At 73.1% G+C, this 56587-nt stretch carries 52 protein-coding genes and 1 pseudogene (2 of these 53 running past the window's edge); 19 read left to right on the plus strand and 34 right to left on the minus strand.

What is annotated here, in order from left to right; all coding sequences use genetic code 11:
• From AB0D44_RS11220 to AB0D44_RS11235, 4 genes are all read right to left on the minus strand, one after another.
• On the minus strand, positions 1 to 114 hold the 5' portion of the coding sequence (locus AB0D44_RS11220) for a PDZ domain-containing protein (protein WP_362587828.1). It extends 978 nt beyond the left edge of the window; only the first 114 of its 1092 coding nucleotides appear in the window; the start codon lies at positions 112 to 114; its stop codon lies beyond the left edge, outside the window.
• Between the two features lie 84 nt (positions 115 to 198).
• Complete coding sequence (locus AB0D44_RS11225; protein ID WP_362587831.1) at positions 199 to 396, minus strand: hypothetical protein; 198 nt, start codon at positions 394 to 396, stop codon at positions 199 to 201.
• A 145-nt stretch (positions 397 to 541) separates the two neighbouring features.
• Entirely contained in the window at positions 542 to 1003 is a 462-nt protein-coding gene (locus AB0D44_RS11230; protein ID WP_362587834.1) for a molybdenum cofactor biosynthesis protein MoaE, read from the minus strand.
• 204 nt (positions 1004 to 1207) lie between these two features.
• Positions 1208 to 2401 carry an SDR family oxidoreductase gene (locus AB0D44_RS11235; protein WP_362587837.1) on the minus strand — a complete coding sequence of 398 codons (1194 nt, stop codon included), beginning with the start codon at positions 2399 to 2401 and terminating at the stop codon, positions 1208 to 1210.
• Between the two features lie 193 nt (positions 2402 to 2594).
• Between AB0D44_RS11235 and AB0D44_RS11240 the strand changes: the two genes are divergently transcribed.
• Positions 2595 to 4001, plus strand: a complete 1407-nt coding sequence (locus AB0D44_RS11240; protein WP_362587840.1) for a zinc-dependent metalloprotease — start codon at positions 2595 to 2597, stop codon at positions 3999 to 4001.
• Positions 3998 to 4522, plus strand: coding sequence for an NUDIX hydrolase (locus AB0D44_RS11245; protein WP_362587843.1), 525 nt, complete (start codon positions 3998 to 4000; stop codon positions 4520 to 4522). The genes AB0D44_RS11240 and AB0D44_RS11245 overlap by 4 nt, the downstream gene beginning before the upstream one ends.
• Positions 4523 to 4580: 58 nt before the next feature.
• On the opposite strand, the gene AB0D44_RS11250 is transcribed toward AB0D44_RS11245, so the two are convergent.
• The 4 genes from AB0D44_RS11250 to AB0D44_RS11265 all read right to left on the minus strand — a co-directional run bounded on the left by AB0D44_RS11250 (position 4581) and on the right by AB0D44_RS11265 (position 8406).
• Complete coding sequence (locus AB0D44_RS11250) at positions 4581 to 5336, minus strand: AIM24 family protein (protein ID WP_362587846.1); 756 nt, start codon at positions 5334 to 5336, stop codon at positions 4581 to 4583.
• 17 nt (positions 5337 to 5353) lie between these two features.
• Complete coding sequence (locus tag AB0D44_RS11255; protein WP_362588022.1) at positions 5354 to 6034, minus strand: AIM24 family protein; 681 nt, start codon at positions 6032 to 6034, stop codon at positions 5354 to 5356.
• Between the two features lie 20 nt (positions 6035 to 6054).
• On the minus strand, positions 6055 to 7716 hold the full coding sequence (locus AB0D44_RS11260; RefSeq protein ID WP_362587849.1) for a TerD family protein: 1662 nt from the start codon (positions 7714 to 7716) through the stop codon (positions 6055 to 6057).
• A gap of 150 nt (positions 7717 to 7866) precedes the next feature.
• Positions 7867 to 8406 (minus strand): M48 family metallopeptidase, encoded by a 540-nt coding sequence (locus AB0D44_RS11265; RefSeq protein ID WP_362587852.1) that lies wholly within the window; start codon positions 8404 to 8406, stop codon positions 7867 to 7869.
• A 225-nt stretch (positions 8407 to 8631) separates the two neighbouring features.
• On the opposite strand from AB0D44_RS11265, the gene AB0D44_RS11270 reads away from it, so the two are divergent.
• Together AB0D44_RS11270 and AB0D44_RS11275 are read left to right on the plus strand one after the other, a co-directional pair.
• The gene (locus tag AB0D44_RS11270; protein WP_362587855.1) at positions 8632 to 9765 is read left to right on the plus strand and encodes a ThiF family adenylyltransferase; all 1134 of its coding nucleotides are present in this window, start codon (positions 8632 to 8634) and stop codon (positions 9763 to 9765) included.
• Between the two features lie 82 nt (positions 9766 to 9847).
• Positions 9848 to 11176 carry an AarF/ABC1/UbiB kinase family protein gene (locus AB0D44_RS11275; RefSeq protein ID WP_362587858.1) on the plus strand — a complete coding sequence of 443 codons (1329 nt, stop codon included), beginning with the start codon at positions 9848 to 9850 and terminating at the stop codon, positions 11174 to 11176.
• 12 nt (positions 11177 to 11188) lie between these two features.
• Here AB0D44_RS11275 and AB0D44_RS11280 read toward each other — a convergent pair whose 3' ends face one another.
• The 5 genes from AB0D44_RS11280 to AB0D44_RS11300 form a co-directional block, all read right to left on the minus strand.
• Positions 11189 to 11395: a hypothetical protein gene (locus AB0D44_RS11280; protein ID WP_362587861.1), complete on the minus strand. Its 207-nt coding sequence runs from the start codon at positions 11393 to 11395 to the stop codon at positions 11189 to 11191.
• 113 nt (positions 11396 to 11508) lie between these two features.
• Entirely contained in the window at positions 11509 to 11838 is a 330-nt protein-coding gene (locus AB0D44_RS11285) for a hypothetical protein (RefSeq protein WP_362587864.1), read from the minus strand.
• Positions 11835 to 12206: a WhiB family transcriptional regulator gene (locus tag AB0D44_RS11290; protein WP_328927527.1), complete on the minus strand. Its 372-nt coding sequence runs from the start codon at positions 12204 to 12206 to the stop codon at positions 11835 to 11837. Before AB0D44_RS11290 ends, AB0D44_RS11285 begins: the two co-directional genes overlap by 4 nt.
• Before the next feature lie 195 nt (positions 12207 to 12401).
• A complete protein-coding gene (locus tag AB0D44_RS11295) occupies positions 12402 to 12728 on the minus strand; it encodes a hypothetical protein (protein ID WP_362588025.1) in 327 nt (108 codons plus the stop codon).
• A gap of 179 nt (positions 12729 to 12907) precedes the next feature.
• A complete protein-coding gene (locus tag AB0D44_RS11300) occupies positions 12908 to 15079 on the minus strand; it encodes an ATP-dependent DNA helicase UvrD2 (RefSeq protein ID WP_362587867.1) in 2172 nt (723 codons plus the stop codon).
• Positions 15080 to 15251: 172 nt separating this feature from the next.
• Between AB0D44_RS11300 and AB0D44_RS11305 the strand changes: the two genes are divergently transcribed.
• Positions 15252 to 15512, plus strand: a complete 261-nt coding sequence (locus AB0D44_RS11305) for a mycoredoxin (RefSeq protein WP_362587870.1) — start codon at positions 15252 to 15254, stop codon at positions 15510 to 15512.
• 50 nt (positions 15513 to 15562) lie between these two features.
• Here AB0D44_RS11305 and nudC read toward each other — a convergent pair whose 3' ends face one another.
• The 5 genes from nudC to AB0D44_RS11330 all read right to left on the minus strand — a co-directional run bounded on the left by nudC (position 15563) and on the right by AB0D44_RS11330 (position 25777).
• Positions 15563 to 16513, minus strand: a complete 951-nt coding sequence (nudC, locus tag AB0D44_RS11310; RefSeq protein WP_362587873.1) for an NAD(+) diphosphatase — start codon at positions 16511 to 16513, stop codon at positions 15563 to 15565.
• 31 nt (positions 16514 to 16544) lie between these two features.
• The gene (locus AB0D44_RS11315) at positions 16545 to 17999 is read right to left on the minus strand and encodes a dipeptidase (protein WP_362587876.1); all 1455 of its coding nucleotides are present in this window, start codon (positions 17997 to 17999) and stop codon (positions 16545 to 16547) included.
• Between the two features lie 9 nt (positions 18000 to 18008).
• Positions 18009 to 21659, minus strand: coding sequence for a UvrD-helicase domain-containing protein (locus tag AB0D44_RS11320; RefSeq protein ID WP_362587879.1), 3651 nt, complete (start codon positions 21657 to 21659; stop codon positions 18009 to 18011).
• Positions 21660 to 21799: 140 nt separating this feature from the next.
• Positions 21800 to 25147 (minus strand): ATP-dependent DNA helicase, encoded by a 3348-nt coding sequence (locus tag AB0D44_RS11325; RefSeq protein WP_362588028.1) that lies wholly within the window; start codon positions 25145 to 25147, stop codon positions 21800 to 21802.
• 237 nt (positions 25148 to 25384) lie between these two features.
• A complete protein-coding gene (locus AB0D44_RS11330) occupies positions 25385 to 25777 on the minus strand; it encodes an MGMT family protein (RefSeq protein ID WP_362587882.1) in 393 nt (130 codons plus the stop codon).
• Positions 25778 to 25887: 110 nt separating this feature from the next.
• On the opposite strand from AB0D44_RS11330, the gene AB0D44_RS11335 reads away from it, so the two are divergent.
• On the plus strand, positions 25888 to 28701 hold the full coding sequence (locus AB0D44_RS11335; protein ID WP_362587885.1) for a lysylphosphatidylglycerol synthase transmembrane domain-containing protein: 2814 nt from the start codon (positions 25888 to 25890) through the stop codon (positions 28699 to 28701).
• A gap of 277 nt (positions 28702 to 28978) precedes the next feature.
• A complete protein-coding gene (locus tag AB0D44_RS11340) occupies positions 28979 to 30574 on the plus strand; it encodes an alpha/beta hydrolase (protein ID WP_362587888.1) in 1596 nt (531 codons plus the stop codon).
• A 101-nt stretch (positions 30575 to 30675) separates the two neighbouring features.
• Here AB0D44_RS11340 and moeZ read toward each other — a convergent pair whose 3' ends face one another.
• From moeZ to AB0D44_RS11375, 7 genes are all read right to left on the minus strand, one after another.
• Positions 30676 to 31854: an adenylyltransferase/sulfurtransferase MoeZ gene (moeZ, locus tag AB0D44_RS11345; RefSeq protein ID WP_362587890.1), complete on the minus strand. Its 1179-nt coding sequence runs from the start codon at positions 31852 to 31854 to the stop codon at positions 30676 to 30678.
• A 63-nt stretch (positions 31855 to 31917) separates the two neighbouring features.
• Complete coding sequence (locus tag AB0D44_RS11350) at positions 31918 to 32682, minus strand: spherulation-specific family 4 protein (RefSeq protein ID WP_362587893.1); 765 nt, start codon at positions 32680 to 32682, stop codon at positions 31918 to 31920.
• Positions 32670 to 33677 carry an NAD-dependent epimerase/dehydratase gene (locus AB0D44_RS11355; RefSeq protein WP_362587896.1) on the minus strand — a complete coding sequence of 336 codons (1008 nt, stop codon included), beginning with the start codon at positions 33675 to 33677 and terminating at the stop codon, positions 32670 to 32672. Before AB0D44_RS11355 ends, AB0D44_RS11350 begins: the two co-directional genes overlap by 13 nt.
• Positions 33674 to 34645 (minus strand): hypothetical protein, encoded by a 972-nt coding sequence (locus AB0D44_RS11360; protein ID WP_362587899.1) that lies wholly within the window; start codon positions 34643 to 34645, stop codon positions 33674 to 33676. The genes AB0D44_RS11355 and AB0D44_RS11360 overlap by 4 nt, the downstream gene beginning before the upstream one ends.
• Positions 34642 to 36234 carry a DUF3492 domain-containing protein gene (locus tag AB0D44_RS11365; protein ID WP_362587901.1) on the minus strand — a complete coding sequence of 531 codons (1593 nt, stop codon included), beginning with the start codon at positions 36232 to 36234 and terminating at the stop codon, positions 34642 to 34644. Before AB0D44_RS11365 ends, AB0D44_RS11360 begins: the two co-directional genes overlap by 4 nt.
• A 184-nt stretch (positions 36235 to 36418) precedes the next feature.
• On the minus strand, positions 36419 to 37825 hold the full coding sequence (locus tag AB0D44_RS11370) for a DUF3152 domain-containing protein (protein WP_362587903.1): 1407 nt from the start codon (positions 37823 to 37825) through the stop codon (positions 36419 to 36421).
• Between the two features lie 5 nt (positions 37826 to 37830).
• Entirely contained in the window at positions 37831 to 38799 is a 969-nt protein-coding gene (locus AB0D44_RS11375; protein WP_362587906.1) for an alpha/beta hydrolase, read from the minus strand.
• Positions 38800 to 38929: 130 nt separating this feature from the next.
• Between AB0D44_RS11375 and AB0D44_RS11380 the strand changes: the two genes are divergently transcribed.
• The 4 genes from AB0D44_RS11380 to AB0D44_RS11395 all read left to right on the plus strand — a co-directional run bounded on the left by AB0D44_RS11380 (position 38930) and on the right by AB0D44_RS11395 (position 40722).
• A complete protein-coding gene (locus AB0D44_RS11380) occupies positions 38930 to 39148 on the plus strand; it encodes a hypothetical protein (RefSeq protein ID WP_362587909.1) in 219 nt (72 codons plus the stop codon).
• Between the two features lie 126 nt (positions 39149 to 39274).
• Entirely contained in the window at positions 39275 to 39925 is a 651-nt protein-coding gene (locus AB0D44_RS11385) for a TetR/AcrR family transcriptional regulator (protein WP_362587912.1), read from the plus strand.
• A gap of 134 nt (positions 39926 to 40059) precedes the next feature.
• A complete protein-coding gene (locus tag AB0D44_RS11390) occupies positions 40060 to 40287 on the plus strand; it encodes a DUF3107 domain-containing protein (protein ID WP_362587915.1) in 228 nt (75 codons plus the stop codon).
• 132 nt (positions 40288 to 40419) lie between these two features.
• Positions 40420 to 40722: a hypothetical protein gene (locus tag AB0D44_RS11395; RefSeq protein ID WP_362587918.1), complete on the plus strand. Its 303-nt coding sequence runs from the start codon at positions 40420 to 40422 to the stop codon at positions 40720 to 40722.
• 170 nt (positions 40723 to 40892) lie between these two features.
• Here the strand turns inward: AB0D44_RS11395 and AB0D44_RS11400 are convergent, their stop codons facing one another.
• Complete coding sequence (locus tag AB0D44_RS11400; protein ID WP_362587921.1) at positions 40893 to 41651, minus strand: ferritin-like fold-containing protein; 759 nt, start codon at positions 41649 to 41651, stop codon at positions 40893 to 40895.
• A 451-nt stretch (positions 41652 to 42102) separates the two neighbouring features.
• Between AB0D44_RS11400 and AB0D44_RS11405 the strand changes: the two genes are divergently transcribed.
• The 3 genes from AB0D44_RS11405 to AB0D44_RS11415 all read left to right on the plus strand — a co-directional run bounded on the left by AB0D44_RS11405 (position 42103) and on the right by AB0D44_RS11415 (position 45249).
• The gene (locus tag AB0D44_RS11405; RefSeq protein ID WP_362587924.1) at positions 42103 to 44028 is read left to right on the plus strand and encodes a DEAD/DEAH box helicase; all 1926 of its coding nucleotides are present in this window, start codon (positions 42103 to 42105) and stop codon (positions 44026 to 44028) included.
• Positions 44029 to 44130: 102 nt separating this feature from the next.
• Complete coding sequence (locus AB0D44_RS11410) at positions 44131 to 45003, plus strand: alpha/beta fold hydrolase (protein WP_362587927.1); 873 nt, start codon at positions 44131 to 44133, stop codon at positions 45001 to 45003.
• Between the two features lie 93 nt (positions 45004 to 45096).
• Entirely contained in the window at positions 45097 to 45249 is a 153-nt protein-coding gene (locus AB0D44_RS11415) for a hypothetical protein (RefSeq protein ID WP_362587930.1), read from the plus strand.
• A 102-nt stretch (positions 45250 to 45351) separates the two neighbouring features.
• On the opposite strand, the gene AB0D44_RS11420 is transcribed toward AB0D44_RS11415, so the two are convergent.
• The 4 genes from AB0D44_RS11420 to AB0D44_RS11435 form a co-directional block, all read right to left on the minus strand.
• Positions 45352 to 45957, minus strand: coding sequence for a MarC family protein (locus AB0D44_RS11420; protein ID WP_362587932.1), 606 nt, complete (start codon positions 45955 to 45957; stop codon positions 45352 to 45354).
• 91 nt (positions 45958 to 46048) lie between these two features.
• Positions 46049 to 46912, minus strand: coding sequence for a PHP domain-containing protein (locus AB0D44_RS11425; RefSeq protein ID WP_362587935.1), 864 nt, complete (start codon positions 46910 to 46912; stop codon positions 46049 to 46051).
• Positions 46913 to 47002: 90 nt separating this feature from the next.
• The gene (locus AB0D44_RS11430) at positions 47003 to 47647 is read right to left on the minus strand and encodes a DUF6758 family protein (protein WP_362587938.1); all 645 of its coding nucleotides are present in this window, start codon (positions 47645 to 47647) and stop codon (positions 47003 to 47005) included.
• 58 nt (positions 47648 to 47705) lie between these two features.
• Positions 47706 to 48290, minus strand: coding sequence for a suppressor of fused domain protein (locus tag AB0D44_RS11435; protein ID WP_362587941.1), 585 nt, complete (start codon positions 48288 to 48290; stop codon positions 47706 to 47708).
• A gap of 393 nt (positions 48291 to 48683) precedes the next feature.
• Here AB0D44_RS11435 and AB0D44_RS11440 point away from each other — a divergent pair, with 393 nt between their 5' ends.
• Positions 48684 to 49799 (plus strand): magnesium and cobalt transport protein CorA, encoded by a 1116-nt coding sequence (locus tag AB0D44_RS11440; protein WP_362587944.1) that lies wholly within the window; start codon positions 48684 to 48686, stop codon positions 49797 to 49799.
• A 32-nt stretch (positions 49800 to 49831) separates the two neighbouring features.
• Positions 49832 to 50347, plus strand: a complete 516-nt coding sequence (locus AB0D44_RS11445; RefSeq protein WP_362587947.1) for a hypothetical protein — start codon at positions 49832 to 49834, stop codon at positions 50345 to 50347.
• Positions 50348 to 50417: 70 nt separating this feature from the next.
• On the opposite strand, the gene AB0D44_RS11450 is transcribed toward AB0D44_RS11445, so the two are convergent.
• Complete coding sequence (locus tag AB0D44_RS11450; protein ID WP_362587950.1) at positions 50418 to 51188, minus strand: hypothetical protein; 771 nt, start codon at positions 51186 to 51188, stop codon at positions 50418 to 50420.
• Between the two features lie 179 nt (positions 51189 to 51367).
• Between AB0D44_RS11450 and AB0D44_RS11455 the strand changes: the two genes are divergently transcribed.
• The 3 genes from AB0D44_RS11455 to AB0D44_RS11465 all read left to right on the plus strand — a co-directional run bounded on the left by AB0D44_RS11455 (position 51368) and on the right by AB0D44_RS11465 (position 54545).
• A complete protein-coding gene (locus AB0D44_RS11455; RefSeq protein ID WP_362587953.1) occupies positions 51368 to 52639 on the plus strand; it encodes a CBS domain-containing protein in 1272 nt (423 codons plus the stop codon).
• On the plus strand, positions 52629 to 53333 hold the full coding sequence (locus AB0D44_RS11460) for a DUF1003 domain-containing protein (RefSeq protein WP_362587955.1): 705 nt from the start codon (positions 52629 to 52631) through the stop codon (positions 53331 to 53333). Before AB0D44_RS11455 ends, AB0D44_RS11460 begins: the two co-directional genes overlap by 11 nt.
• Before the next feature lie 78 nt (positions 53334 to 53411).
• Positions 53412 to 54545, plus strand: coding sequence for an Mrp/NBP35 family ATP-binding protein (locus AB0D44_RS11465; RefSeq protein WP_362588031.1), 1134 nt, complete (start codon positions 53412 to 53414; stop codon positions 54543 to 54545).
• A gap of 68 nt (positions 54546 to 54613) precedes the next feature.
• Here AB0D44_RS11465 and AB0D44_RS11470 read toward each other — a convergent pair whose 3' ends face one another.
• The 3 genes and pseudogenes from AB0D44_RS11470 to AB0D44_RS11480 all read right to left on the minus strand — a co-directional run.
• Entirely contained in the window at positions 54614 to 55312 is a 699-nt protein-coding gene (locus AB0D44_RS11470) for a hypothetical protein (RefSeq protein WP_362587958.1), read from the minus strand.
• A 112-nt stretch (positions 55313 to 55424) separates the two neighbouring features.
• On the minus strand, positions 55425 to 55871 hold the full coding sequence (locus tag AB0D44_RS11475; protein ID WP_362587960.1) for a sec-independent translocase: 447 nt from the start codon (positions 55869 to 55871) through the stop codon (positions 55425 to 55427).
• A gap of 118 nt (positions 55872 to 55989) precedes the next feature.
• A pseudogene (locus AB0D44_RS11480) lies at positions 55990 to 56587 on the minus strand (trypsin-like peptidase domain-containing protein) (its annotated part continues 476 nt past the right edge of the window); the annotation flags it as partial.

The raw sequence follows: 56587 nt of genomic DNA on the forward strand, positions 1-56587 counted from the left end.
CACGGTGGGGCCGGGGCTCATCTCGGAGTACGGGACCTTGATGAACACCCCTGCGCAGAGCAGCGCGAACAGCACGAGGGTGGAGGCGAGCATCGTCGCAGTGCGGCGTGGCATGGATCCGACAGTACGGGACGGCCCTGGCGGGCGGCCGCCGGGGCCGGTCCGTAAGGGGTCGTACGCGGAACTCTCAGGGGAATCTCAGACGGCGTCGGAGCCGGAGTGGACCTGTGCCTTCGCCTTGGCCTGTTCGCTGTTGCCCATCGCCTCGCGGAACCTCGCGTAGCCCGCGAGCTCGGATATGTCGCCCTGGGTACGGTCGCGCGCCGCCCAGCTTCCCCATATGCCCGCGCCTATCGCGGCGAACAGCGGAATCAGCAACCACACCAGAGACGCCATGGGCCTGTCTCCCTACCCCGAAGTTCATGTCGTTGGTGGCTTCAACGCTCATGCCCGGGAGGGGGTTACGCAAATCGAGGGCGTGTTGCGCGGCCGAACGGGTGCGAGGCTACCCCCTTTCGGGGGTAGCTCCGCGACCGGGGGTTCAGCAGGCGCCGACCCACTCCTCCGTGCCGTCGGCGAAGGTCTGGTGCTTCCAGATCGGGACCTCGTGCTTGAGGTCGTCGATCAGCATCCGGCAGGCCTCGAAGGCCTCGCCGCGGTGCGGGCAGGACACGGCGACGACCACCGCGAGGTCGCCGACGGACAGGTCGCCGATGCGGTGTACGGCGGCCAGGGCGCGCACCGGGTACTTGGCCACGACCCGCTCGGCGACCCGGCGCATTTCGGCCTCTGCCGTCGGGTGGCAGGAGTAGCCGAGCGAGTCGACGTCCGCCCCGCTGTCGTGGTTGCGCACCGTGCCGACGAAGAGCGTCGTACCGCCCGTCGCGTCGTCGCCGACGGCCTGGAAGACCTCGTCGATCGAGAGCGGGGTGTCACGGATCGCGAGCAGCCGGACCGGGTCCTGCGCGGCCTGCTCGCCGGGGTGATCGAAGTGCGGTGCCATGTCTTCATCGTGCCCTAGCCGCTGACAACGCGAAATAGCTGATTAGCCCGTGCCGCGCCCGCCTGCTTGGGATCCTCCTACGAAACCCCCGGCGGGCCGGCCCCGCGGAGCCCGGGCGCAGCCCGGAGGCCGCGCGCGGCCCCGGGGCGCGGGACCGGGATCCGGCAGGTCCGAGCCGACCGAGCCGACCGGGCCGCGGGCGGGTCAGAGCCCCCGGCGCCGGCGGGCCGCGCGGACCACGGCGGCGGCGCCCAGCAGCGCGACGGTCGCCCCCGCGGCGCCCGCGGCGGTGGCGTCCTTGCGTCCCAGCCGGCGCCCCGCGACCGTGTGCCGGCCCGCGACCTCCTGGAGCAGCTCGGCCAGCACCTCCTCGTTGGTCCAGCGCGGCCGCCAGCCCGCCGCGTGCAGACCGCTGACGCTGACCACCCACGGGTGCATCGTGTACGCGAGGTCCCCGGCCGGGGACGGGGTCAGGCCGATGCGGTGCAGCCGGGCGGCGGCGCCCAGGGCGACCGCCGAGGGGAGCTCCATGCGGCGGATGCCGCTCAGCTCCTCCACCTCCTCCTGCTCCAGCCAGCCCTCGCAGCCCACCGCCAGCTCGCCCTCGACCTTCTCCAGGGCCGCGTACTCCAGCGCGCTGACCAGGTCCTCCACGTGGCAGAACTGCCAGGTGGGGCGGGATCCGGCGACCACGAGCAGGCGCGGGGACTCGAAGTACCGGGTCAGGGCGGTGTCCGTGCCGCCGACCAGGACCGCGGGGCGGATCACGGTGACGTTCAGGCCGGGGTGCGCCCGCGGGGCGCGCCGGCCCAGCCGCTCGATCTCCAGCAGGTCGCCGACGCCGGTCGCCTCGGCGGTGGCCCGCAGCTCGGAGTCCTCCGAGAGCGGGATGTCGTTGTCGGGCAGGGCTCCGTAGACCATCGCGGAGGTGCACAGCACGACCCGGTGGACGCCGGCCGCCGCGGCGGCCGTCAGCACGGTCTGGGTCCCGCGCACGTTGTACGCCGTGCGGGCCGCCGGATCGGTCTCCAGGTCCAGGTCCAGCGCGAGGTGGACGACGACGTCCGCACCGCGCAGCTTCTCGGCGATGGCGGGGTCCCGTACGTCCAGGACGTGCCACTGCGCGGCCGCGCAGTCCCCGCGCCGCTCGTCGATCGCCACGACCTGCTTGACCTCGTCGGAGGCGGCCAGGCGGCTCACCAGGGCCGCGCCGACGCCCGACGCGGCGCCGGTCACCGCGATGACGGGGCTGCGCCGCGGGGGGCCGGCCTGGTTTCGCGGCTGGCGAACGCCGGAAACGTCCTCGTCGTGCTCGGCACCGATTTCGGCGTCGTGCGGCGCGGGGCCGCTCTCGTCCGAGCCGTCTTTGCCCAAAGCGTGCGGATCCGGGGAACTCACCAGGCGTCTCCAGCGGTTGTCTTCAGTAGGGACGCGCCGTGGCGCGTACCTACCAGGTGACGTCCATCCTGCCGCAGCCCAGGAGTCGGCGGAGCACCGAGCCCCGAAGCGGGTGCGGTGTCTACGCTGGGTGGTGTTGTCGGGACCATTGTCCGCCGGCTCCCGCCGGCGGCCCTACGAGCCGAGGAAACCCGTGAGTGACACCCCATTCGGATTCGGCCTTCCGCCGGAGGAGCCGGAGAACGGCGACGAGGGCAAGAAGAAGGGCAATCAGGGCGGCCAGGGCGGCCCGAATCCGTTCGGGTTCCCGGGCATGGGCCTGCCGGGCGGCGCCGGCGGTGCGGGCGGTGCGGACAATCCGTTCGCCGCGATGTTCGGCTCGATGAACCCGAACGATCTCGGTGCGGCCTTCCAGCAGCTCGGCCAGATGCTCAGTTACGAGGGCGGTCCCGTGAACTGGGACATGGCCAAGGACATCGCCCGCCAGACCGTCGCGCAGGGCACGGCGGACGGCGTGAAGGACACCAGCGTCGGCGTCGCGGAGAGGTCCGCCGTCGAGGAGGCCGTGCGCCTCGCCGACCACTGGCTGGACGGCGTGACCTCGCTGCCCTCCGGCGCCACCACGGCCGTGGCGTGGAGCCGCGCCGAGTGGGTCGAGGCGACCCTCCCGGTGTGGAAGGAGCTGGTGGACCCGGTCGCCGAGCGGGTCGGCGCGGCCATGGGCGGCGTGCTGCCCGAGGAGATGCAGGCCATGGCGGGCCCGCTGCTCGGGATGATGCGCTCCATGGGCGGGGCCATGTTCGGCCAGCAGATCGGGCAGGCCGTGGGCGTGCTCGCGGGCGAGGTCGTCGGCTCCACCGACATCGGGCTGCCGCTGGGTCCGGCCGGCAAGGCCGCCCTGCTGCCGCTCAACATCGAGGGCTTCGGCAAGGACCTGGGGGTCCCCTCCGAGGAGGTGCGGCTGTACCTGGCCCTGCGCGAGGCGGCCCACGCCCGGCTCTTCGCGCACGTGCCGTGGCTGCGCTCGCACCTGTTCGGCGCGGTCGAGGGCTACGCCCGCGGCATCAAGATCGACACCTCGAAGCTGGAGGACGTGGTCGGGCAGCTGGACCCGTCCAACCCGGAGCAGCTGCAGGAGGCGCTCCAGGGCGGCATGTTCCAGCCGCAGGACACCCCCGAGCAGAAGGCCGCCCTGGCCCGCCTGGAGACGGCTCTCGCGCTGGTCGAGGGCTGGGTCGACGCGGTGGTGCACGAGGCGGCGAAGCCCCGGCTGACCTCTGCGGACGCGATGCGCGAGACCATGCGCCGGCGGCGTGCCTCCGGCGGCCCTGCGGAGCAGACCTTCGCGACGCTGATCGGCCTGGAGCTGCGCCCGCGCCGGCTGCGCGACGCCTCGCGGCTGTGGGCCTCGCTCACCGACGCGCGGGGCGTGGACGGCCGCGACGGGCTGTGGGAGCACCCGGACATGCTGCCGACGGCCTCCGACCTGGACGACCCGGACGGCTTCGTGCACCGGGAGCAGCTGGACTTCTCCGAGATCGACAAGATGCTCGGCGAGGCGGCCCGCAAGCGCGACGAGGACGGCGACGAGAAGAAGTGAGCCTCTACGAAGACGCGGTCCTCGTACTGAAGGGCTACGAGGACCAGCCCGAGCTGCGCGATGTCTACCTGGAGCACCTGGCCGCCCATCCGGACGGGGTCTACAAGCCCTGCACCGCCGGACACGTCACGGGCAGCGCGCTGGTGATCGACCCGGAGCGCGGCCGCGTCCTGCTGACCCTGCACAAGAAGCTGGGCATGTGGCTGCAGATGGGCGGCCACTGCGAGCCCGGTGACACGACCCTCGCCGGCGTGGCGCTGCGCGAGGCCCGAGAAGAGTCGGGCATCGCCTCCGGGCTGAGCCTGCTGCCCGGCGGGCCGGTGCGCCTGGACCGGCATCCGATCCCGGCGCCCTGCACCTGGCACCTGGACGTGCAGTACGCGGCACTGGCCCCGGCCGGGGCGGTGGCGGAGATCAGCGAGGAGTCCCTGGACCTGCGCTGGTTCCCGTACGAGGAGGTGGCGGCGGTGGCCGACACCTCGGTCGTACGACTGCTGGAGGCGACCTTGGCACGGCTGTGAGCCCGGTGTGACGGCGAAAGGGGCGGTCCCTCGCGGGGCCGCCCCTTCGCCGTACCACTCAGTTCCAGGCGTTGTTCTGGTTCTGTGCGTGCGCGCCGTGCTGGCCCATGCCGAACTGCGCGGCGGCGCCCTGTCCGATCTGGGCGTTCTGCGGCGGCAGCACCTCGCTGGGCTGCACGAGGGCGTAGCCCGTGCCGAGGAAGCTCAGCTCCCAGCCCTCGCCGGTGTTGCCGCGCCGCCGCCAGACTCCGGTGGAGTGCGTCTGGGCCTGCATCTGCACCCGCAGCGAGGTGGACCAGGCCACGATCGCGTCGGCGTCGGCGTTGACGTACTTGTCGGGCGTGACCTGCATCATCAGCGGCTGCCCGGAGGTCATCAGGGCGACCTTCCCGCGGCCGCTGATGTTGAGCTGGTACTTGCCGGACCCGGAGATTCCGTACTGGCTGTCCACCGCGATGACCTCGGTGTGCAGGGTGGAGTCCAGCGCCAGGACGTAGCTGCTGTCGACGGTGAGCCCGTCCTGGTCGACGTCCACGACGTGTACGTACTGGGCCAGGTTGGCGAGGTAGACCGTGCCCTGCCCGGAGCAGCGCATGAGGTCCAGGCCCTCGCCGGTGCGGCGGCGGGCGCCCCGCTGGCCGCTGGTCTGGTACTCGCCGTCGAAGTCGATGATCCCCTGGTAGGCGACCATGGCGCCCTTGCGGGCGAGTACGTCGTCGTGGCCGGTCAGCGAGACCCGCAGCAGCTGCGGGTTCTGGACGGTGTACCGGTCCTGGGACTGCGCCTCGGCGTGGGCGAAAAGTGCGCTCTGCATGATGTGTCCGCTCCCCCTCAGCCCCGGGCCCGGAGCCGGTCGGTGCTGTCCTCGCTGGGCTGTACGACGACGATGCCCTGGCCGGAGAAGGCCATCTGGTAGGCCTCCCCGCTGCCCCGGCCGATCATCGACGAGGCCTTGAAGCTGCGCTTGCCCTTGACCTTGAGATTCGGCGACCAGGCGACGAGCGCGTCGGGGTCGACGTACGTCTCGTCCTCGCCGCGGCCGCAGTCGACGACGATCGGCGTGCCGCGCGAGGTGATCGCGACCCAGCCGGTGCCGGAGACCTGGACGTTGAACAGGCCCTGGCCGGCGAACTTGGCCATGCCCTTGACCCGCTCGACGCCCCACTGGAGGTGGGCGTCGAAGGCGAGCAGGTTGGTGCCGTTGACGGACAGGGAGTCGTTGTTGAGGTGGATGACGACCACGTCCGCGCCGTAGTCGGCGAGGTAGAGCAGGCCGTCACCCGTGCACTTCATGAGCGGGGCGCCTTCGCCGGTGAGCCACTGCGAGGCCATCTGGCGCACGGCCGGCGGGTTGGGCTCGTACTGCACGAAGCCCTCGTAGGCGACCATCGAGCCGGTGCGGGCGAAGAGGTCCTGGCCGCTCTGCATGGCGACCTTGAGCATGGCCCGGCCGTGGTTCTCCATGCGGGCCGTGACGGGGGTCGGGGCGTAGCCCGCGAGCTGCTGGTTCATTGCGTTCATGTCGGGCTCCCTCAGACCTCGTACGGCTGGACGACGATGAAGTTGCCGGGAGCGCCGCGGAACTGGAGGTTCACGGTCTCCCCGCTGTGGCCGGGATAGGCGTTGCGCCGGAGCCGGACCTGGCTGGAAATGATCACCTGGGAGGCGGAGGACCACGCCACGATGGCGTTGCTGTCCGCGAAGGTGGTCGGGGTGACGGGCAGGACGACGGGGACGCCGTGCGTCTTGACGATCACCGTGCCGGTGCCCTGGAACTGTATGGTGAACAGGGCGCCGCCGGGGATGCCGTGTCCTTCGATGCGGCGGACCTCGTGCTGGAGCGACTCGTCGAAGGCGAGCACGCTCTCGGCGGAGACGCAGATCCCGTCGCCCTGGAGCTCGATGGCGTGCAGGTGGGCGCCGTTCTCGGCGAGGAAGACCTGGCCGCGGCCGGTGCAGCGCATGAGCTGCATCTCCTGGCCGGTGGCGTTGCCGACGATGCGGCCCGCGAAGCCGGCCCCCTTGTAGCTGAAGTCGACCTTGCCCTGGTAGAGGACCATGCTGCCCTGGCGGGCGAGGACGGCCTGGCCGCCCATGGCCAGGTCGACGCGCATGAGCTGCTGGTTCTGCGGGGTCCAGCGGGCGCCCGTGGGCGCTTCCTTGTACGGCTGGAGGGCGGCGGCGAGACCGGCTCCGGCGGGCGCGGCGGCCTGCGGGGCGTAGCCGGGCTGCTGGCCGGGGACCTGGCCGTAGGCCGGCGGCTGCTGGCCCGGGGCCTGGCCGTAGCCCGGCTGCTGGCCGTAGGGGGCCGGGGCGGGCGGGGGGACCTGCCCGTACGAGGGCTGCTGCGGCGGCTGTCCGTACGAGGGCTGCTGGGGCGGCTGTCCGTACGGCGCGGGGGCGGGCGGGGCGGCGATCGGCGCGGCCATGGTGGGCGCGCTGTGCTGCGGGTACGCCTGCGGTTGCGGGGCGGGGGCCGGGGCCTGCGGAGCCGGGGCGGGCGCGGACGGAGCGCCGAAGGAGGGCGCGGGGGCCGGGGCCTGCGGGGCGGGAGCCTGCGGGGCGGGAGCGCCGAACGACGGTGCAGGAGCGGCCGCCTGCGGCGGCGGGGCGAAGCCGGGTGCGGCGCCCGCCGGGGCGGCCGGCGCCTGCTGCTGCGGCTGCTCCTCGGCGACCTCGCCGCCGAAGTTGCGCAGCAGCGCGTCGAGTCCGCCGTCGAAGCCCTGGCCGACGGCGGCGAAGCGCCAGACGTCCTTGAGGTAGAAGTCGCCGAGCATCACGGCCCGCTCGGTGGTGAACTCCGAGCCGTTGAACGCGTACCGGACGACCTCTTCGCCGCCCGCCACGATCCGGATGTAGCCCGGGCCGATCTGCGACATCTGGCCGGCGCCGTCGATGGTGGCGGTGAAGGACAGCTTGTGGATGGAGGCCGGCACGCGGTCCAGGGTCACCCGGAAGGATTCCGTGTCACCGGCCTGCGCGCCGAGCTGCTGGATGGACTCCTCGGGCGACTTCGGCTGGTTGAAGAAGACGAAGTACCGGTCGTCCGACAGCTGTTCGTTCGCGTCGAGGCCGAAGCAGCTGATGTCGAAGGTGAGTCCGGGTCCGGCGATCTGGACACCCACGTACAGATCGGTGCCCGCCGTCAGATCACTGATCTTGGCCTTGTGGCCCCGTTGGAATTCCCTTGCCATACGTAACGACCGTCCCCCATCCCGACTGTGAATGCGTGCCGCTCAGGCTAACGGCATCGGCCGACATCCGGCCAAGTCGGTACCGACCCGGTACATATCACCGTGCGTGACAGCGCGGGTGGAGAGCGGATGGAGGCGGGCCGGATCGCGCTATTCGTCCCGGGCGGCCGGAACCTTCGGGAGGCGATCGGCGGCGACGATCCCCTCCAGGTAGCCGCGGGCCCGCTCGGTCCGGGGGTACGCCTCCAGCAGTGCCCAGAAGCGGGGGCCGTGGCCGGGCACCAGGAGGTGCGCCAGCTCGTGCAGGAGTACGTAGTCGACGACGTACTCGGGCATGCCCTGGAGGCGGTGCGAGAGGCGGATGCTGCCCTCGGCCGGGGTGCAGGAGCCCCAGCGGGTGTTCTGGTTGGTGACCCAGCGGACGGATCGGGGGCGGGCCCGGCCGTCGAAGTACTGCTCGGACAAACGCTCCGCGCGTTCGGTCAGTTCCGCGTCCCCGAGGGTGCGCTTGCTCTCCTGGGCGGCCAGTTTGTCGAGCATGACGCCCACCCAGCGCTGCTCCTCGGCCTCCGACATCCGGGCAGGGATCAGGACGACCGTACGGTCACCCTCGCGGTAGGCGGATACGGTCCTGCGGCGGCGCGCGCTCCGGCGGACTTCGACGGCGCGCTGCGGGGGGTCGGCGGACACGCCACGACGGTACCTGCAACCCGTCGCGGAAGTCCCGCCCGTCCGGGGTTCGAACATGATCGGTTCGCGGCCGGTATCCGCGGCGCCCCATTTCTCCATCTCATATGCCTAATAGGCCCTGCCTGTGGACAAATTCCTGCACGCAATGCGGCGGACGGGCACTGTGGCGGAGGAACGGGAAAAGGGGTCGGCGCGAGTGCCGGACGGGAAATCGAGGGGGCGGCCATGTATCCGAAGGTGAAGCCGGCGCTGGCACGGGCCTGGCGGGATCTGCAGACGGTGCAGTTCGGGGTGACCCCCGCCCACGCGGTGGTGCTCGCCCCGGTCGACACCGCGACCGGGGCGCTCATCGACCGGATCGACGGGACGAGGCGGATGGAGCTGCTGCGGGCCGAGGCCTCGGGGATGGGGCTGCCGGACGGCCGGGCGGACGAACTGGTCCGGCGGCTGGCGGGGGCCGGACTGCTCGACGACGCGACGGCGGGCGGCCCGCGGGCCCAGGCCGTCCGCAAACGGGCGCAGACCCTGGAGCGGCTGGGACCGGACCTGAGCTCGCTCTCCCTGGTCCACCGTGAACCGGGCGGGGACTTGCGGGGCATCGCCGCGCGCCGGGGGATACGGGTCCAGGTGCGCGGGAGCGGCCGGGTGGGCGCGTTGATCGCGTCGGTCCTGGCGGGGGCCGGCGTGGGCGGGGTCGAGGTGCTCGACGGTGGCCGGGTGGAGCCGGGGGACGTGGCCCCGGGCGGGCTCGGGCCCGGGAGCGTGGGCCGGCTGCGTGCCGAAGCGGCGGGCGGGCTGGTGCGCGAGTCGGCCCCGGGACGCGCCCCGCGCGCCGGGGAGGAGGAGGGCCCGGAGCGGGGGCTCGCCCTGGTGGTGGTCGCGCCGCGGGACGGGCTGCACGCCTGGGCCCCCGATCCGGACACGGCGGCCGACTGGGTGGCCACGGGCGTCCCGCACATGTACGCGGGGGTGCTGGAGGGCACCGGGCTGGTGGGGCCGCTGGTGCTTCCGGGGGCGACGGCGTGCGCCGGGTGCATGGAGCGCGAGCGGGTGGACCGGGATCCGGCCTGGCCGCGGATGCTGGTGCAGTGGCGCTCGGCCCACCGCCGCCGGACGGGCGCCGCCTGCGATCTGGGACTGTCCACGGCGGTGGCCGGCCTGGCCGCGGCCCACGCGCTGTCCTTCCTCGACGGAGAACTGCCCGCCTCCACCGCCGCCCGCTGGGAGGCCGCGCTCCCGGGCCTGCACTGGCAGCACACCCCGGTCCGGCCCCATCCCGACTGCCCCTGCGGTGCGAGCGCCGGCCGCCGGACGGTGTCACGAGGTGCCGGGGCAGGATCGGGCGGGGAGCCGCCGTGAGGGCCATGACAGGATGCGTGCGTGGGAGGGGCATTCCCGAACCGCCGCTTGCGGCGCAGCTGTCTGGGACCTGGAGGGGCATATGTCTGATCTTCCCCGGAAGGCGGTCACCCGTACCGTCAAGCTGGCCGCGCTGCCGCTCGGCATCGCAGGTCGCGCAACCTGGGGGCTGGGCAAGCGGATCGGCGGCAAGTCGGCGGAGATCGTGGCGCGCGAGCTTCAGCAGCGCACCGCCGAGCAGCTGTTCCGCACCCTCGGGGAGCTGAAGGGCGGTGCCATGAAGTTCGGGCAGGCCCTGTCGGTCTTCGAGTCGGCCCTGCCCGAGGAGGTTGCGGGACCCTACCGGGCCGCGCTGACCAAGCTCCAGGAGGCGGCACCGCCGCTGCCCGCGGCCACGGTGCACCAGGTGCTGGCAGACCGGCTGGGCGCGGACTGGCGGGATCTGTTCGAGGAGTTCGAGGACAAGCCGGCTGCGGCGGCCTCGATCGGGCAGGTGCACCGGGCGGTGTGGCACGACGGCCGGCAGGTGGCGGTCAAGGTCCAGTACCCGGGGGCCGGCGAGGCGCTGCTGTCGGACCTGAAGCAGCTCGGCCGGTTCGCGGGGCTGCTGGGGCCACTGGTCCCCGGCATGGAAATCAAGCCGCTGATCAAGGAGTTGCGCGACCGGGTCTCGGAAGAGCTCGACTACGAGCTGGAGGCCGAGGCCCAGCGGACGCATGCGGACGCCTTCACCGGCGACCCCGATGTGGTCGTCCCGGACGTCGTGCACCAGGGAGACCAGGTGCTGGTGACCGAGTGGCTGGAGGGGACGCCGCTGTCGGAGGTGATAGCCGACGGCACGCAGGAGGAGCGCGACCGCGCCGGCCAGTTGCTGGCCCGGTTCCTGTTCTCCGGGCCCGCGCGCACCGGGCTGCTGCACGCGGACCCGCACCCGGGCAACTTCCGGCTGATATCGGGGGCGGACGGCCGGATGCAGCTGGGCGTCCTGGACTTCGGCACGGTGGACCGGCTGCCCGGCGGCTGGCCCAAGCCCATCGGCAGGTCGCTGCGGATGACGCTGGACGGTGACGCCGAAGGGGTCTACGGGCACCTGTGCGCTGAGGGGTTCGTGAAGGAGTCCATCGAACTGGACCCCGACGCGGTGCTGGACTACCTGAAGCCCATCATCGAGCCCGCGGAAGCCGAGGAGTTCACCTTCACCCGGCCGTGGCTGCGCGGTCAGGCGGCGCGGATCGCCGATCCGCGTTCCCCTGCCCACCAGTTGGGCCGGCAGATCAACCTGCCGCCCTCGTACCTGCTGATCCACCGGGTGACGCTGAGCACCATCGGCGTGCTGTGCCAGCTGGGTGCGACCGTACGGCTGCGTGACGAACTGGACACCTGGCTTCCGGGGTTCGCCCCCGGGGAGTGAGCGGCGGGGCCGTCACCACCAGGAGGAGTCGAGCCTGCCCTCGATCGAGCGGAGATGGGCGCGCGCGCAGTCGACGCAGAAGTACTGCCTGGTCCCGTTCTCCACCGAGCAGGTCCAGGTGATCGGGGCTCCGTCGGGAGACCGGGCACCGCAGCGCGCGCAGACGACGGGCTCGGTCTCGGGTTCCGACCGGGCGGGGCGGGGAGTCGGCTGGTCCACCTCCCGACGATATCGCCGTGCGGGGGGACAGCCCCTCGCAACGCACCGGGGGGACCGGTCCGTTCGGACCGGTCCCCCCGGGACTGTTCTTCCGTGCTCCTACCGCATGCCTCTTAGTGCATGACGGCCATGGCCAGCGCACGGCGGGCGCGCAGCGAGACGCGCTCGGCACGCCGCTGCATGCGGCGGGCGGCGACCAGGCGCAGGGCGTGACGCTCGGCGTCCGCCTCGCGCATGCGGTCGTCCATATGGGCGCGGGCCAGGGCTTCTGGGATGAGTTGCATTTCGCGGGTCCTGTTCTGACGCGAGGTGATCGCGCCGGTGGTGATGAAGTCTGCGTGGGCGGCGCCGTGGGGCTGCTCGCTCGTGGAGTGGGCGGTCATGAGGGCCTGCTTCAGGGGGTCGTGCGTCAGGGGGCGGTCGATGGTTCCGATGGCGGTCATGCCGCGACAACCGGGTTCTTGCGCGGGCGGCCACGGGGACGCTTCCGGGCGACGACGACACCCTGGACGAAGAGCTCGCCACCCCAGACACCCCAGGGCTCGCGGCGCTCGGTCGCCCCGGCGAGGCAGGCCTCGACCAGCGGGCAGGTCCGGCACAGGGACTTGGCGTACTCGACGTCGGCCGGGGACTCGGCGAAGAAGACCTCGGGGTCGAAGGTACGGCAGGGAACGGGGACGCCGAGGTTCTCGATGGCGTCGTCGAGCGCGGTGAGCGCGGTCAGCGGGGTCAAGGTGTGGTCCTCCGGGACTGCGGGCGGGGAGATCGTCTGGGTCTGCGGTACGGACGGGGCGTGCGCTTCGAGTTGCACGGTGGTTTCTTCCTCGTCTTGTTCGGCTAGTCGTTCCGGCCGGTCGGCCGGGTTCGGCTGGGCTGTCCTCACACCGACTGGCTCTGCCAGTCCCGAGGCACCTTCGCCGTGTTGCCCCCGTTCGGGGACAAACAGAAGGGCCGCGGATCCCGGGTGGGGTTCCGCGGCCCTGAAGGCGCCGGCCAGATCATGCGATCAGGCTGGATCACTCCAGGGTTCGAGCCCGCGGAAGGCCCACATCAGGTGGTGCTGCTGCTTCGTCTGCTTCGTCTGGCGCTTGAATCCGGCACTGGCGGCACCGGCTGCGGCGGCGAAGCCATAGGCGCCATGCGCCTGAGCTTCTGCTGCCAGTACTGCCACCGGTGCCACGGTCGGTCGCTCATTGCGCTCGCTGACCGGAAGGGTCGCCAGCAGGGCGGGGCTGACCGCGGAAATCGCGGACACACCGGTACCCCGGAGGGAGACGGAACCGAGCATGCAGGAGGCGTCGACGGAGCGATCGGTCATTTTGGTGAAGGTCATGAAGCTGGTCACTGGTCTCGCCTCCTCTCGGCGTCTCGGGGACGGGGCCCGGGGGCCTGTCCCATGCGTATTCGGATAAGTACAGCACGGATCCAGGGCTTCGGAGAAGCCACCGTTTCCGTTGCTAAGAACCTATGGGGCTTCGCCGGGCATGTGCAAACTATTTTTCCGACGAGTTTCTACGCGTCGTCAGGCTCCGCAGCCCCAGGCTCCTGACCTGCGCAGATGGCCAGCACGTCAGCTCCGTACCGCTCGAGCTTCCGTCCACCCACTCCGGAGATCATCGACAGCTCCCCCGCCTCGGAGGGCGCCGCCTCCGCGATCGCCATCAGCGTCTTGTCCGTGAAGACGCAGTAGGCGGGCAGGCCCTGCTCCTGCGACTGGGCCGCGCGCCAGTCCCGCAGCCGCTCGTAGAGCCCCTCGTCCATGTCGGACGGGCAGTCCTCGCAGCGCATCAGCTTGATCTCGCCGGCCTCGGTCAGGGTCCTGCCGCAGACCCGGCACAGCACCGGCCCGCGGCGTCCGCGCTTGCGGCCGGCCGCCGCCCGCTCGGCCGCACCGCCCTGCCCGCTTGCCGGGGCCGCGGAGCCCGGCCGCAGGCCGTTCAGGAAGCGGCTGGGCCGTCGGGAGGCCCGCCCTCCCGGAGCCCGGGAGAGCGCCCAGGAGAGGCCGAGGTGCAACCGCGCCCGGGTGACGCCGACGTAGAGCAGCCGGCGCTCCTCCTCGACCTGCTCGTCGGTCTTGGCGTAGGTGATCGGCATCATGCCGTCGGTGAGGCCGACCAGGAACACGGCGTCCCACTCCAGGCCCTTCGCCGCGTGCAGCGAGGCCAGGGTGACGCCCTGGACGGTCGGGGCGTGCTGGGCGGCCTTGCGCTCCTCCAGCTCGATCGTGAGGTCCGCCAGGGTGGCGCCGGGCCGGGCGCGCGCGAAGTCCTCGGCGAGCCGGACCAGCGCGGCCAGCGATTCCCACTGGTCGCGCACCGCGCCGGAGCCGGCCGGCGGCTCGGCGGTCCAGCCGGTGGAGCTGAGCACGGCGCGTACCTGGGGGCCGAGCTCGACGACATCGTCGAGCAGCGGGTCGTTGCCCCCGGACCGGGCGGCCCCGCGCAGGGCGAGGATCGCCTTCTGGACCTCCTGCCGCTCGAAGAACCGCTCGGCCCCGCGCAGCTGGTACGGCACCCCGGCGTCGGCGAGGGCCTGCTCGTAGACCTCGGACTGGGCGTTGATGCGGTAGAGCACGGCGATCTCGCCGGCCGGGACGCCCGCCGCGATCAGGTCCCGGATCCGGTGGGCGACGCCCTCGGCCTCGGCGGGCTCGTCCGGGTACTCCGCGTACACCGGGTCCGGGCCGGGCTCGCGCTGCGAGACCAGCTCCAGGCGGTGCTCGGCGGCCCGGCCCCTGGCCTGGTTCAGCAGGCCGTTGGCGAGGTGGACCACCTGGGGGGTGGAGCGGTAGTCGCGGACCAGCTTGACCACGGTGGCCTGCGGGTAGCGGGTGCGGAAGTTCAGCAGGTGGTCGGGGGTGGCGCCGGTGAACGAGTAGATCGTCTGGCTGGCGTCGCCGACGACGCACAGGCTGTCGCGCTCGCCGAGCCACAGGTCCAGCAGCCGCTGCTGGAGCGGGCTGACGTCCTGGTACTCGTCCACCACGAAGTGCTGGTACTGGGCGCGGATCTGCTCGGCGATGTCGTGGCGGTCCTGGAGGATGCCGACGGTCAGGAGCAGCACGTCCTCGAAGTCGATCATGCCGCGGTCGCGCTTGAGCTGCTCGTACGTCCCGTAGATCTGGGCGATCTCGGCCAGGTCGCGCGGTGCCTCGCGGCCCGCCTTGAGGGCGGCCGCCGGATAGTCGGCGGGCACGGTCTGGGTGACCTTGGCCCACTCGATCTCACCGGTGACGTCGCGCAGCTCGCCCCGGTCGAGGCGGATGCGGCAGCGCGCGCCGGCCTCGGCCACGAACTGGATCTTGCGCTCCAGCAGCCGGGGCACGTCCCCGCCGACCGCCTTGGGCCAGAAGTACTGGAGCTGGCGCAGGGCGGCGGAGTGGAAGGTCCGGGCCTGGACCCCGCCCGCGCCGAGCTCGCGCAGGCGTCCGCGCATCTCTCCCGCGGCCCGGTTGGTGAAGGTGACGGCCAGCACACTGGCCGGCATGAGCTGACCGGAATGTACCCCGTAGGCGATGCGGTGGGTGATCGCGCGGGTCTTGCCGGTACCGGCGCCGGCCAGCACGCACACCGGCCCGCGCAGGGTCGTCGCGACCTCGCGCTGCTCCGGGTCCAGGCCCTGGAGCACCGCGTCGGCCGGGTCGACGGAACCGGCGAAGGATGAGGAGTGCGTTGCTGCTGTCACCCCGCCATGCTGCCAGGTCTCCTGGGGCGGACGGGAAAACCGTCCACAGGCCGCCCGTATCAGTAGTACTTACGGCGGTGGCACACCTGCGCGACTGCGGGAATGGCCGGGGTGTCCCGTACGTTCGACTACTCGGACCTACCACCGGGACCCCCACGAAGGAGAGCGCAGCATGCAGGACACGGGCACCGTCACGATGTACAGCACGACCTGGTGCGGCTACTGCCGCCGGCTGAAGACCCAGCTGGACCGGGAAGGCATCGCGTACAACGAGATCAACATCGAGCTCGACCCGGAGTCCGCGGCGTTCGTGGAGAAGGCCAACGGAGGCAACCAGACGGTCCCCACCGTCCTCGTGAAGTCCCCCGCGGGCAACGAGTCCGTCATGACGAACCCGAGCCTGGCCCAGGTCAAGCAGGCCCTCGCCGTCTGACCCGCCCTTCCTGTGGAAAAGGCCCCCGCCGTGGCGGGGGCCTTCTTGCGTCAGGCGGCGGGGCCGGGCTTCGGCAGGGGGCCGCCGTACCAGAGTTCGACCAGGCGGGCGGCGATGGAGATGCCTCCCGACGGGGGATGGACCTCGCCCCGCTCGATCGCCTCGCGCAGGTCCTCGCGGGAGAACCAGCGGGCCTCCTCGATCTCCTCGCCGTCCACGGTGATCTCGGAGCTGGTGGCGCGGGCCGTGAAGCCCAGCATCAGGCTGTACGGGAACGGCCACGGCTGGCTGGCCACGTACGCGACCTCGCCGACCCTGACGCCCGCCTCCTCCCACACCTCGCGGATGACGGACTGCTCGATCGACTCGCCCGGCTCGACGAACCCGGCGAGGGTGGAGAAGCGGCCCTCCGGCCAGTGCACCTGGCGGCCCAGCAGCGCGCGGTCCTGCTCGTCCGTGACCAGCATGATCACGGCCGGGTCGGTGCGCGGGTAGTGCTCCGCGCCGCAGCCCGGGCAGCGGCGGATGTGCCCGGCCGCCGCGACCACGGTGCGCTCGCCGCAGCGGGAGCAGAACCGGTGCATCCGCTGCCAGTTCTCCAGGGCCACCGCGTGCACCATCAGCCCGGCGTCACGCGGGGACAGCAGCAGTCCGGCCTCGCGCAGGCCGGCCGCGCGGGCCGACTGGTCCATGCGGCCCGGGAGGGAGTCCTTCTGCAGCGCGAAGTACCGTACGCCGTCCTCGTCGGTGCCCAGGAAGTAGCGGTGCGTCTCGGTGACCGGGGCCTCGAAGGCCGGGGTCATCACGATGCCGGTGCCCCCGTCGGGGGTGTCGTCGATCAGCACCTGGCCGCCGGAGACGACGAAGACACGGGTCGTCGGGTGGCTCCAGGCCGCGGCCAGCCAGGCCTCGTCGAGGCGGTGGTGGGCGGCACGGTCGATGTCGCTGGGCGCGGTCAGCGAGAGCGGGCGCTCGATATGGATGCTCACGGGTACTTCCAACTCCCCCGGTGGTGGGACATGCAGGTGGGCGTCAGGCAACGGATGTGCGGGCGGACGCGGCCGGGCCGGACGCGGCCGGGCCGGACGCGGCCAGGTCGGACGCGGCCAGGTCGGCCCAGAGGTAGGCGGTCGTCTCGACGCCCTTGAGGAGCAGGTCCAGCTCGACCTTCTCGTTCGGCGAGTGCCAGCCGTCGGACGGCACCGAGATCCCGAGGAAGAGGACCGGCGCGCCCAGGACGTCCTGGAGGTCGGCCGCGGGCCCCGAGCCGCCCTCGCGGGTGAAGCGGATCTTCTGGCCGAAGGCGCGGCCCATCGACCGCACGACGGACTGCAGCGCCGGGTGGTCCAGCGGGGTCAGGCACGGGCGGGTCGGTGCGCCGAAGGTGATGGAGTGGCGGATTCCGGCCGGGACGCGGGCCGCGACCCAGTCCCTCACGGCCGCCTCGACCTCGTACGGGTCCTGTCCCGAGACCAGTCGGAACGACAGCTTCAGGTGGGCGGAGGCGGGCACGATGGTCTTGCCGCCGGGGCCCTGGTACCCGCCGCCGATGCCGTTGACCTCGGCCGTCGGGCGGGCCCAGACGCGCTCCAGGGTGGAGTACCCGGCCTCGCCTGCGGCCGCGTGGGACTTGGCCGTGCGCAGCCATTCGGATTCGTCGAAGGGGAGCTCGGCGATGAGCGCGCGCTCGGCGTCGGTGAGCTCGGCGATGCCCTCGTAGAAGCCGGGGATCGTGACCCGCCCCTCGTCGTCGTGCAGGGCCGCGACCAGGCGGGCGGCGGCGGTGGCCGGGTTCGGCACGGCCCCGCCGAAGGCACCGGAGTGGATGTCCTGGTCCGGGCCGTGGAAGTCGATCTCGCAGTCGGCGACGCCGCGCATGCCGGTGCAGACGGTGGGGGTGGTCTCGGACCACATGCCGGTGTCGGAGACGATCACGACGTCGGCGGCGAGCTCGGCGGCGCGGACCTCGACGAGGTCGCGGAAGTGGACGGAGCCGGACTCCTCCTCGCCCTCGACGATCATCTTGAGGTTCACGGCGGGGGCGGCGGCGCCGGTGGCCGCGAGGTGGGCGCGGACGCCCAGGGTGTGGAAGAACACCTGGCCCTTGTCGTCGGCGGCGCCGCGCGCGTACAGGCGGCCGTCGCGGACGACCGGCTCGAACGGGTCGGTGTGCCAGCCGTCGGCGAGGGCGGCGGGCTGCACGTCGTGGTGCCCGTACACCAGGACGGTGGGTGCGTGCGGGTCCTCGCTCGGCCAGTGCGCGAAGACGGCCGGGGCGCCGCGGGTCTCCCAGACCTCGGCGACGGGGAAGCCGGTCTCCTTGAGCTTCGCCGCGAGCCATTCGGCGCTGCGGCGGACGTCGCCCGCGTGCTCGGGCTGCGCCGAGACGGAGGGGATGCGGAGCCACTCGGCGAGGTCGTCGAGGAAGGCGGCGCGGTGGGTGTCGATGTACGTACGGACGACGCTGTCCGGCGGGGTGTCGCTCATGCCCCGAGCCTAGCCGTCCGCCTGGTGGGCGCTTTCGGGGCCCGTTGTGCCTTGGAGGATCCGCTCAAGGCGGGCGCGGTCGGGGAGGTTGCGGGGGCGGATCACGCGGCCGCTGCGGACGTGCAGGAAGGCGGCGGTGACCTGCTCGAGCGGGGTGCCGGTGGCTTCCGCCCAGGCCAGCCGGTAGACGGCGAGCTGGAGGGGGTCGGCCTCGGTGGTGCGGCCGGTCTTCCAGTCGACGATCTCGTATCCGGTGTCCGTGCGGTAGACGGCGTCGATCCGGCCGCGGATGACGCGGCCGGCGAGGGTGAGCTGGACCGGGGCCTCCATGCGGTGGGGCGGCCGGTCTGCGTACTCGCTCCGCTCGAAGGCGGCCTTGAGGGAGTCGAGGTCGGCCTCGTCGGCGACTTCCTGGTCGGAGCCGGGCAGCTCGGTGACGGGGTCGAGCACGTCGAGGAGCGGGAGCGGGAGCTCGTCGAAGCGGGACTCGACCCAGGCGTGGAAGCGGGTGCCCTGGCGGGCGGCCGGCTGGGGGGGCTTGGGCATGGGGCGGGCGAGGTCGCGGGCGAAGCCCTGCTCGTCGGCGGCGAGCCGCAGCAGTTGGCTGGCCGAGAGGGAGGCCGGGAGTTCGACGTCGCGGACGGCTGCGCGGGCACGGCGGAGCTCGCCCTCCAGGGCGTCGAGGTCCCGGTCCCAGGAAGCGACGGCCCGGGCGACCTCGGGCGAGAGCGGACCGTGGTCGTACGCGGCCGGGCGGGCGGGCCCGGCCGCCCCGGCGGGAGCCCAGAGGTCGCCCTCCGGCCACAGGTCGTCCCCCGGCGCATCGGCGCCGCCGGCACGCGGCTGCGCCGCACGCAGGCCGTCGGCCTGCGGCCCGGCAGGGGCGGGCCCGGACCCCGCGGGGGCGGGCGCGCCGGCCCCGCCACTGGAGGCGTCGGCCTGCGGCCCGGCGGGGGCGGGAGCGTCGGGTCCCGCCGGGGCCGGTGCCTCCGGCCAGCCGTGGAAGGGGTCGGCGGTGGCGTCGGGCCAGGGGGCTTCGGGGTCGTCGTCGGGCCAGGGGGTGGCGTCCGGCCAGGGTTCGTCCTCGTAGGACGGGTCCTCGCAGTCCGGGGGCCAGAGGTACGGGTCCTCCTGCGGCGGGGCCGGGGCGGCGAGGTAGGACTCGACCAGGGCCGCCGCCGAGCGGCGCAGGGTCAGGGAACGGGGGTCCAGGGGAAGGGGCCAGGACTGGTCCCTCGTGGACTCGTCGGCCAGGGCCGGGTTCTCCGCGTCCGCGGCCGGCTCCTGCGCCCAGGCTTCGATCTCGCCGAACCCGGCCGCGCAGTGCTCGTACAGGGCCTGGAGGAACGGCGACGGGCCGCGGCGCTTCTTCTGCGTCGGGCCCCACCAGTGGCCCGAGGCCAGGAGGAGGGAACGCGGACGGGTGAAGGTCACGTAGCCGAGGCGGAGCTCCTCCACCGACTTGTGCTCCTTCAGGGCCGCCTTGAAGGACTTCAGCCCGGCCGAGGTCCAGGCCGGGTCCGCGGGCAGGGTGGGCGCGTCGCCGCGCAGGGCGTACGGGAGCACCTTCGCGTACGAGGTCCAGGCCTCCGGCGCCTTCTCCTTCGGGAACGCACCCGCACACAGGTCGGGGACCACCACCACGTCCCACTCCAGGCCCTTGGACTTGTGGGCCGTCAGGACCTTGACCGTGTTCTCCCCGCCCGGCAGGGCGTGGTCCAGGCCCTTCTCGTACTGGGCCGCCGTGCGCAGGAAGGCGAGGAACGCCAGCAGGGTCGCCTCGCCGTCCAGGGCGGCGAAGCCCGCGGCCACGTCCATGAAGTTCGACAGGGTCTCCCGGCGGCGGGCCGCCAGCGCGTGCGGGGAGGCCGAGAGCTCCACTTCCAGGCCGGTCACCGACAGGACCCGGTGCAGTACGTCCATCAGGGGGTCGGCGAGGGACCGCCGCAGGTCGCGCAGCTCCTGCGCGAGGTGCGCGAAGCGGACCCGGGCCTCGGCGGAGAAGGGCAGCCCGTCGTCGGACCGGCCCGCCCCGTCCAGGAACGTCTCCAGCGCGTCGGCCAGCGACACGATCTCCGCCGGGTCCACACCCTCGACGGCGGCCGCGAGGCGCCCGTCCGGGTCCGCGTCCGCGTCCGACGGGGAACGGCCCACGAGCAGCCGCGCCCGGCGGCCCAGCAGGGCCAGGTCACGGGCTCCGATCCGCCAGCGCGGGCCGATGAGCAGCCGGACCAGGGAGGCGTTGGCGCCCGGGTCCTGGAGGACCTCGCAGACGGCGACGAGGTCCGCGACCTCCGGCAGGTGCAGGAGCCCGGACAGGCCGACGACCTCCACCGGCACGTCCCGGGCCACCAGGACGGCCTGGATCCGCGCGAAGTCCCCGGCGGACCGGCACAGCACCGCGATCTCGCCCGGCTCGGTCCCGGTGCGGACCAGGTGCGCGACGGAGTCCGCGAGCCAGTCCAGCTCCTCGGCGTGCGTCTCAAGCAGGGCGCACCGTACGAAGCCCGCGCCCTCGGCGCCCGGCGCCGGACGCAGCGCCTCCACCCCCTCGTGCAGGGCGCGCAGCGGCGCGGCGAGCCCGTTGGCCAAGTCGAGCAGGCGGCCTCCGCTGCGCCGGTTCTCGCTGAGCGAGAGACGGGTGGCGGGGGCGCCGTCGGCGTGCGGGAAGTGCGCGGGGAAGTCGTCGAGGTTGGCCACGGAGGCGCCGCGCCAGCCGTAGATGGCCTGGCAGGGGTCGCCGACGGCGGTCACCGCGTGCCCGGTGCCTGCGCCGAACAGCCCGGACAGCAGCAGCCGCTGCGCGACGGAGGTGTCCTGGTACTCGTCGAGCAGGACCACCCGGAACTCCTCGCGCAGCAGCGCCCCGACCTCGGGCCGGGTGGTGGCGAGCTGCGCGGAGAGGGCTATCTGGTCGCTGAAGTCGAAGAGGTCGCGGGAGCGTTTGGCGGCGCGGTAGCGGGTGACGAGCTCCAGCAGTTCCAGACGGCCGCGGACGGCCTCGGGGACCTTGCGCAGGTCGTCGTTGGTGAGCCGGACGTCGGCGAGCGCGTTCAGCAGGTCCGTGTCGTACGTCCGCAGGCTCGCCGGCTCGACCAGGTGCTCGGAGAGTTCCGCGTCGAGCGCGAGCAGGTCGCTGACCAGGTCGGGGAGGGATTTGGTGAGTGCGGGGTAGGGGCCGGGGGCCTCGCGCAGCACCTTGGCGGCGAGCTGGAAGCGGGTCGCGTCGGCGAGGAGGCGGGAGCTGGGCTCGAGGCCGATGCGCAGGCCGTGGTCCTTGAGCAGCTGCCCGGCGAAGGCGTGGTACGTCGAGATGCGCGGCTCGCCGCCGGCCTCGCCGGCCGCGGCCTCGGCGGGGGACGGGTCCGGGTCGGTGATCCCGGCCCGCGCGAGGGCCGTGCGGACCCGCTCGGACAGCTCTCCGGCGGCCTTGTTGGTGAAGGTCAGGCCGAGGACCTGCTCGGGCGCGACCGCGCCGGTGCCCACCAGCCAGACCACACGGGCGGCCATGACCGTGGTCTTGCCCGATCCGGCTCCCGCGACGATCACCTGGGGTGCGGGCGGTGCGGTGACGCAGGCGAGCTGTTCGGGCGTGAAGGGGATGCCGAGGAGCTCCTTGAGCTGCTCGGGGTCGGTGAGGACGGACGGACGCGCGGACACCTCAAAAGGCTAGCCGCCCCCACCGACACTCCCGCCCGGCCGTCTCACTCCCCGGATCACTCCCCGGATCACTCCCGGGTGCGCTCCGCGGTTCACTCCCGGGTGCGCCAAGCGCTTCACTCCGCGGTTCGCTCCGCGGTTCACTCCACCGTCTGGCGGCCTTCCGGGCGGGCGCTGCACGAGCTGCGGAAGGAGCAGTGGTCGCAGTGCTTGCCCGCGGCGGGCGTGAACCGCTCGTCGAGCACCCGGCCCGCGGCGGTGGCGAGCAGGTCGCCGACCCACTCGCCGTCGAGCGGCTGCTGGGCCTGGACCCTGGGCACTTCGTCGCCGCCCTCCTTCTTGGGCGCGCCCTGGCGCAGCTGGACGAGTTCGGCGCCGCCGGGGGCGGGGCGCAGGCCGTCGAAGACCTCGTCGACGGCGCCTTCGCGGACGGCGAGCTGGTAGACGGCGAGCTGGGGGTGGCGCGCGACCTCGTCCCTGGTGGGCGCGGCCTTGCCGGTCTTGAAGTCGACGACGTACGCACGCCCCTGGGGGTCCGATTCGACCCGGTCCATGGAGCCCCGGATCCGAACGGTGTGCTCGCCGGCTTCGAGCGTGACCTCGAACGAGTGCTCCGTGGCCACGGCCGCCCGGCCCCCCCGGTCGGTGGTGTGCCAGCGCAGGAAGCGCTCGAGGGCGGCGCGGGCGTTCTCCTTCTCCTGGGCCGACTTCCAGGGCGCGTCGAAGGCGAGGGCGTCCCACACGGAGTCGAGGCGTTCCATGAGGACGGCCAGGTCGGCGGGGGTGCGGCCGGAGGCGACCTCGTCGGCGAGGACGTGGACGACGTTGCCGAACCCCTGGGCGGCCGTGGAGGGGGCGTCGGCCTTGACCTCCCGGCCGAGGAACCACTGGAGCGAGCAGGTGTTGGCGAGCTGGTCCAGGGCGCTGCCGGAGAGGGCGACGGGCCGGTCCCGGTCGCGCAGCGGGACGCTGCTGCGGGTGGGCTCGTACAGCCCCCACCAGCGCTGCGGATGGGCGGCGGGGACCAGCGGGCGGTCCTCGTCGTCCGTGAGCGCGGCGAGGCGGGCGAGGCGCCGGGCGGCCGCGTCGCGCAGGGCGGGCGAGGCGTCGGGGTCGACGGTGGTGGCGCGCAGCTCGGCGACGAGGGCCGGGACGGCGAGGGGGCGGCGGGGGCGGCCGGTGACGTCCTTGGGGGTGACGCCGAGTTCGGTGAGGAAGCGGGAGGGCTGGTCGCCGTCCTCGGCAGGGGCCTTGACGGCGGTGACGACGAGCCGGTCGCGGGCGCGGGTGGCGGCGACGTAGAAGAGACGGCGCTCTTCGGCGAGGAGCGCGCCGGGGGTGAGGGGCTCGGCGAGGCCGTCGCGGCCGATGCGGTCGGCCTCGAGGAGGGAGCCGCGGCGGCGGAGGTCGGGCCACAGGCCCTCCTGCACGCCGGCCACGACGACCAGCGACCACTCCAGGCCCTTGGAGCGGTGGGCGGTCATCAGCCGGACCGCGTCGGGGCGGGCGGCGCGGGTCGTCAACGTGTCGGCGGCGATGTCCTCCGCCTCCAGTTGTTCGAGGAAGTTGAGGGCGCCGCGGCCGCCGGTGCGTTCCTCGGCGCGGGCGGCGGTGTCGAAGAGGGCGCAGACGGCGTCGAGGTCGCGGTCGGCGTTGCGGCCCGCGGGGCCGCCCCGGCGGGCGCTGCGCTCGAGCCGCTGGGGCCAGGGGGTGCCGTCCCAGAGGGTCCACAGGGCCTCTTCGGCGGTGCCGCCGCCCTGGAGGAGTTCGCGGGCCTTGCGCAGGAGCAGGCCCAGGCGCTGCGCGCCGCGGGCGTAGGCGGGGTCGTGGGCGGTGAGGCGTTCCGGCTCCGCCAGGGCGCGGGCGAGCAGCACGTCGGAGGGCGCGGGCACCTTGACGCCCGCGGCGCGCTCCTCGTCCCGCAGGGCGCGGCCGAGGCGGCGCAGGTCGGCGGCGTCCATGCCGCCCAGGGGGGAGGCGAGCAGGGTGAGGGCGGCCTCGACGGCGATGCCGTGGACGGGCCCCGGGTCCTGTGGAGCGGGCTCGCCGTCGGCGTCGGGGGAGGCCGCCGGACCGCCCGCCCCCGGGTCGCGAGCGGGCTCGCCCACCTCGTCGCCCACGGCGCCCGGCCCTGCGACCGCTGCCGCGGCGGGATCCGGCGCAGGCTCCCCGGGCTCCGGCGCCGGCTCGGACACGCCGGTGGGGGTGGAGGCGGCGGTGGCGACCGTGCGGAGGGCCGTGAGGAGGGGGGCTACGGCCGGTTCGTGGCGCAGGGGGGTGTCCGCGCCGTCCGTTTCGACCGGGACGCCCGCCGTGATCAGGGTGCGCCGCATCGCCGGGAGGGTCCGGCCGCCGGCGCGGACCAGTACGGCCATGTCCTGCCAGGGCACGCCGTCCTCCAGGTGGGCCCTGCGCAGGATGTCGGCGATGTTGTCGAGTTCCGCCCCGGCCGTCGGGTAGGTGTGGACCTCGACCCGGCCGCCCTCCGTCGTGGCCCGGAGGTCGCGGTGGGCGCGGACCACCGCCGAGGGGAGGCGGGGCAGGGGCATGCGGGTGGTGAGGAGCCGGGTGGCCGCGAGGAGGTTCGCGCGCGAGCGGCGGCCCACCGTCAGGGCCCGCACCGCCGCGCCCGGGAAGGCCGACTCGAAGTCCAGGACGTTGTTGATGTCGGCGCCGCGGAAGGCGTAGATCGACTGGTCCGGGTCGCCGAAGGCGACCAGCGTGCCGCCGGGGCCGTTCAGCGCCCGCAGCAGCCGCAGCTGGGAGGCGTCCGTGTCCTGGTACTCGTCCACGAAGATCGCGTCGTAGGACGAGGCGAGGGCCGGCGTGCGCTCCGCCAGGAGCACGGCGCGGTGCACGAGCTCCGCGTAGTCCAGCGTGCCCTGCATGTCGAGGACGTCCAGGTACTCGGAGAGGAAGGCGGCGGCCGCCTTCCAGTCCGGGCGGCCGATCCGGTCGGCGAAGGAGGACAGGGCGGAGGGGCCGAGGCCCAGTTCGCGGGCGCGGGCCAGGACGGCGCGGACCTCGTCCGCGAAGCCGCGCGTCGTGAGCGCGGCCCGCAGGTCGTCCGGCCAGCGGATGGAACGGATCCGGCGCTGGCCCTCGAGGAGGGTGCGCACCATCACGTCCTGCTCCGGGCCGGACAGCAGCCGCAGCGGGTCGGCGAAGAGATCGGTGTCCTGGTGGGCGCGGACGAGTCCGTAGCAGAAGGAATGGAAGGTGGTCGCCTGCGGAGCCCGCGCGCCGCCGAGCCGCAGGGCGGCCCGGTCGCGCAGTTCCACGGCTGCCTTGCGGCTGAAGGTGAGGATGAGGATCCGGGCCGGGTCCGTACCCGCTTCCACGCGGGCGGTGACGGCCTCGACCAGCGTGGTCGTCTTCCCGGTGCCCGGTCCGGCCAGGACCAGGAGAGGTCCGCCGGTGTGATCAACCACCGCGCGCTGCGCTGCGTCCAGCACAGGGGGATCCACCCGTTCCGGCCCGGTGCGCACGAGGCGGTACGCGTCAGGGGTCCGCGTACGCCGCCGGTCGGTGCGGTCGGAAGGAGAGGTGATCACGTGAGCTGCCGGTCCTGGTGGGTCTTCGGGTGGCACCGCGTCGGCGGCGGCCGGAGCGGAAGAGGCAACGCTACGGCAACCGGCCGATCCCGCGCAGTCCGTCTCGGTCCCCCGGACGGGCCTTCGCACGGGCGCTCGACCGCCCGTGCGGGCCGCACATGGCCGAAGCTGTCAGGTGTGAGTCTCGTCGCGGTCCCCGGTGCGGCCCCCGCGGTCTTCGTCGCGGTCTTCCCCGCGGTCTTCGCCGCCGTCCCATCGTGCCCGGCGCATGTCGAGCCGCGGCTCGCCGCCCGCCGTCAGGCGCAGCGGGGTGGCTTCGGCCCGGTAGTGCTCCAGGGCGCGGCGCTCGCTGCCGGGCAGCGGCACCCCGTCCGCGCGCACCACGCGCCACCAGGGCACGGCGCCGCCGTACAGGGCCATGACGCGCCCGACCTGGCGCGGTCCGCCCTCGCCGAGCCACTCGGCGACGTCTCCGTACGTCATCACCCGGCCGGGCGGAATACGCTCGGCCAACTCCAGCACGTGCTCCGCGTAGGCGGGCAGCTCCTCGCTCATTCGGCCCATGGTGCAGCACGGCGGACGGCCGGTGGCGGAAGACAAGGTTCCGTACCGGCGCGCACCCTGATGCCCCGCTTGCAGGTCGGTCCGTGCCACCATCTTGCGGGCGGTGACTGGTGATACGTGATCAAGAAGAGACGGAAGTGACGACGAAGGAGCAGGGTGTGAGCCCTCCGGACGGCGCGGCGGCGGACGACGACGCGACGCGCCCAGACGACGGCCCCGCCCCCCGGCCCAGACCCCTGTCCGCCGGCTCGAGCAGGGCAGCCGGCGGCTCGGAGGCCTCCGGTGCCTCCGGTGCCTCCGGTGCCTCCGGCGGCGAGGAAGAGGAACGGGAGGGGCACGGGCACGCCCCCACCGACGCCGACCGCGTCGAGGTCGACGAACCGCTGCTCGCCGCCCGCGTGCACCGCCCGTCCGACCTCGTCCGCCTGCTCGTCGGCATCCTCGGGATCGCCGTCGTCCTCGCCATCGCCGCCTTCGCCCACGGCACCACGGTCGGTCTGGAAGAGGACATCAACAAGGGCACCGGCCAGGCGCCCGACCTGCTGATCAAGGTCGCGGCGCTGGTGTCGAGCATCGCGGTGCTGCTGCTGCCCGTGGCCTTCGCCATCGAGCGGCTGATCAAACGCGACGGGCTGCGCATCGCCGACGGGGTGCTCGCCGCCGTCCTCGCGCACGGGGTCACCCTCGCCACCGACCTGTGGGTCTCGCAGGCCGCTCCGGACACGATCCAGGACGCCTTGACCCGTTCCGCCGGGGCCGGCGGGGCGCTGACCGATCCGGTGCACGGCTACCTCGCGCCCGTGATCGCGTACATGACGGCGGTCGGGATGACCCGCCGGCCGCGCTGGCGCGTGGCCCTGTGGGTGGTCCTGCTGATGGACGCGTTCACGATGCTGGTCAGCGGCTACACCACTCCCTTCTCGATCATCCTCACCGTGCTGATCGGCTGGTGCGTCGCGTACGGGACGCTGTACGCCGTCGGCTCGCCCAATGTGCGCCCCACCGGGCAGACCCTCCTCGCGGGACTGCGCCGGGTCGGCTTCCGGCCGGTCAGTGCGATGCGCGCCGAGGTCACCGAGGGCGGCGGCCCGGAGGCCTCCGAGGTCAGCGACCGGGGCCGCCGCTACCACGTCACCCTGGAGGACGGCCCGCCGCTCGACGTCACCGTGGTCGACCGCGAGCAGCAGGCGCAGGGCTTCTTCTACCGGGTCTGGCGCCGGCTCACCCTGCGCGGCATCACCACCCGGCGCAGTCTGCAGTCGCTGCGCCAGGCGCTGGAGCAGGAGGCGCTGCTCGCGTACGCCGCCATCGCGGCGGGGGCGAACGCGCCGAAGCTGATCGCCACCTCCGAGCTCGGCCCGGACGCCGTGATGCTCGTGTACGAGCACCTGGGCGGCCGGACCCTGGACTCCCTGTCCGACGAGGAGATCACCGACGGGCTGAGCCGCAACGCGTGGGAGCAGGTCCGGGCCCTGCAGTCGCGGCGGATCGCGCACCGGCGGCTGACCGGAGACGCCCTGGTGGTGGATCGTTCCGGCAACGTCATCCTCACCGACCTGCGCGGCGGCGAGATCGCGGCGGGCGACCTGGTGCTCCGGATGGACATCGCCCAGCTGCTGACCACGCTCGGCCTGCGGGTCGGCGCGGAGCGGGCGGTGGCCTCGGCGGTCTCGGTACTGGGCCCGGACGCGGTGGCGGACTGCCTGCCGCTGCTCCAGCCGATCGCGCTGAGCCGTTCCACCCGGGCCACCCTGCGCAAGCTGGCCAGGGAGCGGGCCGAACGGCAGCGGGAGGCCGTACTGGAGTCCTCGCGTGCGGCGAAGGCGGCACGCGAGGCGGACGCCTCCGCCAGCAGCCCCGCGGCGGACCGCAAGGCGGAGAAGAAGGCGCTGGACGACGCGCTGGACGGGGCCCGTGAGGAGGACCTGCTGAGCCAGATCCGCCAGCAGGTGCTGCTGATCCGCCCGCAGGCTCCGGTGGAACCGGCCCGCCTCGAGCGGATCCGGCCGCGCACGCTGGTGTCGTTCATCGCGGGCGCCTTCGGCGCGTACTTCCTGCTGACGCAGCTCGCCCACGTGGATTTCGCCACCATCATCGGCGAGGCGCAGTGGGGCTGGGTCGGGGCGGCGCTGGCCTTCTCGGCGCTGAGCTACGTGGCGGCGGCGATGAGCCTGCTGGGCTTCGTGCCCGAGCGGGTGCCGTTCCTGCGGACGGTGGTCGCGCAGGTCGCCGGGTCCTTCGTGAAGCTGGTGGCTCCGGCGGCGGTGGGCGGTGTCGCGCTGAACACGCGGTTCCTCCAGCGGGCGGGGGTCCGGCCGGGGCTCGCGGTGGCGAGCGTGGGCGCCTCGCAGCTGTTCGGGCTGGCGAGCCACATCCTCCTGCTGCTGTCCTTCGGCTACCTGACGGGGACGGAGAAGACGCCGGAGATGACCCCGTCCCGGACGGTCATCGCGGGTCTGCTGACGGTGGCGGTGCTGGTGCTGGTGGTGACGGCGGTGCCGTTCATGCGGAAGTTCGTCGCGACGCGGGTGCGGGCCCTGTTCGCCGGGGTCGTGCCGCGCATGCTGGACGTGCTCCAGCGGCCGCAGAAGCTGGTGACGGGCATCGGCGGGATGCTGCTGCTGACGGGCTGCTTCGTGATGTGCCTGGACGCGTCGATCCGGGCGTTCGGGGGCGGCCAGGCCATCAGCTACGCGAGCATCGCGGTGGTGTTCCTCGCGGGCAACGCCCTGGGGTCGGCGGCGCCGACGCCGGGCGGTATGGGCGCGGTCGAGACCACGCTGACGCTGGGGCTGATCGCGGCGGGCCTGGAGAAGGAGGTCGCCATTTCGGCGGTCCTGCTGTTCCGCCTGATGACGTTCTGGCTGCCGGTGCTGCCGGGCTGGATCTCGTTCAACTTCCTGACCCGCAAGGAAGCGATCTAGCCTCCGGCTCGGTCGACGGGGTCCCCGGGGCTCGGCCGCGCCGCCGGGCCCGGCTCCGCCGCGGCCTCCCGGGACTCCGCCCCCGCCCCCGCGCCTCACACGCCGTCGGCCCCGGTATGGGCTCCGGTGCAGCCTGACGGGCCGGACGGGCCGGACGGGCCGGACGGGCCGGACGGGCCGGACGGGCCAGAGGGGCCAGAGGGGCCAGAGGGGCCGGAGGGACCCCGTTCGGGTCAGCGCAGGGGCGCGGGGGGCCGAGGGCGCCGAGACTGGGGGCATGCCGAGAGACACCTGGCGGGTCACCGCCGCCGCCGCACTGGCCACCGCCCTGTTCGCCACCGGCGGCTGCTCCGACGACGGCGACGGGAAGAAGACAACGGCGGGCGGCGCCAAGGAGGCCAAGCCCCTCAAGTGGGGCGAATGCCCGGCACCGACCCCGCTGGAGGGCGGCGGCCAGGCACCGCCCAAGGACTGGCAGTGCGCGACCCTCGACGTCCCGCTCGATTACGCGAAGCCCGAGGGCGAGACCCTCCCGATCGCCCTGATCCGCGCCAAGGCCCGCGACCAGAAGAACCGCATCGGCTCCCTCGTCTTCAACTTCGGCGGCCCCGGCGGCTCCGGCATCACCACCCTGCCCGGCGCCGCCAAGGAGTTCGAGGCGCTGCGCGCCCGGTACGACCTGGTCAGCTTCGACCCCCGCGGGGTGGGCCGCAGTGCCCCCGTCCGCTGCGAGGACGACAAGCAGCTGGACGCCTACCTCTCCGAGGACTTCACCCCCGACACCCCGCAGGAGGAACAGCGCTACGTCGAGATCATCCGGACCTACCAGCAGGCCTGCAAGAAGAACTCCGACAAGCTCCTCCCCCACGTCGGCACCTCGAACGCCGCCCGCGACATGGACCGCATCCGCCAGGCCCTCGGCGACGAGAAGCTGCACTACTTCGGCATCTCCTACGGCACCGAGCTCGGCGGGATCTACGCCCACCTCTTCCCGAAGAACGTCGGGCGGGCCGTCTTCGACGCCGTGGTCGACCCGACCAAGACCTCCGAGGCCAGCGCGCTCGGCCAGGCGAAGGGCTTCCAGCTCGCCCTCGACAACTTCGCCCAGGACTGCGTCGACCGCGGCGACGAGTGCAGGCTCCAGGGCAGCACCGCCAAGGAGATCGAGGCGAACATCATCAAGCTGCAGAAGGACCTGGCCGCCAAGCCCATCCCGGGCATCGGCGACCGGCAGCTCACCGAGACCCAGGCGACCAACGGCATCGCGCAGGCCCTGTACTCGCAGGAGCTGTGGCCGCTGCTGGAGCAGGGCCTCGACGAGGCGGAGGGCGGGCAGGGCCAACTGCTGCTCGCCCTGTCCGACGCGCTCAACGGCCGGGACGAGCAAGGGCATTACAGCAACCTCAGCGCGGCGAACGCCGCGATCAACTGCGCCGACTCGAAGGAGCGCTACACGCTGGCGGAGACCAAGGCCAAGCTGCCGGCGTTCCGTTCGGCCTCTCCCGTCTTCGGTGACTTCCTCGGCTGGGCGATGCTGAGCTGCACCGGCTGGCCGGTCGCGGGCGCCTGGGAGACCCCGGACGTCTCCGCCCCGGGGGCCGCCCCGATCCTGGTGATCGGCAACACCGGCGACCCGGCCACTCCGTACGAGGGCGCCCGCCGCATGGTGGAGCGGCTCGGCCCCGGCGTCGGCGTGGAGCTCACCTACAAGGGTGAGGGGCACGGCGCCTACAACAGCGGCGACACCTGCGTGCAGAGCGCGGTGAACGCGTACCTGCTGGAGGGCAAGGAGCCCGCCCAGGGGACCGTCTGCACCGCGTCCGGGAACCCGACGGCGACCCCGGCCGCGACCCCGACCGGCTCCCCCGTCTGACCGGCCCGGCCCGCCCCGGAAGACCCCGGCCCGGAACACCCCCGGCACGCCGAAGGGGCCGTACCCCGCATCACGCGCGGTACGGCCCCTTCGGGTGACTGCTAGTAGATCGGCTTGTCGGGCTCGATCTGGTGGACCCAGCCGATCACGCCGCCGCCGACGTGGACCGCGTCCGAGAAGCCCGCGGACTTCAGGACCGCGAGGACTTCCGCACTGCGGACACCCGTCTTGCAATGCAAGACGATGCGCTTGTCCTGCGGCAGGTCCTGCAGGGCGGTGCCCATCAGGAACTCGCCCTTGGGGATCAGCCGTGCGCCGGGGATCGAGACGATCTCGTACTCGTTGATCTCGCGGACGTCGATGATCTCGATGTTCTCGCCGTCGTCGATCCACTCCTTGAGCTGCTTGGGAGTGATCGTCGAGCCGGCGGCCGCCTCCTGGGCCTCCTCCGACACGACGCCGCAGAAGGCCTCGTAGTCGATGAGCTCGGTGACGGTCGGGTTCGGGCCGCAGACCGCGCAGTCGGGGTCCTTGCGCACCTTGACCTGGCGGTACTGCATCTCCAGGGCGTCGTAGATCATCAGGCGGCCGACCAGCGGCTCGCCGATGCCCGCGAGGAGCTTGATCGCCTCGTTGACCTGGATGGAGCCGATGGACGCGCAGAGCACGCCCAGCACGCCGCCCTCGGCGCAGCTCGGGACCATGCCCGGCGGCGGGGGCTCCGGGTACAGGCAGCGGTAGCAGGGGCCGTGCTCGGACCAGAACACCGAGGCCTGGCCGTCGAAGCGGTAGATCGAGCCCCACACGTACGGCTTGTTCAGCAGCACGCAGGCGTCGTTGACCAGGTAGCGCGTGGCGAAGTTGTCCGTGCCGTCGACGATGAGGTCGTACTGGCTGAAGATCTCCATCACGTTCTCGGCTTCGAGCCGCTCTTCGTGCAGGACCACGTTCACGTACGGGTTGATGCCCAGCACGCTGTCGCGGGCCGACTCGGCCTTGGAACGGCCGATGTCCGCCTGGCTGTGGATGATCTGGCGCTGCAGGTTCGACTCGTCGACCTCGTCGAACTCCACGATGCCCAGCGTTCCGACGCCCGCCGCGGCCAGGTACATGAGCGCGGGCGAACCGAGACCGCCCGCGCCCACGGCCAGCACCTTGGCGTTCTTCAGACGCTTCTGGCCGTCCATCCCGACATCCGGGATGATCAGGTGGCGGGAGTACCGACGAACCTCGTCAACGGTGAGCTCAGCAGCTGGCTCGACCAGGGGTGGCAGCGACACGGGGACTCCGTAGATGGTGATTTCTCAACGGTGGTTCTTCCCGTAACACTGCCACGCCCGTCTTCATTCCAAGACACCCGTCCCGATCCGCGAGACGATTTCGTCCCAGTACGCGGGCATGGAGGCCCACGGGTCACGGTCGGCCGCGCCGCGCCGGTCGGTGAACCAGATGGTGCCCGCGCCCTGCCAGCGGGCGATCCGCATGGCCTCTTCCAGGTGCGTGCGCGGCACCCCGTGGACGAGGTGGCAGAACCGCTCAGCCGGATGGTCGGCGGTCCACTCGGCCACCTGCGACCAGCGGTAGTCGGCCCAGGCCCCGGAGAAGGTGACCAACTGGTCGGCGGCCTCCAGGTAGCCCTCGTACGGGTGCGTGCCGTGCCCGAGGACGATCCGCACGTCCTCGCCGAGGCCGCGCAGGGTGTCCGCGACCCGGCGTACCGAGGCGAGGCCGGCCTTGTCCGCCGGTGCGTCGGCGAGGTAGAAGCCGCCCACCCCGTACCAGTCGCGGAAGCGGTGGGCGTCGGAGACCAGCTCGCCGAAGGACCGCAGTCCGTCCCGCATGGCGAGATGGCCGAGGAGGCAGGGGCCCGCGGCGCCCGCGCCGCGCAGCTTGGCGGCCGCCTCCGTGCAGTGCGGGTCGGGCCGCCCGCCAGGGCCGTCCGTGACGTTGAGCACGGCCCAGTGCAGCGGGGTGCCGGGGCGGGTCAGCTCGGCCCACTCGACGGGCGCGAGCAGCGGGTGCGCGTAGCCGGGGACGCCGAGGCCGAGGCGGCCGGCCTCGGTCGCGGCGGTCGTCGCGGCCCCGGGCGGGGTGGTCAGATACGGCACGCCGCCTCCATCCAGATGTCCGCGAGGGACTCCTCCAGGTTGATCCGCGGCCGCCAGCCGAGCCGGTCGCGGGCGGTGCGGACGTCGGCCTGCTGCCAGGCCCCGCAGCCGTCGGGGTAGGGATAGGGCTGGGGTGCCGCGGCGGCGAGCTGTTCGGCGGTCGCCTCGGATCGGGGGGACCCGATGGCGGCGAGACCGGCCGGCCGGCCGGGGTGCGCGTGCTGCTGGGGCCCGCCGTGCGGGACGTCGAGCTCGTGCAGGGCGCCCCCGTACCCGGCGACGCGGGCCAGGACGCCGGCCGCGTCGCGCAGCCGTACCGCGCGGCCGGTGCCGATGTTGACCACGCCCTGGGCGGCCGAGAGGGAGGCGGCGTGCACGGCCCGCGCCACGTCCCGTACGTCCACGAAGTCGCGCTGCACGCCGAGCCCGCTGAGCTTGAGCTCCCCGTCCCCGGACTGCATCGCGCGCCGCATGGCCTCGGCGAGGCGGCCGAGGGGGGAGCCGGCCGGGGTGCCGGGGCCGACGGGCGAGAAGACGCGGAGCACGACGGCGTCCAGCCCGGAGCCGAGCACCAGCTCGGTGGCGGCCAGTTTGCTGACCCCGTACGGCCCGCCGGGTCTCGGCACGGCGTCCTCGGCGGTCGACGATCCGGGCTGGCTGGGCCCGTACTCGGCGGAACAGCCGAGCTGGACGAGCCGGGCCCCGCAGCCGCTGCGGCGCAGCGATTCGCAGATGGTGGCGACGGCCACGGTGTTGTGCCGGGTGAGCTCACGGGCTCCGCCGCGGGTGGCTCCGGCGCAGTTGATCACGACGCCGGGGTGGACGGCGTCGAGGAAGCGGGTCAGCGCTCCGGGGCTCCCGGTGGCGAGGTCGAAGCGGACGTCGGCGTCGTCGCCGCGGCCGAGGGCGGTGAGCTGCACGGCGGGGTCGGCGAGCAGCCGGTCGGCGACGTAGCGGCCGAGGTATCCGTTGGCTCCGATCAGCAGCACCCTCATCGCGTGGCCCCTTGGTTGGTTGGCTGGCCGGTCATCTTCTGTTTCTCCTTGCGGGTGGGTGGATGGGGCCGCGCATGGGCGGATGCGCGGGACAGGGCGAGGACCGCGTGTACGAGGAGTCCCGCGGCGGCGGCCGAGGCCGCCGCCGGGACCGGGACGAGGGCGAGCGCCAGGGCGGCGGCGACCGGGCCGCGGTGGGCTCCGTGCCGCAGCAGCAGCCTGGTCAGGAACAGCAGCAGGGCGAGCGGCAGCGCCGCCGCGAGCGGGGCTCCGGCGACCGCGGCCGCCCCGGCGGCGGCCCCGGCGAACACCGCGACGGCGGCGAGGAGCAGCGGCCGGACCCGGTCCGCGAACTCCTCCAGGGCCCGGCTCCCGGCGACCCGGACCCGGGCCCGGGCGGCGAAGGCGGCGGCGACCAGGTGTCCGGGGGCGACGGCCAGGGCGAGGCCGAGAGCGAGGGCGGTGCCGTGCCGGTGCGCGGCCCAGCCGGCGACGGCCGCGGCGAGCAGGTGCGCGGCGTAGGGGAACCGGCCGCCGGCGGCCCGTCCGGGCCACACCAGCGCGGCGGCGGTCGCGGTCACGGCGGCGGGCCCGGCCCAGGCCGGGGCGGCGGCGGCCGCGCCGAAGGCGAGCGCGCCGGGCAGCAGAGCGCAGCCGAGGCCGCGCAGCGCCGACGGTCCGGCCGGCAGGGGGGCGAGCGCGGTGGCGGGAGCCTCCCCGTGCGGGGTGCGGGCGTAGAGCTCCTCGGCGAGGGAGAAGACGTCCCGGTGCCGGAAGCGGGTGGCCGTGCGGTCGGTGATCCCGTGGGCCTCCAGTCCGGCGGCGATCTCCAGCGGGTCGACGGCCCGTTCGCACAGCTCGCGGTGCCGGTGCAGCAGCGCCTTGACGGGGTCCGCGCCGGTCCGCCGCCGGCCCGCCTGCGGCGGCGGCGCGGGCGGGGCGGGGGTTTCGGGTTCGACGGTGGTCATACGGTCGCCTCCGGCAGCGGTTCGGCCCAGGTGGGGCTGGTCCAGTGGCCCGGCACGCGCGCCTCGGCGGGCCGGGCGAAGGGCACCTCCGCGTCCGGCCGGGCGGCTCCGGTGGCGAGGAGCCTGAGGTAGATCTCCTGGAAGGCGGCCACGTTCTGCTCGACGGTGAACAGTTCCAGGGCCCGGGCGCGCGCGGCCGCTCCGAGCCGGTGCGCGCGCTCGGGGTCGCCGAGCAGCGCCAGGCAGGCGTCGGCCAGCGCCCTCGGGTTGCGCGGCGGGACGACGAGCCCGGTGCCGCCGATGACCTCGCAGACGGCGCCGACGTCGGTGGAGACGGTGGCCCGGCCGCAGAGCATCGCCTCGGCCAGGGTGACCGGGAAGCCCTCGATCACGGAGGAGAGGACGACGACGCTCCCGGCGCCGTAGGCCTCGGCCGGGGTGGGCGCGTCGGGTCCGCCGATCTCCTCGAAGGTGACGGGGTTCTCCCCGACGGTGACGGCGTCGGCGGCCTCGTCGGGGAAGAGCTGGGCGGCCAGGGAGCGGCAGTCGGACAGGTAGCCGGGGGCCGCGGCCGTGGCGAAGATGCGCAGGCGGGTCGTCGGAGCGGCCTTGCGGACCTCCGCGAAAGCGTGCAGCAGGGCGATGAGGTCCTTGGCCGGCTCTATGCGGCCGACCCATACCAGGGTGTCGGGGTCCCCGCGGTCCGCCGACTCCCCGACGGTGGCGAATCGGTCCGCCTCCATCCCGGGGTAGACCGTCCGCAGCCTGTCGCGGGCGGCCCCGCACCGCTCCTGCCAGCGCCGGGCGTGCGCGTTGCCGGGGGTCAGCAGGTCGGCCCGGGCGTAGATCTCGCCCGCGAGCCGGATGTGGAAGGCGGCGAGCAGGGCCCGCAGGGCGGGGCGGGCCTCCGGGCGCTGCTCGAGGTAGTGGGCGCGCAGTTGGACCCCGTACTCGGTGACCAGCAGCGGAACCCCGAAGAAGCGTTTGGCCAGCAGGCCGGGGAGCGCCGCGACCCCGCCCGCCGCCGCGTGGCAGACGTCGACCGCGCCGAGGCTCCCCAGCCGGGCGTTCTCCTCGTACCAGTCAAGGGACAACGGCCGCAGCATCCGCTCCAGTTCGTCCACGAACTCCAGCAGGTCGGGGACCTGGGCCGTCTGCACGGTCCGCCCGGCGCCCGGTGCCCGGCAGGCGGACTCCACCGCCCGAACGGCGGACTCGGAGCGCAGCGCCGCGTACAGGCTGCCCTGCTCGCGGGCGAGTCCGGCGAGCCCGTACAGTCCGGCCGCGAAGGCGGGTGCCTCGCCGGCGCAGATCCCGCGGACCAGTTCCCGGAAGGCATCGGCGAACCGCCGGCGCTCGCGCCGGGAGTAGGTCCGCCCGTCGTCGGCCGGGGCCCACAGGGGGGCGGTCCGGACCCGGGTGACGTGCTCGGGCAACGGGACCGTCGCGCGCTCCTGCCCGGCGCTGCGGCTCAGTGCGTAGAGCTCGAACTCGTGCTGCGGGAGTCCGCGCACGAGCCGGTCGCACCAGAGCCTCGCCTCTCCCGTCGCATACGGATAACCACCTTCCGTGAGCAGTCCGATCCGCACGAGTGGCACCCCCGATCTCCCGTCCAGGCGGTCGCCGTCGGTCCGGCGACCCCGCCGCGGAAGAACTCAAGCGGATATGCCGAAGGCGCGACGGACGGTTGTCCGTCGCGCCACCGGAAGGGGTGAAGAGTCGTAACTTTCCCGTACGGTTCGCGTTCGAGCGCGCTACGCGGGGAGCGCCCGGTCAACTGCCGGGAAACACCCAGGGGTTGGGCTTGCACTGGATGCCGTCGATGTCGAGCGACTTGGTCTGCTGCTGCATGATCGGGGCGAGCGCGCCGGGCGTACGGCAGCTCACGTGGCCGTTTCCGAGCCGGTGGCCGACCTCGTGGTTGATGAGCATCTGACGGTAGGCGACCATCTGGTCCGGCCCGTAGGTGGCGGATCCCTGGGCCCAGCGGAACGCGTTGATCATCACGCGGTCGGTGGCGGCGGAGTCGCAGGACACGTTGTCGATGGTGGTGTCCAGCCCCGACTTGGCGCACCACTTGCCGGTGGTGCCGGGGCTGGCCAGGGTGATCACGAAGTCGGCCTCGCCGCCCGGTACCCGCTCGAAGGTCTTCGTGCCGCCGTGGCCCCAGCTGCGGTCGTCGTTGAGGGTGCGGTGCACGGCCTCGGCGAACAGTTGCGGGTCCAGGCCCAGGCCCTGCTCCACGTCGACCCGGTAACGCACGAGGCGGCCCTTGCCGGGGGCCTTGGCCACGCCCGGCACGGTGTCGAAGACGCCGGAGCCGGTGAGCTTCTCGTCGATCGGGAGCTGCTGGGCCATCTTCTGCTCGTACGTGAGCTCCTGCGCGGGCACGGGTGCCTGCGAGGGCGCCTGCACGGCGGCGTCGGGCGTCGGACGCCCGTCGGAACGCGAAGCCGCCTCGTCGGCCCGGCCGTCGTCGGGTGCGGTGAGCGCGCCGTGCCGGACGGTCTCGCCGTCGGAGAGCACCTGGCCCGCGACGACGACGGCGAGGACGGTGGTGACGGCCGCCGCGGCCATGCCGCCGTAGGTGCGCACCTTCGTGCCGCGGCCGGAGCCGGGCCGCTGCGGCTCCGCCAGGGGCGCGTCGGCCGGTTTGCGCGGCCCGGGCACGCGGCGGTGCGAACCGGTGGAGGTGACGGGGTCGCGGTCCGGGGCCGCGACCGGGGCCGGAGCGGCCGGGACGGAGGGGGGCTCGGCCGTCGCCGGCGGGGCCAGGGTGACCTGCGGGAAACCGACCGCGGGGGTACCGAAGGCCGGGGTGTCGCCGTCCAGCAGGGCGGTTGCGGCGGTCGCGGTCCGGGCGCGCGGGACGCCGCGCCAGTCGCCGTACACGGAGCCGGATCCGGTTCCCCACGCGCCGCCGGGCTCGTGCTGCTGGGGGTGGCCACCGGGGACGGGCCGCTCCTCGGGCACGTAACCCCGGTGGGTGACCGTGGTCTCGGGCCACGACCGGGTGCGTTCCTCGTAGACCGGCGGCCGCGCGTAGGGCTGCCCGTACGCCTGCTCCTGCGCGTGGCCGTGGGTCTGCCCGTACGGCGGCTCGTGGGACCGGGGGCCGGGGGCCGGGGCGGCGGTGGGCGCCGGAGCAGGCGGGGGGGCCTTGCGACTATGTCGTCCCACGGTCCTCAGCCTCTGCCGTCTTCGGTGTCCCGGAGCAGGTCCCGGAAGGCGGCCGCGACCACCTCGGGGTACTCCATCATCGCCACGTGCCCGGCCTCGGGCAGGCACAGCAGCCGCGAGCCCCGGAAGGCAGCGGCCGCCTTGTGCGCCATACGGTACGAGACCAGTTGGTCCCTGCCACCGTAGACCAGCAGGGTCGGCGCGAGTACCCGCTGCGCCTGCCTCCACAGTCCGTGCTGCCCGCCGAGGGTGTAGGCGTCGACGATGCCGCGGGAGGAGCGGGTCAGGGAGTCCCAGAAATACGGGAGCGCCATCCGCCGCTCCATCTCCTCGACCGCGTTGCGGAACCCCTGCGGTGTCACCCGGGAGGGGTCTCCGTAACAGAGCTCCGTCACCCCCTGGGTGCGCTGTTCGGCGGTCAGGCCCTGCGCGATCCGGCCCAGCAGCGCGGCCATCCCGGGTACGGCGAGCAGCGCGGTCGGCACGGCGGACCGCTGCACGCGCAGTTCGGGCAGTGCGGGCGAGACGAGCGTCAGGGTGCGCACGAGGTCGGGCCGGACGGCGGCGACGCGGGTGGAGACGGCGCCGCCCATGGAGTTGCCGAACAGGTGGACCGGGCCGCGTCCGGCGGCGTCGAGGTGCCGGATGACCGCGCGGGCGAACGCCGTGACGGAGTAGTCCCGGTCGGCGGGCGGCGGGGACCAGCCGAAGCCGGGCAGGTCGAGGGCTTCGCCGTCCACGGTGCCGGCCAGCCGCTCCATGAGGTCCGACCAGTTCTGCGAGGAACCGCCGAGTCCGTGGACGAACAGGGCGGGCGGCAGGTCCGTGCGGACGGGCGGGCGCACCCGGACGGCCAGCTCCAGCCCGGGCAGCGCGACGGTGCGCAGCTGCTCTCCCTCGGCCACCCGGACCGCTCCCGCCGGGGCGGAGGGCTCGGCGGTGGACCGTACACCCGGCAGCTCGGTCGAAGACATGCGGCAATGTTACGAGACGATCACGCCGGTCTCCTTGTGTTCGCGGTCACAGCCGCATGGCGATCCGTATAGCGGGGTATCCGCAAGCCTCCTAGGCTCGTACTGAACACAAGGAAGCGAGGGGAGCGGTATGACTGTCGACCCGGCGGAGCCGGACACCTTCCGGGAGCCGATTCCGGAAGTCATCGACCCCGAGGCGCCCGAGGCGGACCTTGCGGAGCAGCTGACGGAGGTGGAGCCGTCACAGGACGACGACCGCGTCACCGGGGTGGAGCGCGGCGAGGCCAATGACGGCGACGCCGTGGAGCAGGCCAGGGTGGTGCCCCTGGACGACGACGACTACCGCTGACCAGCGCCTCCGACCGGTCCGTACCGCGAGAAAACTCGGCTTGAACCCACCAGATCCGGTTACCGAAAAGTACGATGGCGGCGCGGCGCAGAGCGCACTGTGTTCTTAGAGAAAGTGGGAGGCGGCGTGACAGCCATCGAGCAGACCGAGGCAGCGCGTCCGCGGGGCACGCGACTGCCGCGCCGGGCCCGGCGCAACCAGCTGCTGGGCGCGGCGCAGGAGGTCTTCGTCGCGCAGGGTTACCACGCCGCGGCCATGGACGACATTGCGGAGCGGGCCGGGGTGAGCAAGCCGGTGCTGTACCAGCACTTCCCCGGCAAGCTCGACCTCTATCTGGCACTGCTGGACCAGCACTGCGAGGCCCTGCTGCTCGCCGTGCGCACGGCGCTCGCGTCGACGACCGACAACAAGCTGCGCGTGGCCGCGACGATGGACGCGTACTTCGCGTACGTGGAGGACGAGGGCGGCGCCTTCCGGCTGGTCTTCGAGTCCGACCTGACGAACGAGCCGGCCGTGCGCGAGCGCGTCGACCGGGTCTCGCTCCAGTGCGCCGAGGCCATCTCCGACGTCATCGCCGAGGACACCGGCCTGTCCAAGGACGAGTCGATGCTGCTGGCCGTGGGCCTGGGCGGGGTCTCACAGGTGGTGGCCCGCTACTGGCTGTCCAGCGAGAGCCCGGTCGCCCGGGACACGGCGGTGGGCCTGCTGACCTCGCTGGCCTGGCGCGGTATCGCGGGCTTCCCGTTGCACGGCAGCGAGCAGGCCGCCGAAGGCTGATCCGCCGGTCGGCCGCGTGCGCTGTTCGCTGCGAGCGTGTCCGCTGCGAGCGGTTCCCGTCCCCTCTCCGGGCTAATGTGGACCGCGTACGGCGCGGCTGATCGCGCGAACCGGACCGTCGGAGGGACAAAGCCGTGGAGGTCAAGATCGGCGTGCAGCACGCACCCCGGGAGATCGTGCTGGAGAGCGACCTGAGCGCCGAGGAGCTGGAGAACATCGTCGCCGCCGCGCTGTCCGGTACGGCGCCGCTGCTCAGCCTCACCGACACCAAGGGCCGCAAGGTCCTGGTGCCGTCGGACCGCCTGTCGTACGTCGACCTGGGCGAGCCGAGCACGCGCAAGGTCGGTTTCGGAGCGCTCTGACGCGGTGGCACCTGACGTGCCGAGAACTGTCCGAAACGGCCCGGTGGTTGATCCCACCGGGCCGTTTCCGTGTCTTCCGCTTCGGGTAGGACGGCAGTGACGGCGTTTGCCCTGATGTGTGGGAGGGATTTCATGCTGCTGATGGAAGTGCTCGGCTCCGCCCTGCTGGGCCTCGCCCTGTCCGCGACGGCCGCGCGCATGCTCGCCCGCAGACTGCCCGCCCTGCGCGTGGTGCTGGTCAGCGGGGTGCTGGGGGCGCTGTTCGGGGCGTATCTGACGCACTTCGCACTCGGCCCGGGGCACAACACGCTGACCGCCACCTTCGTCGGGGCCGTCCTGGTGTCCGCGGTGGTGCTGTCCCTGCTGCTCCGACCGGCCGCCGGGCCCCGCAGGCCCGCGCACGGGACTCCGTTTTCGCTCCCGACCCGGGGCTGACCCCTGATCGCGACCGTGATCGCGACCCTGACGTCTGACACCTGACACCTGACACCTGACCGCAGATGGCTGACAGCTGACAGCTGACAACCGACATCTGGTCCCTGGCGCACGCCGGCCCCGGCACGGACGGTTCCGTGCCGGGGCCGGCGTACGTCGGGCGTCAGCTGCTACGCGGCGAGGCCGAGGGCCGCCATCCGCTTGGTGTGCGCCTTGGTGATCCGGGTGAACATCTCCCCGACGGCCGCGAGGTCGAAGCCGGCGGCCATCCCGTCGACTCCGCCGACCAGCATGGTGGAGAGCGCGTCGCGCTCGGCGACCACGCGCTGGGCCTGCGAGAGGGCCTCGCCCATCAGCCGGCGGGCCCACAGCGCGAGGCGGCCGCCGCAGCGCGGGTCCGCCTCGATGGCCGCGCGGACCTTCTCGACGGCGAAGTTGCCGTGGCCGGTGTCGTCGAGCACACCGAGCACGAGGGCCCGGGTGTCGGTGTCGAGGTGCGTGGCGACCTCGCGGTAGAAGTCGCTGGCGATCGAGTCGCCGACGTAGGCCTTGACCAGGCCCTCCAGCCAGTCGGACGGCGCGGTCTGGCGGTGGAAGTCGTCCACGCCCTTGGCGAAGGGCTCCATGGCGGCCGTGGGCTCGACGTCGATCGCCGCGAGCCGGTCGCGCAGCCGCTCGAAGTGGTGGAACTCGGCGGAGGCCATGGCGGCGAGCTCGGCCTTGTCGTCGAGGGTGGGCGCGAGCTTCGCGTCCTCCGCGAGGCGCTCGAAGGCCGCGAGCTCTCCGTACGCGAGGGCGCCGAGCAGGTCCACGACGGCGGCCCGGTACTGCGGCGAGGCAGAGGCGGCCGCCCAGTCCTGGGCGGCGATGCCCACGGCTCCGGCGGGGGTGCCGTCGTCGGCGGGCGTGGCGTTTTCTACGGTCGACATGCTCCGCACAATAGCCCGCCGCATGCGGCCCCAAGTCACCGCGGCTGGTCACCGCCGGTCTGCCCAAACGTGCCGCGGTGATGAATTCGCCCGACACAGCTGCGCGATTCCGGGGTACAGTGGTAATGCGCCTGCCGGATACTCGGCGGGCCATCCGAATGAGGATGCCCGGTCGGTGGCCCGATCGGCTCCAAACCGACCGCCCTCAAAGGTGTGGTGTGTACGCACATGCGTGCCTCCCCGCACGAGGGGCCCCCTCAGCGGCACGAGCGCTTGAGCGACGGCAGTGGTCCCGCGCAGCTTCGTACGTAGAAGTACGGCACAGCCAGGCACGGTACGACCCCCTTCGCCGCCTCGGGCCGCGTCTCACAGAAGAGGCAGCACCCTGACTACGTTCCGAGACCTCGGGATCCTCCCCGAGACCGCCGAAGCCCTCGAGGCCGTCGGCATCGTGTCCCCCTTCCCGATCCAGGAGATGACCCTCCCCGTCGCCCTCTCCGGCACGGACGTCATCGGCCAGGCCAAGACCGGAACCGGCAAGACGCTCGGTTTCGGCCTTCCCCTGCTGGAGCGGGTCACCGTCCCCGCGGACGTCGAGGCGGGCCGGGCCAAGCCCGAGCAGCTGACCGACGCCCCGCAGGCCCTCGTGGTGGTTCCGACCCGCGAGCTGTGCACCCAGGTCACCAACGACCTCCTGACCGCGGGCAAGGTCCGCAACGTCCGCGTCCTCGCCATATACGGCGGTCGCGCGTACGAGCCCCAGGTCGAGGCGCTCAAGAAGGGCGTCGACATCATCGTCGGCACCCCGGGCCGCCTGCTCGACCTGGCGGGCCAGAAGAAGCTCGACCTGTCGCACGTGCGCGCGCTGGTCCTCGACGAGGCCGACGAAATGCTCGACCTGGGCTTCCTGCCCGACGTCGAGAAGATCATGAACTACCTGCCGCCGAAGCGCCAGACCATGCTGTTCTCGGCGACCATGCCGGGCGCGGTCATCGGTCTGGCCCGCCGGTACATGTCGCAGCCCACGCACATCCGCGCCGTCTCCGAGGACGGCGAGGGCGCCACGGTCGCCAACATCGCGCAGCACGTCTTCCGTGCGCACAACATGGACAAGCCGGAGCTGGTCTCCCGCATCCTCCAGGCGGAGGGCCGCGGCCTGGCCATGATCTTCTGCCGTACCAAGCGCACGGCCGCCGACATCGCCGAGCAGCTGGAGAAGCGCGGCTTCGCCTCGGGCGCCGTCCACGGCGACCTGGGCCAGGGCGCGCGCGAGCAGGCCCTGCGCGCGTTCCGCAACGGCAAGGTCGACGTGCTGGTGTGCACCGACGTCGCCGCCCGCGGTATCGACGTCGAGGGTGTGACCCACGTCATCAACTACCAGACGCCGGAGGACGAGAAGACCTTCCTGCACCGTGTGGGCCGCACCGGTCGCGCGGGCAACAAGGGCATCGCCGTCACCCTCGTCGACTGGGACGACATCCCGCGCTGGCAGCTGATCAACAAGGCGCTGGGGCTGGACTTCCACGACCCGGTGGAGACGTACTCCACGTCCCCGCACCTGTACGAGCAGCTGGACATCCCGGCCGGCACCAAGGGCATCCTGCCGCGGGCCGAGCGCACGCGGGCCGGCCTGAAGGCCGAGGACCTCGAGGACCTGGGCGAGACCGGCGGCCGCGGTGGCCGTGGCGGCCGCGACCGTGGTCCGGCTGCCGCCGCCGTCGTGACGGAGGAGCGCCCCGCGCGCACCCGTACGCCGCGTCAGCGCCGCCGTACGCGCGGTGGTGCCGAGCTGGGCTCCGAGGCCGCGGCCGCTCCCGCCGTGGACGGGGCCGCGCAGGCTCCGGCCGCCGAGGAGCCGCGCAGGCCGCGCCGCCGCCGCACCCGTGTGGGCGCGGTGCCGGCCCAGGCCGTCGAGGCCGTGCCGGTCGTCGAGGCCGCCGCTGCGGTCGCGGTGGCCGAGGAGGCTCCGGCCAAGCCGAAGCGCACCCGCACCCGCAAGGCCGTCGCCGCGGTCGCCGACGCGGCCGTGGTCGAGGCCCCGGCCGAGGAAGCCCCGGCCAAGCCGAAGCGCACCCGCACCCGCAAGGTCGTCGAGGCGGCTCCCGAGCCGGACTTCCAGATGGCCCCGCCGGTGGAGCCCGTCAAGGCCCGCGCCACCCGCACCCGGACCCGCAAGGTCGTCGAGGCGGCCCCCGAGCCGGACTTCCAGATGGCCCCGCCCGTGGAGCCCGTCAAGGCCCGCGCCACCCGCACCCGGACCCGCAAGGTCGCCGAGGCCGCCCCGCAGGCTCCGGCCGCCGCCGCGGCGGCCGAGGAGGCCCCGGCCAAGCCGAAGCGCACCCGCACCCGCAAGGCCGCGGCCGCTCCGGAGGCGTAAGCACCCGCCCGATGGCCCGGCTCCCCGTCCAGGGGGGCCGGGCCATCGGCGTATCGCCCTCCCGCGGAACCACGGTGGCGACCGGCCAGTAACGTGAGCCGTATGAGCAAGCCGCCGCGCCTGACCCTGCCCCCGCGCGCCCGCGCGTACCTCCTCGACACCGCCCGTGGCGCGTTCGCCGTCCACGAGGCCGGGGCGCCCGTCCGCGGGACCGCCCTGCTGGTCCCCGGGTTCACGGGCAGCAAGGAGGACTTCATCGGCCTCCTGGAGCCGCTGGCCGACGCCGGGTACCGCGCCGTGGCCGTGGACGGGCGCGGCCAGTACGAGAGCCCGGGGCCGCGCGAGGAGGGCGCGTACGCGCTGGAGGAGCTGGCGGGGGACGTCCTCGCCCAGGCCGCCGCGCTGGGTGCGGGCCCGGTGCACCTGGTCGGGCACTCCTTCGGCGGGCTGGTCTCGCGCGCCGCCGTGCTCCGCGACGCCTCCGCCTTCGCCTCGCTCACGCTGATGAGCAGCGGGCCCGCCGCGATCTGCGAGGAGCAGCAGGCGCGTACGAAGCTGCTGGTGGCGGCCCTGGAGGCGTTGCGCGAGGACATGCCTGCGGTGTGGGAGGCCATGCGCGGCCAGGATCCCGAGGACGCCGTCCCCGACTCGCCCGAGCTGGCGGAGTTCCTGCGCGAGCGGTGGCTGGCCACCGTCCCCGAGCAGCTGATCGCGTCGGGCCGGGTGCTGATCAGCGAGCCGGACCGGATCGCGGAGCTGGCGGCCGTCCCGCTGCCCAAGCTGGTGCTGTCCGGAAGCGTGGACTACGCCTGGCCGGTGCCGCTGATGGACGACATGGCGGAGCGCCTGAGTGCTTCCCGTGTGATTGTCGAGGGCGCCGAGCACTCCCCGAATGCGGAATATCCGCTGGTCACAGCGGGTGCACTGGCGGCGTTCTGGGATTCCTGCACCGGTTCACCCGAGCCCAGTCGTTAGCCAGTGAAAAAATTTCCTTAGCGTAGGGAATGTTTGCCCTCTACACTTCGTTATCACCTGTGCAAGGAGAACACTGACGAAGGGAGAAGCCCCATGCGCTTCGAGATTCTGCGCCTGGACGACGTCGACGGAACCGCCGTGGACAGCACCGTCGTGGACGCGGCCTCCGTCAACCGGATCGTGCAGCAGGCAGCGGCCATAGGCCAGCGCATCCTAATCCGACCGGCTGCGACGGCGTCCTGCTGACGCCCTGACACACCGCACGGACGTAGACGCCCCCACACCGGAACCGGTGCGGGGGCGTTCGCACGTCCGCGGCGGGCGGGCACGCCGGGGGCGTCGCGCGCGTCAGGCGCCGCGGACGACCTGGAGCACTCCGTTGATGATCTGCTGGACGGCGATCGCGGAGAGCATCATTCCGGCGAGCCGCGTCACCAGGACCACTCCCCCGTCCCGGATGACCCGGATGATCACCAGCGAGTAGCGCATCGTCAGCCACAGCACGACGTGCATCGCGATGATCGCGCACCAGACCGAGACCTGGCCGCCGAACCCGTCGGCCTTCTGCACGGCCAGGATCACGGACACGATCGCACCGGGACCGGCCAGCAGCGGCATGCCCAGCGGGACGAGGGCGACGTTGACGTCCTTGGTCTGCTTGGGCTCGTCGGTCTTGCCGGTGAGCAGGTCGAGCGCGATGAGCAGGAGCAGCAGACCACCGGCGATCATCAGCGCCGGGACGGAGACGTGCAGGTAGTCCAGGATCTGCTGGCCGCAGATCCCGAAGACCGCGATGACGCCGAAGGCCACGCAGACCGCCTGCCAGGCCATCTTGCGCTGCACTTTGACGGGACGCCCGGAGGTCAGGGCGAGGAAGATCGGCGTGATCCCCGGGGGGTCCATAATCACAAAAAGCGTGAGAAAAAGGGATCCGAAGACGGCGAAATCGAACACAGTGATGCCTTGCAGTGAGGGGTGTCGCGAAAAGGACGCGCAGAAAAGGGAGCGGGAAAGGGGTGGGACGGGTGGAGCCGAGCTGGGCTCGCTACCCCTCGCGTCCGCCGGCGCCCGGCACCGGGAAGGCCCCGGTCGCACGGCGCGTGATCTCGCCGTAGATCTCGGGATCGGTCGTGTATTCCCCGAGCCGGCAGGTCTTGCGGCTGCCGTGGTAGTCGCTGGAGCCGGTGGTCAGCAGGCCGAGCTCCGCCGCCAGGCCGCGCAGCCGCGCACGGGTGGCGGTGTCGTGGTCCATGTGGTCCACCTCGATGCCGTCCAGGCCCGCCGCCGCCAGCTCCGCTATCGCGGCCTCGGGCACGCACTGGCCGCGCTTGACGGCTGCGGGGTGGGCGAAGACGGTGACCCCGCCGGCCGCCTTGACCAGGCGGATGGCGTCGAAGGGATCGAGCTCGTGCTTCTCGGCGTACGCGCGCCCGCCGTCGGCCAGCCAGTCGGGGGTGAAGGCGTCCGAGACGGTGGGTACGACGCCCAGCTCGACCAGCGCGGTCGCGATGTGCGGCCGCCCCACGGAGCCGTCACCGGCGATCCGGGCCACCTGCTCCCAGGTGACGTCGACGCCGAGCGCCTGGAGCTTGCCGACCATGGCCTGGGCGCGGGGAGCGCGGTCGTCCCGTACGAGCTCCCGCTCACGGGCCAGCTCGGGCTCCAGGGGGTCGAAGAGGTAGGCGAGCATGTGCAGCCCGACCCCGTCGAGCCGGCAGGACAGCTCCGCCCCGGTCACCAGGGTCAGCCCGGCGGGCAGCGCGGCGAGGGCCTCGGCATATCCGCCCACCGTGTCGTGGTCGGTCAGCGCGACCACGTCCAGCCCCGCCCCGGCGGCACCCCGCACCAGCTCGGCGGGGGTGTCCGTACCGTCGGACGCCGTGGAGTGGGTGTGCAGGTCGATGCGCACAGCCGGGCTCCAGGGTGGTGGTACGGACGGGGGACGGAAGCTCCAGGATAACCGGGCCGCAGGTCCCCCCGAGCAGTGGACCCGCGGGCTCTAGCCGGGCCCGAGGATGCGCGGGCTCAGTGCACCGCACGGCAGGAGCTCGATCTCGGCTCCCGCGTCGCGCAGGTCGGTGAGGACGAGCTCGTCGTACATGAGGAGGCCCGACTGCTCCGGCCACACGATCGCCCAGAGCCACAGGCCCCGCGCCTCCCCCGCGAAGACGGCCCGGTCGTCGGGGACTCCGCCCAGGTGCCACAGGGGTGTGGGGCGGCCTGCCGCGACCACCTTGGCGTGCGGCGGCGCCGACACGTCGATGTGCGGGCCCGGGTCCGGGCCGTCGATGCCCGCGAACCGCGCGCCGAGCCCCACGCCCAGTTCCTCGGCGACCAGCAGCAGCTCACCCATGCCGCCCAGCGGGCCGGGACCCGAGCAGGCCACGGCCGTCGCCCGTCCCCCGCTGCGGTCGTCTCCGGCGGAGGCGACCCCGGTGAACAGCCAGCCCACCGGCAGCGGCCACGGCATCCACACCGGCACCTGCGTGCGGTGCGCGACCACGCTCAGGCCTTCGACGCTGGGCGGGATCACCGGTTGCAGAGGGTAGACGGCGCCGTGCACCGTGCACTGCCAGGAGTCGGAGAAGAGACCGGGCGCTCTGACCCGGCCACCGCACTTCGGGCAACTTGGTTCGCCCCTCATAAGAAGCCACGCTCCTCCCCGCCCGGCGCGCCGTCAAGACGCGATCACCCGTCCGGGCTCAGTCCAGTGCGACTGCGGTACGCAGAGGATCCCGCAGATCCGTGCCGCGCGCGAGCCAGCGTTCCTGGAGCGCGGCCGCACCGTGCACCCGTTTCCACGCGGCCTCGTTCGCCGTCATGGGCAGGAGGGGGAGGAACCGCACCGGGTCCATGGGCTCGTCCAGCTCGAGGTCTTCCACCAGGCCCCCGGGCTCGCCAACGAGGACGGAGCTGAACGGCGCGCCCTCCCAGAGCGGTTCGCCGACCTCCAGTGAGGCCCCGGGGGCGACGATCAGTCCCTCGACCTGCGGGGAGGCGGCCAGAACCGCCAGCGGCCTGAGCAGTTTGTCGGTGGGGGCCAGTCCGCCCCGCACCGTCAGCACCAGCTCGGCGCGCGGCCCGCGGACGGGGTCGGCGACGACGGCGGTCGGATCGGTCATGGGGTGCGCGGACATCCCGAGGGTCGCGTACCGCACGAGGTCGCCCTCGGCGAAGCGCAGTACCTCGATGCGGTCGGTGCCCAGGAAGGTGACGGCGGCGCGTGCGTCGGGTACGCCGAACGCGGTGCACAGCCGAGCCTCCACGAGGGCCAGAATTTCTGCCATGGAGCGAGCATAGAACTCGTATCCGCCGGGTAAAGGAAGCATCTTGACCATCCGTCGGCTGATAGTGTTGACAGCTGGTCGGGGCCGCGCTGAAGAAGCGCTGATGGCATGTCGTGTGCAGCGGCAACCCCCGGCGACAGGACGTCCCCCACGGGGGACCGGCCGGAGGAGGTGGGGCTGCGATGGATCGAAGTCGATCGTGCAGTACCAATCGCTCTTCCGCTTCTGTGACGGGCGCCTCCAGCCCCCTTTGATCTCCTGATCAGTAGAAGAGCGACGGCAGAACGTTGTCCTCCCGTCCTGTTCCCTCCCCCTGCCCGGGCATGCCCGCCCGCACCGGCGGAGGGTCTCCCACCCGTACGGTCCGCAGCCGTGCGCGCGAAGGAGCCTGCCATGTCGATGCTGCCCTACCTGCGTGCGGCCGTCCGCCCGTCGCTGCGCAAGTCCACCCCGGCCCAGTCGGGATACGACACCACCCGCGACCCGTCGGCGAGCAGCGCCGTGGTCGACTGCGCCGTGTACCGCGACGGCCGGCGCGTGCTGGGGCCCGCGTGTCTGACGCCCCGTGAGGCGATCCGCCGCGTCCGCGAGGACGGCGGTTTCGCCTGGATCGGCCTGCACGAGCCGACCGCGGCGGAGTTCGCGGGGATCGCCGCCACCTTCGGCCTGCACCCGCTAGCGGTGGAGGACGCCGTGCACGCGCACCAGCGGCCGAAGCTGGAGCGCTACGACGACACCCTCTTCACCGTCTTCAAGACGATCCACTACGTCGAGCACGCCGAACTGACCGCCACCAGCGAGGTGGTGGAGACCGGCGAGGTGATGTGCTTCACCGGCCCCGATTTCGTCATCACCGTCCGGCACGGCGGGCAGGGGTCCCTCAAGGGGCTGCGCCACCGCCTCCAGGACGACCCCGACCTCCTCTCCAAGGGCCCCTCCTCGGTCCTGCACTCCATCGCCGACCACGTCGTCGACGGGTACATCGCGGTCGCGGCGGCCGTCCAGGACGACATCGACGAAGTGGAGAGCGAGGTCTTCGCCGCCCCCGCCAAGGGCACCGCGCGCGGCGGCGACGCGGGCCGCATCTACCAGCTCAAGCGCGAGGTGATGGAGTTCAAGCGGGCCGTCTCCCCGCTGCTGCGCCCGATGGAGCTGCTCAGCGAGCGGCCGATGCGGCTCGTGGACCCGGACATCCAGAAGTACTTCCGGGACGTCGCCGACCACCTGGCGCGGGTGCACGAGCAGGTGGTGGGCTTCGACGAGCTGCTGAACTCGATCCTCCAGGCCAATCTCGCGCAGGCCACGGTCGCCCAGAACGAGGACATGCGCAAGATCACCTCCTGGGCGGCGATCATCGCGGTCCCCACGATGATCTGCGGGGTGTACGGGATGAACTTCGAGCACATGCCCGAGCTCCAGTGGAAGTACGGCTATCCGATGGTGATGGCCTCGATCGTCGGCATCTGCTTCACCATCCACCGGACGCTGCGCCGCCACGGCTGGCTCTGAGCCCCGAACGGGCCTCCCCTACTCTGGTGCGCATGACTCTCAGCGCGCTCGACCTGGCCCTCGTCGAGGAGGCCACCAAGAAGTCCGGCCTGATCTGGGTCCGCGGGACCGGGGCGGACCGCGCCCTGTGGCACGCCTGGGTGGACGGCGCGGCACACGTTCTGGGCGACGGGCCCGGCGAGCAGCCGTTCCCGGGGCTCGCCGACGGCGGGGGCGCCGAGGTGACCGTGCGGAGCAAGGACAAAGGCGGCCGGCTGGTGGCCTGGACCGCGACGGTACGGGAGCTCGTGCCGCACGGCGAGGAGTGGACGGCCGCGGTGGCCGAGCTCAAGGGCAAGCGGCTGAACGCGCCCGACTCGGAGGAGATGACCGAGCGCTGGGCGAGGGAGTGCCGCCTGCTGCGGCTGGAGCCGGAGTCGGTCCGCACGGAGCTGCCGGCCGGCTCGCTGGCCGCGGCCCCGCTGGCCTCGCCCGCGATCACCCGCAGGCCGATTCCGGCGCACCTGCCGAAGCTCCTGCTGAAGCGGAAGAAGTCCGCCCGCCCCTAGGTCGTACCGTCTCGTTCACCACGTGCCGGTCAAGCCCGCGCCGCCCGCGGTCCGTGGAGGCCCGCGGGGGCTACGGGCCGGCCGGGTTCGAGCCCTGGCCGGATCCCTTGGTCTCGCCTTCCTTCGTCGTGGGCAGCTGGGAGCCGTAGTCGACGGTCTGGTCCTGCGCGGGCGGATCCAGCGGGAAGGCCTTGCCCCACTCGGCGAGTTCCACCCGGCCGGCGCCGCCCGCGCGCTCCATGAGCAGGGGGTAAGGGGTCCCCTCGAGGGAGACCGAGAGCTTGCCGCCCTTGCCGGCGTCCGCCGTGACCTGGACCGCGCGGGTGTGTCCGACCTTCGTGTACGAGCCCTTGGCGAGCCGGCCCTCGAGGCCCAGCAGCCCGTCCAGCAGGACGTCCATGTCGGTGAAGCCGCGGAACTGCTTGTAGGAGGGGTCCCCCTCCGGCACCTTCACGTACTTGTCGCCGAGCTTCCCGGCCGAGTCGGACTGGCCCCAGAACGCCGCGCTCGCCTTCAGGTACAGCTGCTCCCCCACCCGCAGCAGCTGGAAGGTGTCGTCCTGGGACTTCACCTCGCCGGAGCCGCCGTCCGACTTCAGCCGCATGTCGAGGGTGAAGGACTTGCCGCCGCTCACCAGCGTGCCGGACAGGTGCACCGAGTCGGCCTCGGTGGCCGCCGCCTTCGCCTTCGCCTCGATCTTGTCGGCGGAGAGCTTGCCGATCCCGTTCGTGCCCTCGTCGGGATCGTCCCCGCAGCCCGTACCGGTGACGGCGAGGCCCGCGCACAACGCACCGATGAAGGCGGCCCGGCGCAGCCGCGCGGCAGGGAAGTAGGCGGTCACGTGCGAGTGCCTCTCGTCGGTCGTCTGCGAGCAGCAGGCAGCGTACCCGGCCGGGGGCCGGCGGCCGCCAACCCCCCGGAGGGACCCCGTGCGGACGGCCCCACCAGGACGGTTGCGCGGCGCACGGGCTAGCCTGAGGGGCGGCAGGACTGTTGATGGACGCTCTAGGAGGCGCTCGGATGGCTGCAGGCGCCCCGCGGATCTTCGTCTCGCATCTGTCGGGTGTGCCCGTCTTCGACCCCAACGGCGACCAGGTGGGCCGCGTGCGCGACCTCGTCGCGATGCTGCGCGTCGGCGGCCGGCCGCCCCGGCTGCTGGGCCTGGTGGTCGAGGTGGTCAGCCGGCGGCGGATCTTCCTGCCCATGACCCGGGTCACGGGCGTGGAGTCCGGGCAGGTCATCACCACCGGCGTGGTCAACATGCGGCGCTTCGAGCAGCGCCCCACCGAGCGGCTGATCCTCGGCGAGCTGCTCGACCGGCGGGTACGGCTGACCGCGTCCGGTGAGGAGGCCACCGTCCTGGACGTGGCCATCCAGCAGCTGCCGGCCCGCCGGGACTGGGAGATCGACAAGATCTTCGTACGGAAGGGCAAGGGCGGTGCGCTGCGCCGGCGCGGGGAGACCCTGACGGTGGAGTGGTCGGCGGTGACCGGCTTCTCGCTGGAGGAGGAGGGCCAGGGCGCCGAGAACCTGGTCGCGACCTTCGAGCAGATGCGCCCGGCCGACGTGGCGAACGTGCTGCACCACCTGTCACCGAAGCGGCGCGCCGAGGTGGCGAGCGCCCTCGACGACGACCGGCTGGCGGACGTCATGGAGGAGCTGCCCGAGGACGAGCAGGTGGAGATCCTCGGCAAGCTGAAGGAGGAGCGCGCCGCCGACGTCCTGGAGGCCATGGACCCGGACGACGCGGCCGACCTGCTCTCCGAGCTGCCGGAGGACGACAAGGAGCGGCTGCTGACGCTGATGCAGCCGGACGACGCGGCCGACGTACGGCGCCTGATGTCCTACGAGGAGCGCACGGCGGGCGGTCTGATGACCACCGAGCCGATCGTGCTGCGGCCGGACGCGACGGTCGCGGACGCGCTGGCCCGCGTGCGGCAGGCGGACCTGTCGCCGGCGCTGGCGGCCCAGGTGTACGTGTGCCGGCCGCCGGACGAGACGCCGACGGGCAAGTACCTCGGCACGGTGCACTTCCAGCGGCTGCTGCGGGACCCGCCGTTCACCCTCGTCAGCTCGATCGTGGACACCGGGCTGGCGCCGCTGCGGCCGGACGCCTCGCTGCCGGTGGTGACCAGCTACCTGGCCGCGTACAACATGGTGGCCGTGCCGGTGGTCGACGAGAGCGGTTCGCTGCTGGGCGCGGTCACGGTGGACGACGTACTGGACCACCTGCTGCCGGAGGACTGGCGCGAGACGGACTTCCACTCCGAGGAGGCCGTCCATGGCCACTGACCGGGGGCGCGGCGACCAGTCGCGCGAGCGGCGGCGGGAGCAGATCCGCGAGCGCCGCGAGCAGGCGAGGCTGCAGGCGCGCGAGCAGGGGCTGGCGGACGCCGCCGAGCGGGTGGAGCGTTCGTCCTTCGAGCGCGGCGAGCGGGTGAAGGCCGGTCAGTTCGGTCCGTCGACCGGTTCGAGCGCGCTGACGCGTTCACGGGTCCGGCTGGACCTGCCGCGCCCGGCGCGCCGCAAGCTGCTGCCCGAGTACGACCCGGAGGCGTTCGGGCGCCTGTCGGAGCGGGTGGCGCGGTTCCTGGGCACGGGCCGGTTCATCGTGTGGATGACGGTCGTCATCATCGTCTGGGTGCTGTGGAACATCTTCGCTCCGGACGACCTGCGGTTCGACCAGTACCCGTTCATCTTCCTGACGCTGATGCTGTCGCTGCAGGCCTCGTACGCCGCTCCGCTGATCCTGCTGGCCCAGAACCGGCAGGACGACCGCGACCGGGTCAACCTGGAGCAGGACCGCAAGCAGAACGAGCGGTCCATCGCCGACACCGAGTACCTGACGCGGGAGATCGCGGCGCTGCGGATGGGCCTGGGCGAGGTCGCGACGCGCGACTGGATCAGGTCCGAGTTCCAGGACCTGATCAAGGAGATGGACGAGCGGCGGCTATTCCCGCCGGAACGTGACGAAGGCGACCGCTGACGGGCTTTCCCGAGCCGTGCTACCGAGCCGTACCATCGGGGCATGGCTACCGACACAAGCTCCGCCGACGCCGCCGCCGTGCCCGAGCAGGACGCGATCCTGGACGCGCTGGCGACGGTGAACGACCCCGAGATCCACCGGCCGATCACCGAACTCGGCATGGTGAAATCGGTGGAGATCGGTGACGGGGGCGCGGTCGCCGTCACCGTCTACCTCACCGTGTCGGGCTGCCCCATGCGCGAGACCATCACCAAGAACGTCACCGAGGCCGTCGAGCGCGTCGCGGGCGTCACCTCGGTCGCCGTCTCCCTGGACGTGATGAGCGACGAGCAGCGCAAGGAGCTGGCCGCCACGCTGCGCGGCGGGACCGCCGAGCGCGAGGTGCCCTTCGCGAAGCCGGGCTCGCTGACCCGTGTGTACGCGGTCGCGTCCGGCAAGGGCGGTGTCGGCAAGTCGTCCGTCACGGTGAACCTGGCCGCGGCGATGGCCGCGGACGGCCTGAAGGTCGGCGTGGTCGACGCCGACATCTACGGCCACAGCGTGCCGCGCATGCTGGGTGTCGACGGCCGCCCCACCCAGGTCGAGAACATGATCATGCCGCCGTCGGCGAACGGCGTGAAGGTCATCTCCATCGGCATGTTCACCCCGGGCAACGCGCCGGTGGTGTGGCGCGGCCCGATGCTGCACCGGGCCCTCCAGCAGTTCCTTGCGGACGTGTTCTGGGGCGACCTGGACGTGCTGCTGCTGGACCTGCCGCCGGGCACCGGTGACATCGCGATCTCGGTGGCCCAGCTGGTGCCGAACGCGGAGATCCTGGTCGTCACCACGCCGCAGCAGGCCGCCGCCGAGGTGGCGGAGCGGGCCGGCTCGATCGCCGTGCAGACCCACCAGAAGATCGTCGGCGTCGTCGAGAACATGTCGGGCCTGCCGTGCCCGCACTGCGACGAGATGGTGGACGTCTTCGGCTCGGGCGGTGGCCAGAAGGTCGCCGACGGCCTCACCAAGACGGTCGGCGCGACCGTTCCGGTGCTCGGCTCCATCCCGATCGACGTCCGCCTGCGCGAGGGCGGCGACGAGGGCAAGCCCGTCGTCCTGTCCGACCCGGACTCCCCGGCCGGCGCGGCCCTGCGCGCGATCGCCGGCAAGCTGGGCGGCCGCGCCCGCGGTCTGTCGGGCATGTCCCTGGGCATCACCCCGCGCAACAAGTTCTGACGGGCGGCCCGCACGGGCCGCTCGGCGCGAAGGGCACCGCCGGCCGGCGGTGCCCTTCCGCGTTGCCGCTACTCGTACGTACCGAGGTCCGCGATGGCGGAGAACCCGAGCCCGTACGCGCTCATCCCGCGCCCGTAGGCGCCCAGGTGAACGCCGCTGCCGGTGGATCCGGCCAGCACCCACCCGAACTCCGACTCGCGGTAGTGGAAGGTGGTCGGCTCCCCGTCCACCGGAAGCGACAGCGTCGACCAGTCCTCGCCCCCGAGGTCGTCCGCGAGCTCCCAGGCGGCTTCGGTCTGCTGGTCGAGCCAGTCGCTGCGCAGCGAGTGGTCCATCTGCCCGGGCCAGCTGTAGGCCAGCAGCCCCGAGCCGGCCAGCCAGGCGGCGGAGGAGACCGAGGTGGCCTCCAGGGTTCCGGTGCCGTCTCCGCTGCGCCGTACGGGGTTGCTGGCGACGGTGACGACCACCGCGAAGCGCTCCTTCTCACCGGTGGCGATCTCACCGCGGGCGGACGGCTCGTCGCCGTGGCCGGTGGATCCGTGCTCGACGGTACCGTCGGCGGCCGTGCCCACCTGCATGAGCCAGCGGGGGCCGGTGAAGGCCTCGTCCAGCCCGTACCAGGGGAAATCGGCCGCCAGAAAGCCCTCGACCGTCCGCCGGGCGGCCGGGACCGGCACGGCGGCCTCCGGCGGCTGCGTCGTCTGCGGTTCCTCAGCGGGTGCGGCGGCGGTCTGCGCGCCGACCCTGCTACTGCTCGTCGTCTCCATCTGAGCGGCCTCTCGTTCCGTGGGGCCCGGAACGGCCAGCCCCCCTCGGGCGTCCTGGGTCCGGACAGATGGAGGATAGCCATCCGACCGCGGATCGCCGGGCAGGCTGCGCTCAGGTGGCGTCGGCGTCGAAACGGGCGCGCTGCTCCGCGGCGGGGGCCGCGGGCTTCTTCAGCAGGTCCGCACCGGCGCCGGCGGGCGCGGCGGAGGGGCCGGCCGGGGCAGCCGCGGAATCGGTCTCCTTGCTGTTCACGGCGTCGGTGACGTCGTTCAGCTCCTTGCGGAGGTCGAAGCTGCTGCGGATCTCCTTGAGGTCCTCGTTCTCGGTCAGCTGCTTGCGGATGAAGGTCTTCGGGTTCAGGTCCTCGAACTCGAAATCCTTGAACTCCGGGCCGAGTTCGGACCGGATGTCCTGCTTGGCACTGTCGGAGAAGGCGCGGATCTTGCGGATGACGCCGCTGACGTCCTGGATGACCTTGGGCAGCTTGTCCGGGCCGAAGACGAGGATGGCGAGCACCACGATCGTGACAAGTTCGAGTGCGCCTATGTCGTTGAACACCTTGCCGCTCCTCGGCTCTCCATCACTTCGGGCCTGGACACACGGTACCCGGCGTTCTCACCGGGCCCATACCTGCATACCGGCTCAATACCGGTTTCCCGCGTACGTCACCTGCCGGTCATGATCCGTTCGCCGAGCCGAGGACCAGTTCGAGGGTGCGCTCCCGGCCGTCGCGGATCACCGTGAGGGTCAGCGGATCGCCCGGCCGATGCGCGCGGATCTTGATGATCAGCTCGTCGCCGCCGCGCACCCGCTGGCCGTCCACCTTGGTGATCACGTCCCCGGCCTTGATCCCGGCGCGGGCGGCCGGCCCGTCGGCGACCACCGCGGGCTTGCCGTCCCCGCCCTTGTCCCCGACCCGGGCCCCGTCGCCCGCGTACTCCATGTCGAGGGTGACGCCGATGACCGGGTGGGTGGCACGGCCGGTGCGGATGAGCTCCTCGGCGACGCGCTTGCCCTGGTTGATCGGGATGGCGAAGCCGAGTCCGATGGAGCCGCCCTGGCGGGCGGGATCGTCCTTGTCGGCGCCCCGGATGGCACTGTTGATGCCGACCACGTGCGCCTTGGCGTCCAGGAGGGGGCCGCCGGAGTTCCCGGGGTTGATCGGGGCGTCGGTCTGCAGGGCGTCGACGTAGCTGATGTCGCTGCCGTCGCCCTTGTCGCCGCCGGCGGTGACGGGCCGGCCGGTGGCGCTGATGATGCCCGCGGTGACGGTG

The organism is Streptomyces sp. NPDC048349, assembly GCF_040651925.1.
In the GTDB taxonomy this organism is placed as follows: Bacteria; Actinomycetota; Actinomycetes; order Streptomycetales; family Streptomycetaceae; genus Streptomyces.

Bases quoted from the DNA above. Each gene is read 5' to 3' on its own strand.
- AB0D44_RS11305 (WP_362587870.1), top strand. From the start codon at position 15,252: ATGCAGGACACGGGCACCGTCACGATGTACAGCACGACCTGGTGCGGC.
- AB0D44_RS11340 (WP_362587888.1), top strand. From the start codon at position 28,979: ATGCCGAGAGACACCTGGCGGGTCACCGCCGCCGCCGCACTGGCCACC.
- AB0D44_RS11270 (WP_362587855.1), top strand. From the start codon at position 8,632: ATGTATCCGAAGGTGAAGCCGGCGCTGGCACGGGCCTGGCGGGATCTG.
- AB0D44_RS11375 (WP_362587906.1), bottom strand. From the start codon at position 38,799: ATGTCTTCGACCGAGCTGCCGGGTGTACGGTCCACCGCCGAGCCCTCC.
- AB0D44_RS11445 (WP_362587947.1), top strand. From the start codon at position 49,832: ATGACTCTCAGCGCGCTCGACCTGGCCCTCGTCGAGGAGGCCACCAAG.
- AB0D44_RS11430 (WP_362587938.1), bottom strand. From the start codon at position 47,647: ATGAGGGGCGAACCAAGTTGCCCGAAGTGCGGTGGCCGGGTCAGAGCG.
- AB0D44_RS11250 (WP_362587846.1), bottom strand. From the start codon at position 5,336: ATGCAGAGCGCACTTTTCGCCCACGCCGAGGCGCAGTCCCAGGACCGG.
- AB0D44_RS11470 (WP_362587958.1), bottom strand. From the start codon at position 55,312: ATGGAGACGACGAGCAGTAGCAGGGTCGGCGCGCAGACCGCCGCCGCA.
- AB0D44_RS11395 (WP_362587918.1), top strand. From the start codon at position 40,420: ATGCTGCTGATGGAAGTGCTCGGCTCCGCCCTGCTGGGCCTCGCCCTG.
- AB0D44_RS11275 (WP_362587858.1), top strand. From the start codon at position 9,848: ATGTCTGATCTTCCCCGGAAGGCGGTCACCCGTACCGTCAAGCTGGCC.
- AB0D44_RS11230 (WP_362587834.1), bottom strand. From the start codon at position 1,003: ATGGCACCGCACTTCGATCACCCCGGCGAGCAGGCCGCGCAGGACCCG.
- AB0D44_RS11435 (WP_362587941.1), bottom strand. From the start codon at position 48,290: ATGGCAGAAATTCTGGCCCTCGTGGAGGCTCGGCTGTGCACCGCGTTC.
- AB0D44_RS11460 (WP_362587955.1), top strand. From the start codon at position 52,629: ATGGCCACTGACCGGGGGCGCGGCGACCAGTCGCGCGAGCGGCGGCGG.
- AB0D44_RS11255 (WP_362588022.1), bottom strand. From the start codon at position 6,034: ATGAACCAGCAGCTCGCGGGCTACGCCCCGACCCCCGTCACGGCCCGC.
- AB0D44_RS11400 (WP_362587921.1), bottom strand. From the start codon at position 41,651: ATGTCGACCGTAGAAAACGCCACGCCCGCCGACGACGGCACCCCCGCC.
- AB0D44_RS11410 (WP_362587927.1), top strand. From the start codon at position 44,131: ATGAGCAAGCCGCCGCGCCTGACCCTGCCCCCGCGCGCCCGCGCGTAC.
- AB0D44_RS11315 (WP_362587876.1), bottom strand. From the start codon at position 17,999: ATGAGCGACACCCCGCCGGACAGCGTCGTCCGTACGTACATCGACACC.
- AB0D44_RS11295 (WP_362588025.1), bottom strand. From the start codon at position 12,728: ATGACCTTCACCAAAATGACCGATCGCTCCGTCGACGCCTCCTGCATG.
- AB0D44_RS11440 (WP_362587944.1), top strand. From the start codon at position 48,684: ATGTCGATGCTGCCCTACCTGCGTGCGGCCGTCCGCCCGTCGCTGCGC.
- AB0D44_RS11260 (WP_362587849.1), bottom strand. From the start codon at position 7,716: ATGGCAAGGGAATTCCAACGGGGCCACAAGGCCAAGATCAGTGATCTG.
- AB0D44_RS11225 (WP_362587831.1), bottom strand. From the start codon at position 396: ATGGCGTCTCTGGTGTGGTTGCTGATTCCGCTGTTCGCCGCGATAGGC.
- AB0D44_RS11285 (WP_362587864.1), bottom strand. From the start codon at position 11,838: ATGACCGCCATCGGAACCATCGACCGCCCCCTGACGCACGACCCCCTG.
- AB0D44_RS11355 (WP_362587896.1), bottom strand. From the start codon at position 33,677: ATGAGGGTGCTGCTGATCGGAGCCAACGGATACCTCGGCCGCTACGTC.
- AB0D44_RS11330 (WP_362587882.1), bottom strand. From the start codon at position 25,777: ATGGGCCGAATGAGCGAGGAGCTGCCCGCCTACGCGGAGCACGTGCTG.
- AB0D44_RS11455 (WP_362587953.1), top strand. From the start codon at position 51,368: ATGGCTGCAGGCGCCCCGCGGATCTTCGTCTCGCATCTGTCGGGTGTG.
- AB0D44_RS11380 (WP_362587909.1), top strand. From the start codon at position 38,930: ATGACTGTCGACCCGGCGGAGCCGGACACCTTCCGGGAGCCGATTCCG.
- AB0D44_RS11415 (WP_362587930.1), top strand. From the start codon at position 45,097: ATGCGCTTCGAGATTCTGCGCCTGGACGACGTCGACGGAACCGCCGTG.
- AB0D44_RS11360 (WP_362587899.1), bottom strand. From the start codon at position 34,645: ATGACCACCGTCGAACCCGAAACCCCCGCCCCGCCCGCGCCGCCGCCG.